We start from the raw sequence: 57,503 nt of genomic DNA, 5'->3' as shown, positions 1-57,503 counted from the left end.
AAGTACAAGACCGCCATCAGCGGGCACCCCGGCCACGACGTCGTGCCGCAGATCAACGACATCGCGTTCGTCGGCGCCGTCCACCCCGAGCACGGCCCCGGCCTCGACCTCTGGATCGGCGGCGGTCTGTCGACGAACCCGATGCTGGCGCAGCGCCTCGGCGTCTGGGTGCCGCTGGACGAGGTGCCCGAGGTCTGGGAGGGCGTCACGAGCGTCTTCCGCGACTACGGCTACCGCCGCCTCCGCTCGCGCGCCCGCCTGAAGTTCCTGGTGGCCGACTGGGGCGTGGAGAAGTTCCGCGAGGTGCTCGAGACCGAGTACCTGAAGCGGTCGCTCATCGACTTCGACGACCCGGGTGCGCCCGAGACCCCGGCCGACCACGTCGGCGTCTTCCCGCAGAAGGACGGCAAGTTCTTCGTCGGCGTCGCCCCGAGCGTCGGTCGCGTCTCCGGCACGCTGCTGAACCAGATCGCCGACGTGGTCGAGGCGCACGGCTCGAACCGTGTCCGCACCACGCCGATGCAGAAGCTCCTGGTCCTCGACGTCGAGGAGGACAAGGTCGAGTCGCTCATCGCCGCGCTCGACGAGCTGGGCCTGCACGCCCGACCGTCGCAGTTCCGCCGCAACACGATGGCCTGCACCGGCATCGAGTACTGCAAGCTCGCGATCGTCGAGACCAAGGAGCGCGCCGAGCGCCTCGTCAACGACCTCGCCGAGCGCATCCCGGACCTGGACACGCCGATCACGATCAACGTCAACGGCTGCCCCAACTCCTGTGCCCGCATCCAGACGGCCGACATCGGCCTCAAGGGCATGCTCGTGCTCGACGACGACGGCGAGCAGGTCGAGGGCTTCCAGGTGCACCTCGGTGGCGCGCTCGGCCTCGACGCCGGGTTCGGCCGCAAGCTCCGGGCGCACAAGGTCACCAGCGAGCACCTCACCGACTACGTCGAGCGGCTCGTGCGGATCTACCTCAAGGAGCGCGCCGACGGCGAGTCGTTCGCCCGCTGGGTCGCCCGCGCCGACGAGGAGGCGCTCCGATGAGCTCCAGCGCACGCGCCGTCCCGTTCCACTGCCCGTTCTGCGGCGAGGAGGACCTCCGCCCGCACGGCGAGAAGCACGGCCAGTGGGAGTGTCGCTCCTGTCAGCGAGCCTTCAGCTTGTCGTTCCTCGGCATCCTCAACCCCCAGCACGACCCGACCTCTGGAAGGAGGACAGCACCGTGACCGCACCAGCACTCATCGCTCTGGCGCACGGCAGCCGCGACCCGCGTTCTGCCGAGACCATCACTGCCCTGACGGAGACTGTGGCGTGCATGCGTCCTGGCCTCCGCGTGGAGCCGGCGTTCCTCGACCTCAACGAGCCAGACTTCGACGCCGTCGTCGACCGGCTGGTGGCCGAGGGCCACGGCGAGATCGTCGTCGTCCCGCTCCTGCTGACCGAGGCGTACCACGCCACGAACGACGTCCCGGACGTCGTCGACGCGGCGCTGCGGCGTCACCCCGGCGTCAAGATCACCGTCACGAAGGTGCTCGGCGTCGAGCACGCGTTCTTCCAGGTGCTCGACCAGCGTCTCCGCGACGTCCTGGCCCAGCACCGTGTGCGGGAGCTCGACGCCCTGGTGCTCGCCGGTGCGGGCTCGTCGGACCCGGTCGCCAACGCGGCGATCGCCCGGGCGGCCCGTGCGTGGGGTGCCCGGCACAAGCTGCCGACGATCGCGGCGTTCGCGTCGAGCGCTCCCCCGGCCGCCGGTGAGGCCGTGCGCACGCACCGTGCGGACGGACGCCGGCACATCGCCGTGGGCATGCTGTTCCTCGCACCCGGCCGGCTGACCGACCGGGTCAAGGAGCTGGCGCTCGAGGCCGGCGCGGTCGCCGTCGCAGAACCCCTGGGGGCCGACGAGATCGTCGCCGAGGTCGTCCTGGCCCGCTACGCCGTGGGCGCCGTCGACCTGGTGCCGCTCGAGGCCGCCTTCGCCTGACGCTCGACCTCGGGGTGCGCCCGTACGCTTCGTCCATGGACGAGGCCCTGTACGCGTACCCCGAGGCCGACCGGCCCTGGGTGCGGACGAACTTCGTCTGCACGGTCGACGGCGCCGCCTATGACGTCACCGGGGTCACCGGGACGCTCGGCGGCGACATCGACTCCGAGGTGTTCCAGCTCCTCCGGAGGCTGGCCGACGTCATCGTCGTCGGCGCCGGCACCGCGCGCATCGAGCGCTACGGACCGGCCGACGTCCCGATCGCCGTCGTGAGCCTGAGCCTGGAGGTGCCGGACCGGCTCCGGGCGCCGGGCCAGGTGGTGGTCACCACCGAGGACGCCGACGCGGACGGGCAAGCGGTCCTGCGCGAGGCCGGCGTCGAGGTGATCGCGCACGGCGAGGTCGAGATCGACTGGGACGCCGTGCTGGCCGACTTCGACGCCCGTGGTTGGCGAAAGATCCTCTGCGAGGGTGGCCCGACCCTGCACGGCGAGCTGCTCCGCCGCGACCTCGTCGACGAGGTGTGCCTGACCGTCGCGCCGGTCGTCGCGTCGGGCGACGCGCCCCGCATCTCGCACAGCCGGCACGCCGTCCACCACGGCATGACGCTCGGCCACGCCGAGGCCGTCGGCGACGTCCTGCTGACGCGGTGGGTGCGCGACCGGTCGTAGAGTGGAAGTACCCCGGCGAAGGGAGTCGCCATGTACGACGTGGCCCTGCTCATCGAACGCCAGCTCACCGACCTGGACGCCGATCAGCTGCTGTCCCTGCACGAAGGTCTCGACGAGACCGTCACCTACCACCTGCTCCTTCCCGTCGACACGTCGTCGGCACTGCTGGCGTCGTCGATGAGCGCCCTCGGCGGTGGTCAGATCGTGTCGATCGGCGACGCCGACGTGATCGCCGACGTCCAGGACGAGATGACCACGAGCGGCCAGGCCGAGCTCGACGCCAGCGCCGCCCTCCTGACCGGCCGTGGCCAACAGGTCACCGCGACGCTCACCGAGGACGACCCCGTGCAGGCGCTGTGCGCGCTCGTCGAGTCCACCAGCGCGGCGGAGGCCATCATCCTCACCGAGCCCCACGTGGTGCGCGAGTTCCTCCACCTCGACTGGACGTCGCGCGCCAAGCGGGCCCTCGACGTCCCCACGCTGCACCTGCTGGAGCACGTCCCGTTCTCCGCCCAGGCACCCTGATCCGTCACCGGCTCGTCATCTCCGCGGACGGGGTTCGCCTTCCGCTGCTCGGTAGTCTTGAGGCATGGCCCACCCCGTCGAGAAGACCGATGACGAGTGGCGCTCCGAGCTGAGCGCCGCCGAGTACCACGTGCTCCGAGAGGCCGGCACCGAGCGGCCGTTCAGCAGCCCGTTCGAGACCGACGACACCGTCGGCGTCTACGCGTGCCGCGCCTGCGGCGCCGAGCTGTTCCGCAGCGAGACCAAGTTCGACGCCCACTGCGGCTGGCCGGCGTTCTACGCCCCGCTGGCCGAGGACCGCGTCGAGTACCTCGAGGACCGCTCGATGTTCGGCGTCCGTACCGAGGTGCGCTGCGCCAACTGCGGCTCCCACCTGGGCCACGTCTTCGAGGGTGAGGGCTTCGACACCCCCACTGACCAGCGCTACTGCATCAACGGCATCAGCCTGACCCAGGTCCCCGACGCCAGCAAGGACGACGTGGTCTCGACCAGCTCGACCACCGAGGGCTGACGCAACCACCGGTCCTTGAGCCTGTCGAAAGGACGTGGTTTCGACCAGCTCAACCACCGAGGGCTGAAGCTCAACCACCGAGGGCTGACGCAACCACCGGTCCTTGAGCCTGTCGAAAGGACGTGGTCTCGACCAGCTCGACCACCGAGGGCTGACCTAGGGCCAGAGCGTGGTCAGCTCGGCGACGGTGTGCGCCTTGCCCGTGTAGAACGGGATCTCCACGCGCACGTGCCGGCGGGCGCGGCTGGCGCGCAGCTCGCGCATGACGTCGACGATGCGGTGCAGGTCGTCGGCCTCAAAGGCGAGGATCCACTCGTAGTCGCCGAGGGCGAACGACGCGACGGTGTTGGCGCGGACGTCCGGGTACTCGCGCGCCTGCATGCCGTGCTCCCGCAGCATGTCGCGACGCTCCTCGTCCGGCAGCAGGTACCACTCGTACGACCGCACGAACGGGTACACGCACACCCACGCGCGGGACTGCTCCTCGGCCATGAACGCGGGGATGTGCGACTTGTTGAACTCGGCCGGCCGGTGCACGGCGGTCTGCGACCAGACCGGCGCCATCCGGGAGCCGAGCGCGGTGCGGCGGAAGGCGTTGTAGGCCGACTGCAGGGCCTCGGCCGTGGGGGCGTGCCACCAGATCATCAGGTCGGCGTCGGCGCGCATGCCGCTGACGTCGTACGTGCCGCGCACGACGACGTCGTCGTCGCCGAGCTTGGCGATCAGTGCGTCGACCTCGGCCGCCTCGGTGGCGCGGTCCGCGTCGCCGAGCACGCGATCCAGTCGGAAGACGGACCACATCGTGTAGCGGATGGTCTCGTTGATCTCTTTCGCCAGCTTGCCCTTGTTCTCGACCATGTCTTCAGTGTCCCAAGTCCGACAACAGACGGGACACCGCCTCGCGTGCCGACGCGATCACGGCCGGGATCCCGACGCCTCGGTAGGCGGCACCGCACACCTCCAGGCCGGGAACCGCGGCGACCGCACGGTCGATGACCGCGACGCGATCCAGGTGGCCCACCTCGTACTGCGGGAGCGCACCGCCCCAGCGCTGGACGTGCCACGCCGCCGGGTCGGGCAGACCTCCGACGACGGCGCGGAGGTCGGCCAGCGCGGCGTCGGCGACAGTCGCGTCGTCGGAGTGCAGCAGGGTGGTCTCGCCGGCTCGGCCGACGGACGCCCGCAGCACCGTGCGCCCGAGCTCGGCCAGCCAGGCCCACTTGTTCGACGAGAACGTCGCGCCCTTGATGGCGGTGCCGTCGACCGGCGGGACGAGGAAGCCTGAGCCGGGGAGCTCGACGTCGGCGTCGATCACGAACGTCACGATGGCGACGCTGGCGTACGTGAAGTCGGCCAGCTCGAAGGCCGCCTCCGGTGCCGCTTCCGCCAGAATGCGGCCGGACGCCGGTGCGGGGGCCGCGACGACCACCGCGTCGTACTGCTCGGTGCCCCGGCTGGTGACGACGTCCCACCCGGTCCCGGACCGCGACAACCCACGCACGACCGTGCCCAGCCGGATGTCGACCTCGTCCGCGATAGCGGTGGTCACGGCTTCCGGCAGCCGTCCGACGCCACCGACCAGTCCGGCGAACACCGGCCCGGGTGTCGGGGTCGTGGCGGCGGCCGCGGCGAGCGGATCAGGACCGAGAGCCTTGAGCTGCGCGCCGGCCGACGCGAGGGACAGGGCATCGGCATGCCCGGCGTAGACGCCACCGAGCAGCGGCTCGACCAGCCGGTCCAGCACCTCGGTCCCGGCACGCTCGGACACGTACTCCGCGACGGAGATGTCCTCGTCCGGCACGGCGACCGACCGCTGCTCGACCGTCACGAAGTCGACGGGCTCGGCCGGCACGCCCATCACGGTGCGCGGCAGGCGGTGCAGCTCGCCGCGCGACCAGATGGAGGCCTGCGTCGTGGCGGCGTCGACGAGGTGCTCGCCGATCCCCGCCTGACGGCTGAGGTCCAGGGCCTCCGGACGACGCTGCAGCATCGCCTCGGCGCCGACGTCGAGCGTCACGCCGCCGACGTCCTCGCGGCGGAGCTTGCCGCCGATCCGGTCGGACCCCTCGAGGAGGACGGTGTCGACGCCCGCGCGGCTCAGCTCGAAGGCCGCCGTGAGACCGGCGATCCCGCCTCCGACGACGGCGACCCGCATCAGCTCTGGGCGTGGACGAAGTCGACGAGCCTCGCCAGGGCCTCGGGATCGGTCTCCGGCAGCACGCCGTGGCCGAGGTTGAAGATGTGGCCGGGCGCCTTGCGGCCGGCCGCGATGATGTCGGCCGCCTTCGCGTGCACGACCTCCGTGGGCGCGAACAGCAGCGTCGGGTCGAGGTTGCCCTGCACGGACTTGCCGGGCGCGATGCGCTCGACCGCCTCGTCGAGGGGGACGCGCCAGTCGACGCCCACGACCTCGGCACCCGCGTCGCCCATCGCGCCGAGGAGCTCGCCGGTGCCGACGCCGAAGTGGATGCGCGGCACGCCGAGGTCGGCGACCGAGGCCAGCACCGCGGCCGAGTGCGGCGCGACGAACGTCTGGTAGTCGGCGAGCGGCAGGGTGCCGGCCCAGGAGTCGAACAGCTGGATCGCGGACGCGCCGGCCTCGATCTGCGCCCTCAGGAACTGCCCGGCGATGGCGGCCAGCCGGCCGAGCAGGGCGTGCCACAGGTCGGGCTCGGAGTGCATGAGCGCCTTGGTGACGCGGTGGTCGCGCGACGGGCCGCCCTCGATCAGGTACGACGCCAAGGTGAACGGCGCCCCGGCGAACCCGATGAGCGGCGTGTCGCCGAGCTCCTCGGTCAGCGCGGTGACGGCGTCGGTGATCGTGCTGACGTCGTCGGGCTCGACGTCACGAAGCTGGTCGAGCTGGTCGCGACGGCGGATCGGGTCGGCGATCACGGGACCCGTGCCGGGCACGATGTCCAGGTCGACGCCGATGGCCTTGAGCGGCACCACGATGTCGGAGAAGAAGATCGCCGCGTCGACGCCGAGGCGGCGGACCGGCTGCATGGTGATCTCCACGATCAGGTCCGTGCGGAAGCAGGACTCCAGCATCGGGACGCCCTCGCGCAGCTTGCGGTACTCCGGGAGCGAGCGGCCGGCCTGGCGCATGAACCACACCGGGACGTGATCGGCGGCCTCGCCGCGGGCGGCGCGCAGGAAGGCGCTGTCAGACAGGGTCACCCCCCAATCCTCCCAGGTGGGGCCATGCGTCAGTGTGTCGATCCCCCATCCGTCGCCCGGCACGCCTACGATCACGGTGTGGGTGTTCGTAGCGAGATCGATCGCACTCCCCCCGCCTTCACTGCAGCAGTCGAGCAGGTGGGCCGCGCCGTCCTGCGACCCGAGGTCGCGGTCGACACCATGCCTGCGCCGCAGCGCATCGCGCCGTTCGCGCACGCGGTCAGCGGCGACGTCTCGCTCGGCGGTGAGGAGGTCGGCACCGGACGGTTCATCGTCCTGCACGACCCAGCCGGCAACGACGCCTGGGGCGGCACGTTCCGTTGCGTCACGTTCGCCCGCGCCGACGTCGAGGCCGAGATGGCCGCCGACCCGTCGCTGCCCACCGTCGGCTGGAGCTGGCTGACTGACGCGCTCGACTCGCACGGCGGTGAGTTCACGGCTCCGAGCGGCAGCGTCACGGTGGTCCACACGGAGGGCTTCGGCGAGATGGCGGCCGACGGCGCCGACGCCCAGGTCGAGGTCCGCGCGTCGTGGACCCCGACGTCCGACATGGGTCCTCACGTCGCCGCGTGGGCCGACCTCCTGTGCGCGCTCGCTGGCCTGCCGCCGCTCGCACCGGGCGTCATCCCCCTGCAGCCGCGCCGACGCGGTGGGCGGTGACTGCTGAGGAAGCGGTGCCCGAGGACGAGGTTGCCGCACCGTCACCGCCGCTGCTCCTGCGGGACCCGCTGCCGCCGGTCATCGACACCGAGTCCGCCCTCGCCGACTACTGCGCCAAGGTCGCCGCGGGTTCAGGTCCGGTGGCCCTCGACGCCGAGCGCGCCTCCGGCTATCGCTACTCGCAGCGTGCCTACCTGGTCCAGGTCCGGCGCGAGGGTGCCGGTACAGGACTCATCGACCCCATCGCCTTCGACGACCTGACGGCCCTCGACGCCGCGATCGGCGACGCCGAGTGGATCCTGCACGCGGCCACGCAGGACCTCCCCTGCCTCGCGGAGGTCGGTCTCCGGCCGCGCCGCCTGTTCGACACCGAGCTCGCCGGACGTCTTCTCAACCTGCCCCGCGTCGGCCTCGCGTCCCTCGTCGAGCACTACCTGGGCCGCAGCCTGGCCAAGGAGCACTCCGCCGCGGACTGGTCCACCCGCCCGCTGCCCGAGCCCTGGCTGCTGTACGCCGCGCTCGACGTCGAGGTGCTCGTCGAGCTGCGCGACCTGATCGCCGCCGAGCTCGAGGCCACCGGCAAGTCCGAGTGGGCCGCCCAGGACTTCGAGGCCCTGCTGTCGTTCACCGGGCCGCCGACCCGCGAGGACCCCTGGCGGCGCACGTCGGGCATCCACAAGGTCCGCGGCCGGCGCGCCCTCGGGCTGGTGCGCGAGATCTGGAACGCCCGCGACGAGATCGCCGAGCAGCGCGACATCACGCCCGGCCGCATCCTGCCCGACTCCTCGATCCTGGACCTGGCCTCGTCCCCGCCGGCCGACCTCACCGCCCTCAAGCAGGCGCGCGTGATGCGCAACCGCGGCCCGCGACGGTTCGTCAGCCAGTGGCACGACGCGATCGAGCGCGGGCTCGGGATGGCCGAGGACGAGCTGCCCCGGTCGTCGCCGCGACGCGACGGTCCCCCGCCTCCGCGGGCGTGGGCCGAGAAGTTCCCGGAAGCCGCCGCCCGGCTGGGACGGGCCCGTGAGGCCATCGGCTCGCTGGCGGAGCAGCACGACCTGCCGGTCGAGAACCTCCTCACCCCGCACCTCGTCCGCGGCCTCGCGTGGGAGCCGCCCGAACCGCTCTCCGCCGAGGCCGTCGACGCCGTGCTCGAGGACGGAGGGGCTCGTCCCTGGCAGCGTGAGCTGACCGTGCCCGCTCTGCTGGAGGCGCTCGCGTCAGGTTAGGCAACCCTGCGTACGATGAGCCCGTGCTCGCCGCGAACTTCCTCATCGGTCTGCGCGAGGGTCTCGAGGCCAGCCTGATCGTCAGCATCCTGGTCGCCTACCTGGTCAAGACCGACCGTCGCTCGGAGCTGCGGCACGTCTGGACCGGCGTGGTGGCCGCGATCGTCGTCGTCCTCGCGATCTTCACCGCCGTCGAGCTGATCTTCGACCAGCTGTCCTTCCGCACGCAGGAGATCGTCGGCGGCAGCATGTCGATCGCCGCTGCCCTCCTCGTGACCTGGATGATCTTCTGGATGCGCCGCACCGCGCGCCACCTGAAGCGCGAGCTCGAGGGACAGATGTCCGACGCTCTGGCCCTCGGCGCCACAGCGCTCGTGACGGTCTCGTTCCTGACCGTCGGCCGCGAGGGACTGGAGACCGCGGCCATCCTCTGGTCCACGATCAACGCGAGCACCACGAGCGACCCGTTCCTCGGAGCGGTCTCCGGCATCCTCGTGGCCGTCGTGCTCGGCTACCTCATCTACCGCGGCGCCCTGCGCATCAACCTCGGCCGCTTCTTCACCATCACCGGCGCCCTGCTGATCCTCGTCGCCGCCGGCGTGCTGGCGTACGGGTTCCACGACCTCCAAGAGGCCGACGTCCTGCCGGGCCTGACGTCGCTGGCGTTCGACATCTCCGGCGCCATCCCGCCGGACAGCTGGTACGGCACCCTCCTGAAGGGAACGCTGAACTTCCAGCCGAACCCGACGTGGCTGCAGACCGTCGTGTGGGTCGCGTACGTCGTCCCCGTGCTCTGGCTCTACCTCGGGCGTCGCACGCCGGCGCCCACTCGCGTCGCCGCGGAGGCGTGACCGCTCGGCGGTTACGGTGGTCGGGTGAGCGAGTACCGCCGTCCCTCCCTCCCCGGAGCCGCCATGTTCGAGGCGCTGGCGGACGGCGCGGACCCGGCCGAGGCCACGGCCGCGGGACACCGGATCGCCAACCTCCTGGTGCGTGGTCCGCACGACGACGCTGACGCCGGCCTGGTCGACCGGGTGCTCCACCTCGCCGACGAGGAAGGCCTCGGCGTCATCGCCGAGCTCTGGTCCCACGCGGCCGCCGACTCGGTCGCGGGTGCGCTGTGGCGGCTGTACCTCCTGCGCACCTGGGTGCACGCCAAGCCCGACCAGGCGGCCCGCGAGTTCGCGGCCGGCAAGGCCTACGCGCCCGTCCACGAGGTCCTGGCCGGGGTCGTCGACCCGCCCGGTCCCGAGGAGGTCCTCACCCTCGTCGACACCGTCGTGAGCGGCATCGTCGGCGACGACTTCGACGTCATGCTCGACCGCGCCGCGGCCTTCGCGCACATCGTCGGCGTCGGGCGCGCGCAGGTCGACAGCGGCGACCCTGCGAGCGCGGCGCGGCTCGTCGACATGGCCATCCACCTGCGAAAAGCCGCCACGCTGGAGCGAGCCGGCACCCTCCCGTGATTTCGCTCGTGGATGTGCCTTGTCCGGTCGGGACCCTCGGTTAGGCTGGACTCCGCGTCGGGCTGGGTAAGCCCCGGGTCCCAACATATGCCGCTACGAGCGGCCACGCGCCGTGAGGCGCTTCCCAGCCCGGCGCAAGACTCACCGAACCTCGGTGGTCGAGTGCCTCCGCGAGCGCCAGCGAGCTGGAGGTGTATCGAGACCACCTAGACTCTCGGCATGACGAGGCGGCGAGGGGGTCTGGGCGGGCTGCTGACCGCCCTCGTCCTGGCGCTGGCCGTCGTCGTGCCGGGTGGCGCCGCGCAGGCCGCGGCGCACTCGCAGCGCAGCGTCGCCACCGGAGTGCACGCACAGAAGGCGCACCCGTCGGCGCGCTCGCAGGCCGCGCACGTCGCCTCGTCGGCGAAGATCGTGCACCACCTCGACGCGACCACGCCGCCCTCGAGCACCGACGTCTCGGACGAGCACGCCTCGATCGTCGTCGACCAGGCCCGGACCGGCCTGACCGGTCTCGCCACCCCCACCGCGCTCGGACGCGGACCGCCGGCCTCCTGAGCCGTCCGTCCGTCCCGCGGCACTCCGCCGCACGTCCGAGAGCAGAACCATGTCCCTTCGCGCCCCCGTGTGGCGCGCGCTGGCCGCCTTCGCGGTCGTCGCCGCCGCACTCGCCCTTGCCCTCACGAGCTCGGCCAAGCTCGGCCTCGACCTCAAGGGCGGCACCCAGATCGTCCTGGAGACCAAGGACTCCGACCGCGTCACCGCCGACGCCGAGTCCACCGATCGTGCCCTCGAGGTGCTCCGCGGCCGCGTCGACGCCCTCGGCGTCGCCGAGCCGACCCTCGCCCGGTCCGGCGAGAAGCGGATCATCGTCGAGCTGCCGGGCCTGCAGGACCCGCGCGAGGCCGCGAAGGTCATCGGCCGCACCGCCCAGCTGACGTTCCACGAGGTGCTGCGCATCCCGCAGCCGGGCGAGGAGTTCACCGACGAGGAGCGCATCGTCCAGGACGAGAGCGGCGCACCCATCGCCCTGGGCCCGGCCGTCCTCGACGGCAACGGTGTGTCCGACGCCGTCGCCACGACGCCCGAGCAGGGCATCGGCCAGTGGGTCGTCAACGTCGACTTCAACGGGGGCGGCCAGGACGGCTGGCGCGAGCTCGTGCGTTCCGCCTGCGCGAACCAGCAGGCCGGCCAGCGCGTCGCGATCATGCTCGACAACGAGGTCATCTCCTCCCCCGGCGTCGTGCCCGACCTCTGCGCCGCCGGCGGCAGCAACGCCACCACGATCAGCGGGTCGTTCACCCAGTCGAGCGCCAAGGATCTCGCCGTCCTGATCAAGGGTGGCGCCCTGCCGGTGCCGGTCGAGGTCATCGAGCAGCGCACCGTCGGCCCCACGCTCGGCAAGGCCGCCATCGACGCGTCGATCGAGGCCGCGATCATCGGCATCACCCTCACCGGCCTGTTCATCGTCGTCGTCTACCGGCTGGTCGGCTTCATGGCGACCATCGCCCTGGGCACCTACGCCCTGATCGCGTACGGACTTCTCGTGTGGCTCGGTGCGACGTTGACCCTGCCCGGCCTCGCGGGCTTCGTGCTCGCCATCGGCCTCGCGATCGACGCGAACGTCCTCGTCTTCGAGCGAGCGCGCGAGGAGCACGCCGCCAGAGAACGGGGTGAGCTCTCCCCCGCCCTGGAGACCGGCTTCACCAAGGCATGGTCGGCGATCATCGACTCCAACGTCACGACGCTACTGGCCGCCGGGCTGCTGTTCTTCCTCGCGTCCGGACCGGTCAAGGGCTTCGGCGTGACCCTGTCCATCGGCGTCATCGCGTCGATGTTCTCCGCGCTGGTGGTCGCCCGCGTCCTCGCCGAGTGGGCGGTGCGCCGACGCCCGGTGCGGTCGCACCCGGCCTGGAGCGGCATCGCCGGCACCGGCCGGCTCCGTCGGTGGCTCACCGAGGACGGGCCGAACCTCATGCGCCGCAGCGGCACCTGGATCGCCGTGACCGCCCTGGTCGGCGTGGTCTCCGTGCTGGGCATCGTCGTGCGCGGGCTCGACCTCGGCGTTGAGTTCACCGGCGGTCGTCTGCTCGAGTACTCCACGTCGAAGCAGGTCGACGTCGAGGAGGCCCGCGAGGCCGTCAGCGACGCCGGGTTCCCGACCGCGGTCGTGCAGGCGTCGTCCGGCGACGGCGAGACGGAGAACATCACGGTCCGCAGCAGCGAGTTGACGAACGACGAGGCGTTCGCCGTCGAGCGTGCCATCGGGACGGTCGGCGGCGACGTCACGAAGGAGCGGGACGAGCTGATCGGCCCGAGCCTCGGCGACGAGCTGCGCAAGAAGGCCCTGATCGCGTTCGCCATCGCGATCGCCGCGCAGATGATCTACCTCGCCTGGCGGTTCCGCTGGACGTTCGCCGCGGCCGCGGTCCTGTCGATGTCGTCCGTGGTGCTCACGGTCATCGGCACCTTCGCGTGGTGGGGCAAGCCGATCGACGGCGTGTTCCTCGCCGCCGTGCTGTCGATCATCGGCCTGGCCGTCAACGACACGATCGTCGTGTTCGACCGCATCCGCGAGCACACGGCGGAGAACCGATCACGGCCGCTGCGCGAGGTGGTCAACGAGGCGATCCTGCACACCGTGCCCCGCACGGTGAACACCGGCCTGGGCGCCATGTTCATCCTCGCGGCGCTCGCGTTCCTGGGCGGCGACTCGCTGACCGACTTCGCCATCGCCCTCCTGCTCGGCCTGTCCGTCGGCATCCTGTCGACGATCTTCACCGCGTCGGCCCTGGCCGTCGTGCTGGAGGAGCGCTGGCCGTTCGACGAGCAGCGGGCGCGCCAGCGCACCCCGGACCCGTACGCCCACATCGACGACGGCCGCAGCGACGGAGCGGTGATCTAGCGCCGGATCTCGGTCGCTAGGGCGAAGCCCGGGAGCGAAGCGAAGCGACCTGACGCGGGTGTCGACGGTGACGTCGCTTCGGTCGCAGAGCTCCCTCCCGCGGCTCCGCCGCTAGCGACCGAAGCGACGCAGGGGCGAGCTCGGTTCACCCAAATGGGAGCACATCGGGAGACATGGCGGCGGCGCGGGCGGTGGCGGCGGTCATCCGGCGGCGGTGGTGGCGGCGGCAGAGCACCTCGTAGCCGACGGTCGGGGCCGTGTGGGTCTCGTCCTCGACGTCGCCGACGACGATGACCTCGCCCTCGGTGACCATGACGCCGTTCTCGGTGCGGGCGTTGTGCGTGGCGCGCTCGCCGCACCAGCACAGTGCTTCGACCTGCAGCGTCATGACGTGGTCGGCGAGCTCGACGAGCCGGGCCGAGCCCTCGAACAGGCGGCTGCGGAAGTCGGTGAGGATGCCGAAGGCGAACACGTCGATGGACAGCTCGTCGACCACCTTGGCGAGCTGGTCGATGTGCTGGCGCGTGTAGAACTGCGCCTCGTCGCACACGAGGTAGTCGATGCGCCCGCCGTGGGTCAGGGAGTCGACGACGACGTCCCAGAAGCTCAGGTCCGGCGTGACCTCGACGGCCTCGACCTCGAGGCCGAGGCGGCTGGACAGCGTGGCGACCCCGGCGCGGTCGTGCGACGTGAACACCATGCCGACGCGGCCCCGGGCCCGGTGGTTGTGGTCCATCTGCAGCGCCAGCGTGCTCTTGCCGCAGTCCATCGTCCCCGAGTAGAAGTTCAGCTCCGCCACGGCGTCAATCTTGTCATCACTCGGCCACCAGGAGCGGGATCGCGAGCTCCGCCTCGCTGACGGATCCGTGGAAGCCGTGCATCTTCATCTCGATGGCGAAGTCGGCCGACGAGAACACGGCGAAGTCACCGAGGGAGGCCACCACGACGTCGCCGATCCGGCCGCGCACGTCGGGCGAGATCGGGCCGAACCAGTCGTCCAGGCCGGCCTGGGTGCTGACGATCGCGCGGTCGCCGAGCAGGTCGGCCCACCGGGCGGCGACGTCCGCCTCCGCACCGGCCCGCGTGTAGACGTGCCGGAACCGCGCCTCCCCGGCCACGAGGACGACGTCGTCGCGCAGGGCCGGGTGCTCCTCGATGTCGAACCGGTCCTCCTGCGGGAGGTCGATCATCCCGTGGTCGGCCGTGACCACCAGGACCGCATCGGCGGGCAGGGCTTGGCGAAGGTCGGCCAGCTCCGTGTCGACGGCGGCCAGCATGTCGCGCCACTCCGGCGACGTGCAGCCCTTGGCGTGGCCGGTGTGGTCGAGGCGCGACTCGTAGGCGTAGACCACCGACCGCGGCGCCTCCTCCACCACGTCGACGACGACGTCGGTGCGCTCCCAGACGGACGTGATGCCGTGGTACGGCACGCCGCGCTGGCTGCAGCGGGTCAGGCCGGATCCCTCGAACTTCGCGTCGTTGACCGACGAGGCGGCCACCCCGGCGTCCTGCAGCAGCTCCAGGACCGTGCGGTGCGGCTGCCAGGTGTCCGGGTCGACCGGTTGGTCCCAGGTCAGCGAGTTCAGCCGCTCACCCGTGGCCGGGACGCGGCTGGTGTAGCCGACGACGCCGTGCTCGCCGGCGCGCAGGCCGGTGCCGAGCGAGGTGAGGCTCGTGGCCGTGGTGGACGGCACGCCGCACACGACGTCCGGGACGCCGGACAGCGACGCCAGGAACGGGGCGACGTCGGCGTGCTCCTGCAGGAGGTGGTGGCCGAGCCCGTCGACCACCATGACGACGTACCGCGGCGCCGACGGGAGCCCGAGCGTGTCGGTGAAGCCGGCCGCGCCGGTGGCGGCGCCCACGGACGGCAGCAGCTCGTCGAGGGTGTGACGACCCCGCGGCCCGAAGGACGCGACGGAGGGCGGTGTCATCAGTGGGGGGCCGTCAGGGCCGGCCGACAGGTGCCGTGTGGGTGGTGGCTTCGGAGAGGACGCGGGCGAAGTCGAGCAGGCGGCGCACGGCCGCGCCACCGTCGGCGGCGGCGCTCAGCCGCAGCGAGAAGTCGTCGCCGGCGAGGTTGCCGGTGTAGCCGTGGTCGGCGTCGCACTCGGGGTCCGAGCAGGACGCCGGCTCGAGGTCGATCCGCGCGACCGCGCCCCACGAGATGGTGAGCACGGCCTCCTCGAGCTGGTCGGAGTCCGTGGTGACCATGCGGCTCACCACGACCGACCGGACCTGGCCGACGGGCACGGCCTCGCTGGTGGTGGACGTGTACGGCTTGGGCAGCAGGTCGTCCGGCGGGTGCTCGTCGGTGTGCACCAGCACGACGCGCGTGGAGGTGAGCACGAGCACCGTCATGTGCCGGCGGATCTCGTCGCGATCGAACGTCGGCTCGTGGTGCAGGACGTAGGCGCTCACGGACTCGCCGGCGAGAGTGTCGCGCAGGCCTTCGGCCACGATCTCGGGGTAGTAGCCGCTCCGCGAGACCTCGTCGAACACCTCTGCCGTGCGATCGGGACTCATCACGCCAGCGTATCGCCCGTCACCGCAGGCTGGCTGAGCCTTCGGACGTACCAGTCGCCCCGGCGGTCGGCCGACGGGACGACCTTCGCCCGGGCGCTCACGGCGGCCAGCGTGCCGGGCCCGACGAGCACCGGCTCGAGGTCGAGCTCGGCGATCTCCGGCAGGTCGTCCTTCATCGCGGCGAGCCGCAGGATGACGTCGCGCACGGCGTCCACGTCGACCGGGTCCGAGCCGCGGTAGCCGTAGAGGAGCGGCGCCGCACCGAGTCCGCTGATCATCTCGGCGGCGTCGACGTCGGTGAGCGGCGGGATGCCGTAGGACCGGTCGCCGAGCAGCTCGCTCGGGGCCCCAGCCAGGCCGAACGACACCAGTGGGCCGAACAGCGGGTCCTCGGTGACCGAGAACGAGACCGGAATGCCGTCAGGCGCGGAGCGCTGGACGAAGAACTGCGTCTCGGCCCGCATGCCGGTCCAGCTGGTGAGGCTGTCCCAGGCCTCCCCCATCGAGTCCGGCCCGGTGATGCCGCGCCAGACGTGCGCGAGGTCGGGGCGGGCCCGCAGGTGCTCGCTGCCCGCCTTGAGCACGACGTCCCAGCCGAGCTTCTCGCCGGCCGCGATCGCCTCCTCGCGGGAGTGGACGTTGATCCAGGTCCAGAGGTCGATGCCGTAGCAGGCCAGCAGCGCGTGCACCTGCTCCGTGGACAACAGGGCGCCCCGCGGGGCGGCGGCGAGCACCTGCCGCACCAGCGCGCGGGCGTCGCCGGTGCGGTGCTCGAGGAACGTGCGGAACTCGCCGTGGTCGCGCGCCGCCCACTCGGCGTACCCGACGACCCGCGCGAGGGCTCGCACGGCCGACTCCGGCGCCGCGTACGACGGCACCGAGCCGCGACCGGCCGACCCGCCCGCCAGGTCCGTGACGCGCAGCAGCTCCGGCACGCCCTCGGTACCGAGGAACGTCGAGACGATCGGCTTGTCGGACTGCTCCCCCACCGCGGCGAGGACGTTCGCGACCTCCTCGCCCGACGTGTTCAGCGGCGGGATGTAGACGACCATGATCGCGTCGACGTCCGGGCTGGCCAGGGCGGTCTCGATGGCGACCTCGAAGTCGTCGGCGCCCGCCTCGGCGCCCAGCGAGACCGGCTCGGCGGTCTGCAGCCCGGCCTCGGTGGCGGCGTCCATGATGAGCAGCGCCATCGCGTCGGAGTTGCCGACGACGGCGATGCGGTTGCCGCTCGGCAGCGGCTGGTGGGCCAGCAGCTGCGCGACGTCGAACATCTCGTCGAGGGTGTCGACCTGGATGACGCCGGCCTGACGGAACATCGCGTCGACGGCCGCCTGCGGGGCCGCACTGCGCTTGACCGCGTGGCCCACCGGCACTCCCTGGGTGGAGCGGCCGGACTTCACCGCGACGATCGGCTTGGACATCGAGACCCGGCGGGCGATGCGGGAGAACTTCCGCGGGTTGCCGATCGACTCCAGGTACAGCAGCACGACCTCGGTGGCGTCGTCCTCCTGCCAGTACTGCAGGAGGTCGTTGCCCGAGACGTCCGCGCGGTTGCCGGCGGAGACGAACGTCGACAGGCCCAGGCCACGTCGGGCCACGGACTCGAGGATGGCTGTTCCCAGCGCGCCGGACTGGCAGAAGAACCCGACGCGTCCCTGCGGCGGCATGAACGGCGCGAGGGAGGCGTTCAGCTGCACCTCCGGCGCGGTGTTGATGACGCCGAGGCAGTTGGGGCCGATCAGCCGGAGGCCGTAGCTGCGGCTCAGGTTCACGAGCGCACGCTGTCGCTTGCGGCCCTCGGGGCCGACGTCGGCGAACCCGGCCGAGATGACGATCAGGCCGTGCACGCCCTTGGCGGCGCAGTCGAGCACCACGTCGGCGACGGACTCGCTCGGCACGGCCACGATCGCAAGGTCGATCTCGTCGGGGACGTCCTGCACCGACTTGTACGACGGGAGGCCGGACACCGCCTCGGCCGAGGAGTTCACCGCGTACACGCTGCCGTGGTAGCCGCCGAGCACGAGGTTGCGCACCATCGTCAGGCCGATGGAGTCCTGGCGGCGGCTGGCCCCGACGACGGCGATGCTGCGCGCGGTGAAGATGCGCTCGATCGACGCCGCCTCGGCGCGCTGCTCGCGCGCCCGCATGACGCCCATCGCCGAGTCGGTCGGGTCGATCCGGAACGCGAGCCGCTGCACGCCCTCCTCGACCATGCCGTCGACGTGGTAGCCCATCTCACGGAAGATCTGCAGCATCCGGGCGTTGGCCGGCAGGACGTCGGCGGTGAAGCGCCGGATGCCGCGCTCGCGGCCCGCCTGCGCCAGGTGCTCGAGCAGCAGCTGCCCGACGCCGCGCCCCTGGTGGGCGTCCTCGACCAGGAACGCCACTTCCGCCTCGTCCTCCGACTCAGCCTCATACCGACCCACGGCGATGATCTCGTCGTGGAGCGTGACGACGAAGGCGACGCGGCGGTCGTGGTCGACGGTGGTGAACCGCTTGACGTCCTTGGCCGAGAGCTTGGGGTACGGAGCGAAGAACCGGAAGTACTTGGACTCGTCGGAGACGCGCGAGTAGAACGCGATCAGATTGTCGGCGTCGTCGGGCCGGATCGGGCGCATCTGGGCGACCCGACCGTCCTTGAGCAGGACGTCCGCCTCCCACTGCGGGTCCTCCTCGACGGCCTGACTGCTCACGTCGTCAATCTATCGGGGAGCCACGCGGCGGGGGTGCCGGGCAGCGGGAGGTCCGCGCGGGACAATGGACCTTCCAGAGCACGAGGAGAGGATGCATGGCGCGCAGCACCACCAAGCCGCCCGAGGACGAGTTCGAGGAACACGTCATCGACACCGACATCTCCGACGAGATGCGGGTCAGCTACCGCGAGTACGCCTACTCGGTGATCTACTCACGGGCCATCCCCGACGCGCGCGACGGCCTCAAGCCCGTGCAGCGCCGCACGCTGTTGACGATGGACGACCTGAACCTGCGGCACGACCGCGGTCACGTCAAGAGCGCTCGCGTCGTCGGCGAGGTCATGGGCCGCCTGCACCCGCACGGCGACAGCGCCATCTACGACGCCCTCGTCCGGCTCGTGCAGCCCTGGTCGATGCGCGTCCCGCTGATCGACGGCCACGGCAACTTCGGCTCGCCCGACGACCCGCCCGCGGCCATGCGCTACACCGAGTGCCGCATGGACGAGCCGGCCGAGGCCATGACGGCGTCCATCGACGAGGACACGGTCGACTTCCGGCCCAACTACGACGGCCGGGAGATGGAGCCCGAGGTCCTGCCCGCGGCGTTCCCGAACCTGCTGGTCAACGGCTCGTCCGGCATCGCGGTCGGCATGGCCACCAACATCGCGCCGCACAACCTGATCGAGGTCGTGCAGGCCCTGCGCCACCTCATCGACCACCCGGCGGCCGACCTCGACGACCTGATGAAGTTCGTGCCCGGCCCGGACCTGCCCACCGGCGGCAAGATCGTCGGGCTCGACGGGGTCCGCGACGCCTACGCCACCGGCAACGGCTCGTTCCGCATGCGGGCCACGGCGCGCATCGAGAACGTCACGCCGCGGCGCAAGGGCATCGTCATCACCGAGCTGCCGTTCAACGTCGGCCCGGAGAAGGTCATCGAGGCCATCAAGAAGCTCGTGCAGGCCAAGAAGCTGCAGGGCATCACCGACGTCAAGAACCTCACCGACCGGCACAAGGGCCTGCACCTCGTCGTGGAGGTGAAGAGCTCGTTCCACCCCGAGGCGATCCTCGAGCAGCTCTACAAGCTCACGCCGATGGAGTCGTCGTTCGCGATCAACGCGGTCGCGCTGGTCGACGGCCAGCCCCGCACCCTCGGGCTGCACGACATGCTCACGGTCTTCCTCGACCACCGCTACGACGTCGTCCGCAGGCGCACCACCTTCCGCCGGAAGAAGGCCGCCGACCGGCTGCACCTCGTGGACGGCCTGATCACGGCGATCCTCGACATCGACGAGGTCATCCAGCTGATCCGCGGCAGCGACGACCGCGCGCAGGCCCGCTCGCGCCTCGTGGGCGTCTTCGACCTCGACGAGGTCCAGGCCGACTACATCCTCGACCTGCAGCTCGGCCGGCTCACCAAGTTCTCCCGCATCGAGCTGGAGAAGGAGGCCGACGAGCTGCGCGCCACCATCGAGGAGCTCGACGCGATCCTCGCCGACGAGGCGGTCCTGCGCGGCGTCGTCGGCGACGAGCTCGACGAGGTCGCCCAGCGGTTCGGCACGCCGCGCCGCACGGTGCTGCTCGAGGCCGCCGGCCAGACGGTCACCGCCGCTGCGCCGCTCGAGGTGGCCGACGACCCGTGCTGGGTCCTGATGTCCGCCACCGGGCTGCTCGCCCGCACCACCGACGACGCGCCGCTCGGGGAGGTGGGCCGCCGGGCGAAGCACGACACGATCGTCGCCGCCGTCCGCACCACCGCGCGCGGCGAGGTCGGCGTGGTCACCGCCGGAGGCCGCGTGCGACGCCTCAGCGTCATCGAGATCCCGTCCATCCCGCCCACGTCCGGGGCGCCCAACCTCCAGGGCGGCGTGCAGCTCCGCGAGCTCGTGCACCTCGACGACCCGGCCCTCACCTTGATGACGTTCGACGAGTCCGGCCCCGGCCTCGCCCTCGGCACCCGCAACGGCGTCGTGAAGCGGGTCAAGCCCGACCACCTGAGCAACCGCGACGAGTGGGACCTGATCAGCCTGGCCGACGGCGACCGCGTCGTCGGCGCCGCTCCGCTCGCCACCGGTGACGAGGAGCTCGCGTTCGTCACCTCCGACGCCCAGCTGCTGCACTTCTCCGCATCGGGCGTGCGCCCGCAGGGACGGGGCGGCAGCGGCATCGCCGGCGTCAAGCTCGGCGACGGAGTCACCGTCGTCGCGTTCGGCGTGGCCCGCGACATCGAGAACGCCCACGTCGTCACGGTCGCCGGCTCCGGCGGCGCCCTCCCGGGCACGCAGAACGGCGCCGTGAAGGTCAGCCCGCTGAGCATCTACCCGGCCAAGGGCCGTGGCACCGGCGGCGTGCGCTGCCAGCGCCTGCTCAAGGGCGAGGACGGCCTGATCCTGGCCTGGGTCGGCGACGGCACTCCACTGGCCTGCGCCACCAGCGGCTCGCCGGTCGAGCTGCCTGAGCCCACCGACCGTCGCGACGGCTCCGGCGTCCCCGTGGCGCAGCCGATCCTGGCCGTCTCGGCGCCGCCTGCGCTGCTGCCGGGCTCCGCCACCGCCTCCGTGGAAGACTGACGCCGTGCGCCTCCGAAACGTCCTTCTGCCCTGCCTGGCTGCCGTCCTGCTGACCGTCGCCGGCTGCTCAGGCGGTTCCGACGGCGACGCGGACCCCGCGGCGCTGGTCAAGCGGCTGTCCGCGGCCCGGACGGCGATCGACTCGGCGGAGACCGTCAAGGTGTCCCTCTCGACGTCGTCGCTGCCCGACGGCGTCACCGGGCTCCTGTCGGCGAAGGGCGAGGGCAACCACTCGCCGGCCTTCAAGGGCACGGTGAAGGTGGTCACCGGCGGCTCCTCGCTGTCCGCCGACGTCGTGGCGGCCGAGGGCAAGGTCAAGGCGAAGACGAGCTTCGCCCCGCTCTACCTCACCGTCGACCCGGCCACGTTGAAGGCGCCCGACCCGGCCAGCCTGCTCGACCCGGAGAACGGCATCACGCAGATCCTCGAGAAGACCACGAAGCTGACCGAGGGCAAGAAGTCTCGTGACGGCTCGGACGTCCTCACCACGATCAAGGGGCGGCTGCCCGGCAGCCTCGTGAAGACGATCATCCCCTCGGCCGACGCCGACAAGACCTTCACCGTGTCGTACCGGCTCACGGACGACGACGAGCTCCGCGACGCCACCCTGAAGGGGCCGTTCTATCCCGGTGCCGGCTCGGTCAGCTACACCGTGGAGCTGACCACCTCGGACACGCCGGTCGACATCGAGCTCCCGTAGCTCCATGATCCCGAAGGCATCCCAGGCTCTGTTGGGTCTGGCCGCCGTCGCCATCGCCTTCGCGGCAGCCGACACGTACGTCGTGGTGCTCGCGCTGCCCGACATGATGAGCACGGTCGGGCTCGACGTCGATGAGATCCAGCGCGCGGCCCCGATCGTGTCCGGGTTCCTGCTCGGCTACGTGGGCGTCCTCCCGCTGATCGGTCGGATCTCGGACCTGCGCGGGCGCGTGCCGGTGCTCCTCGGCTGCCTGGTCGTGTTCGCGATCGGGTCGGTGGTCACCGCGGCCGCGTACGACCTCCCGACGATCGTCACCGGGCGGCTGGTGCAGGGCATCGGCGGCGGTGGGCTGATCCCGCCGACCCTGGCCCTGGTCGCCGACCTGTGGCCACCGCCGAAGCGCGGGTTCCCGCTGGGCGTCGTGGGCGCGGTGCAGGAGCTCGGCAGCGTCCTCGGCCCGCTGTACGGCGCGGTCGTGCTGTCGTTCGGCTCCTGGCGCGACATCTTCTGGCTGAACTGTGCCGTCGGCCTCGTGCTCGCCGCCGCCATGGTGCGGCTCCGTGAGGAGGCTCCGGCGACACCGGCCCGGCCGGGCCGGTTCGACGTCCTCGGCGCCGTGCTCGGCGTCCTCACCCTGACCGGCCTGACGCTCGTGATGCTGGAGCCGCAGCGTCTCGTCGAGGGCGTCACCAGCGGTCTGGCGTTCCTGCCGGTCACCGGCGACTCCCGGTGGCTGACGCCGGTCGCCCTCACCACCTACGGACTCCTGGTGCTGTTCCTCGCCCGGCTCGCCACGGCGCGACGGCCGCTGGTCGACTGGCGCGGCTGGTCAAGCGTCCCGGCCCAGACCGACGTCGGCGGCGCGTTGCTCCTCGCCGTGGGTCTCGGGGCGGTGATCGTGACCTTCGCCTCCGCCGAGCCGGAGAGCGCCGCCGTCTCCCCCAAGGCCGCGTTCCTGCTGCCCCTCGCCGTCGTCACGTTCGCCGGCTTCTGGTGGCGGCAGCGCACGGCGCCCAACCCTCTCGTCCCCCGCGGGGCCCTCGGCTCCCGGCCGGCCTGGGGTGCGCTCGTGGTGTCGTTCTTCGTGGGCTCGGCGCTGATCGCGGCGCTGGTCGACATCCCGTTCTTCGCCCGGCTCACGGTCTATCGCGACTCCCAGCTCGACGCCGCCCTCGTCCTGCTCCGCTTCCTCATCGCCCTGCCCGTCGGCGCGGTGCTCGGCGGGTGGCTGCTCCGGCGCGTCCCGGCGCACGTCCTCACCGCAGTGGCCATGCTGCTCAGCGCCTCGGCGTTCGCCCACATGGCCACGTGGGACGCGGAGTCGCTCAAGCACGGCAGCGAGACGATCTCGCTCGTCGTCGCCGGCCTCGGGTTCGGGCTGGCCATCGCCCCGGTCAACGCCGTGCTGCTCGAGCACACCACAGATGCCGTCCACGGCGTCGCCAGCGCGCTGCTCATCGTCGCCCGCATGATCGGCATGCTGCTCGGCGTCTCGGCCCTCACCACCATCGGCCTGCGCGCCTTCTACGACGCCTCCGCGGACATCCCACCGGCCGAGCAGCTGTGCGGCTCGGCGAGCCTGTGCGACGCGTACAAGGACGCGGTGCGCGACGCCGGCATCACGCAGCTGCACGCCGTCTTCGTGGGTGCCGCCGTCTGCGCCGTCGTCGCCGCCGTGCTGGCCGCGTGGCTGCTCCGCGGTACTCGCGCGGCGAGCCTCACGGCCGAGCGATAATCTCGGGCCATGCCCGACTTCGAGGACCTGATCGCCGCCAACCGCACGTTCGCCGAGGACTTCGGCCTCTCGGGATTCGACGGTGTCGCCCACGCCGGCGTCGCCGTGGTGACCTGCATGGACTCGCGCATCGACCCGCTCGGCATGCTCGGCCTCAAACCGGGCGACGCCAAGATCCTCCGCAACCCGGGCGGCCGCGTCACCGACCAGGCGCTCGTGGCCCTCGTGGTGGCCGTGCACATGCTCAAGGTCGAGCGGATCCTCGTCATCGAGCACACCCGCTGCGCGATGGCGTCCTCGTCCGAGGACGAGCTGCGCGCCCAGATCGGTGCCCGCGCCGGCTCCGACGCCTCGTGGATGTCGCTCGGCGTCATCGAGGACCAGGAGAAGACGATCCGGGCCGACGTGAAGAAGGTCGAGTCGCACCCGCTGGTGCCGAGCGACGTGCTCGTGGGCGGCTTCCTCTACGACGTCGACACGGGCCTGCTGAACCAGGTGGTCTAGGCGTCGATCTGCTCGACGCTGACGTCGTACGCGCTCTGCACGATGAACTCCTTGCGCGGCGGCACGTCGTTGCCCATGAGCAGCTCGAAGACCTCAGCGGCCTCTTCGGCGTCGTCGACCGTGAGGCGGCGCAGCGTGCGGTGGCGCGGGTCCATGGTGGTCTCGGCCAGCTGGCCGGCGTCCATCTCCCCCAGCCCCTTGTAGCGCTGGATGGGGTCCTTCCAGCGGATGTTGCGCCGCTTCAGGTCCGCGAGCGTGCGCTGGAGCTCGGGGTCGGAGTACGTGTACACGTACTTCTCTTGCCCCTTCTTGGGGTTGGTGAGCTCGATGCGGTGCAGCGGCGGGACGGCCGTGAAGACCCGGCCCTCCTCCACCAGCGGCCGCATGTAGCGGAAGAACAGCGTGGCCAGCAGGCAGCGGATGTGGGCACCGTCGGAGTCGGCGTCGGCCATGAAGATGATCCGGCCGTATCGCGCCGTGTCGAGGTCGAACGTGCGGCCCGACCCGGCTCCGACCACCTGGATGATCGACGAGCACTCGGCGTTCTTCAGCATGTCGCCGATGCTGGCCTTCTGGACATTGAGGATCTTGCCGCGGATGGGCAGCAGCGCCTGGAACTCCGAGTCGCGGGCCGACTTGGCCGTGCCGAGCGCGGAGTCGCCCTCGACGATGAACAGCTCGCTGCGCTCGACGTCGGACGAGCGGCAGTCGGCGAGCTTGGCCGGCAGGGCGCTGGACTCCAGCGCGTTCTTGCGCCGCTGGGTGTCGCGCTGCGTGCGGGCCTGGATGCGCACCCGTGAGGCGTTGACGACCTTCTCCATGACCTGCTTGGCCTTGGCCCGGTGCGCCGTCTTGGTGGACGTCAGGAACGCCTTGAGCTCGCGCGCCACCACCTTGTTGACCAGGCGGGTGACCGGCGGCGTGCCCAGCACCTCCTTGGTCTGCCCCTCGAACTGCGGCTCGGCCAGGCGCACGGTGACCACGGCGGTCATGCCCTCGAGGACGTCGTCCTTGATGACGTCCTCGTCGGCCTGCTTGAGCTGCCGGGAGGCGCGGAGCACCTCGTTGAACGTCTTGGTGACCGCGCGCTCGAAGCCCTGCACGTGGGTGCCGCCCTTGGGCGTCGCGATGATGTTGACGAACGACTTCACCTCGGTGTCGTAGCCCGTGCCCCAGCGGAGCGCGATGTCTATGCCGAGGTCGCGCTCGACCTCCTGCGGGGTCATGTGCCCCTTGTCGTCGAGCAGCGGGACGGTCTCGGTGAACTTCTCGTCGCCCTGCAGGCGGAGGACGTCGGTGACCGGCTCGTCGGCGGCGAGGTGGTCGCAGAACTCGGTGATGCCGCCGTCGTGGCGGAACTTCTCCTCCGTGGGCTCGTCGCCCCGCTCGTCGCGGATGACGATCTCGAGGCCCGGCACCAGGAACGACGTCTGGCGGGCTCGCGTGAGCAGCTCGTCGAAGGCGAAGGTGGCTCCCTTGATGAAGATCTGCGGGTCGGACCAGTAGCGGATGCGGGTGCCCGAGACGCCCTTCTTCACCTTGCCGCGCTTGTGCAGGGTGTTGTCGGCGGTGAACGACGCGTCCGGGCCGTCGCCGTCGAACACGCCCGGCGTGCCGCGCTGGAACGACATGGCCCACGTGGCGCCGTCCTTGTCGACCTCGACGTCCAGCCGCGACGACAACGCGTTGACGACGGACGCGCCGACGCCGTGCAGGCCGCCGGTGGCCACGTACGAGCCGCCGCCGAACTTGCCGCCGGCGTGGAGCTTGGTGAACACGACCTCGACGCCGGACAGGCCGGTCTTGACCTCGGTGTCGACCGGGATGCCGCGGCCGTCGTCGGTGACCTCGACCGAGCCGTCGGGGCGCAGCACGACGAGGATGTGCTCGCAGAAGCCGGCCAGGGCCTCGTCGACGGCGTTGTCGATGATCTCCCAGAGGCAGTGCATCAGCCCCCGGGTGTCGGTGGACCCGATGTACATCCCCGGACGCTTGCGGACGGCCTCCAGACCCTCGAGGACGAGCAGGTTGCGAGCGTCATAGGTGGACACCTCACGAGGATATCCGCGGCGTCCGACGCCCCATCGACGACACGCGACACGTCGGTGTGGCTGCCGCGGTTTGGCCCCGTCAGGGAGTATCCATGACGTATGTCACCAACGTCTGCGGGGAATGCGAGCCCGTGGTTGGATGTTGTTCCTGGTGTCAACGTCCGTTCAGAAATGAGGTCATCGTGACGGCACTTGCAGAGCTCTCGGGTCTGTCAGCGACGGATCGCTGCGATCGATGCGGCGCTCAGGCCTATGTGAGGGTCGAGCTCGCCGGCGGCGCCGAGCTGCTGTTCTGCGCTCACCACGCCCGCGAGCACGAGGACAAGCTTCGCGAGGTGGCGATCAGCATCCACGACGAGACCGGTCGTCTCGCCGAGACGCCGGCCATCGCGCCCGACGACGAGATCTGACACCTCCCCCGAACACGAGCGAGCGCCCCGTCCGCACGGACGGGGCGCTCCTGTGTCTGCTCAGTACGGGTACGGGTGGAACTTCGGCGTCACGTTGATCGCGCGCCAGTGCTCGAGGTACTGCTCGTACAGCTCAGGGTTGGTGGACTCGGTGGTGATCTCGTCGCTCGCGATGAGGTTGGAGGCCGTGAGCGCCGCGGAGCCGGCCTGGACGAGCTTTAGGCGCACGCCACCGCTCCAGGCGGTCGCCGGCGAGACCGACGGGTCGACGCCCGGCGGCAGCTCTTCCGGGTTCAGCTTGTTCGCCTTGAACTTCGCCTCGACGAGCATGGTCTTGTCGTGCGGCTTGGCCCACGCCGCGTCGATGTGCACGTCCGCGGTGCGGAACACGTCGAGGATCGGCTGGCAGATGCGGATGTAGAGCTGGCAGTGGGCGATGCGGTTGACCTTGAGGTCGTCCTCGAAGCTCACCGCGTCGACCTTGCAGCCGGCGTCGGCCAGCTGGACCAGCTTCTGCGCCACGGCGATGCGCCGGTACTTGAACCGGTTGTGCTGGACGCGGATGCGGCACTGGTCGTCCGGGATGATGCGGTTCAGCATCGCCAGGACCGGGTCCTTGCCGTTGGTGGGCGTCGCCCGGATCGGCGTCGGGTAGTACGTGGTGTTGGAGAGGTTGGAGTAGAACATCCCGTTGACGGCGAAGGAACCGGTGTAGCCCTTCGACGTCAGACCGGAGACCCCGTACCTGGGCGAGTGGTCCTTGATGTACGTCAGGTAGTCGTTGTTGATGTTCCGCTCGGAGTACATGTCGGCGAAGAACTCGCGTGCCTGGTTGTAGATCTTCTCGTCGTTGTAGACGGTCCAGCCGTTGTTGTACGTGTACTCACCGCTCGGACCGCCGAGGTTGGCCGAGCCCGACCACACCGCGCCCGTGGCGGGGTTGTTGTCGCGGTCGAACGTCTTGTTCACGATCAGGATCTTCGAGTGCATGATCGCGGCGCTCTGCTGCGACAGGCAGGCCAGGCTCTTGCCCTTGGCGCAGATGTGGAAGTGCCCGTTCTTGTACTTCGTCAGCGACTTCGCCAGGGCGCGCGACTCCTTGGACTGCGACGCCTTGCCGTGGATCACGTAGACGTTGACGCCGCGCTTCGCGGCCTCGACGAGCCGGCGGCCGACGCGATGCGAGTTCTCCATGCGCGAGACCGAGAGGAAGACCTTGTGCGTGGAGTTGACCGAGCGGGAGAAGTACTGCCCGTGCTCGTAGTCGTAGTAGCTGCCCTTGACCAGGCGCTCGAGGTCGTCGAGCAGCGAGAAGTCCTTGGCCTTCATGTACGAGCCGCTGGGGCGGGAGAACGTGGCCTCGACCTTGACGGGCTGGGCGTTGCCGTAGGGCGGCGGGTAGGCGCTCTGGACCTGGGCCGCACCACCGTCGGTGTCGTCGGAGGTGGGCTCGGTCGCCTGCTTGGGGACGATGGCGTCCGGCAGGGTGGACGAGTCGTCCGGGGTCGACGTGGCCGGCGGATCGGTCGGCTCCTCGGCGGACGACGGCGTCACCGTGCCGAGCGCGAGCGTCACGCTGCCGAGCAGGAGCAGGGTGCCGACGGCGCGCGTGAGACGACGGGAGCCACGAGGAGAGTGCACAGACGGATCTTCCGAGACGGACGGCACGGTCGCGACAGTCTAACCCACGCGTGCCGCGTGGCCCGGGACGTCAGTCGAGGTAGTCGCGCAGGACCTGAGAGCGCGACGGGTGGCGCAGCTTGCTCATGGTCTTCGACTCGATCTGGCGGATCCGCTCGCGCGTGACGCCGTAGACCTTGCCGATCTCGTCGAGGGTCTTCGGCTGGCCGTCGGTGAGGCCGAACCGCATGGAGACGACGCCGGACTCGCGCTCGGACAGGGTGTCGAGCACGGCGTGCAGCTGCTCCTGCAGGAGCGTGAACGACACGGCGTCGGCCGGGACGATGGCCTCGGAGTCCTCGATCAGGTCGCCGAACTCGGAGTCGCCGTCCTCGCCCAGCGGGGTGTGGAGGCTGATCGGCTCACGGCCGTACTTCTGGACCTCGACGACCTTCTCGGGGGTCATGTCGAGCTCGATGGCGAGCTCCTCGGGCGTGGGCTCGCGGCCCAGGTCCTGGAGCATCTGGCGCTGCACGCGCGCGAGCTTGTTGATGACCTCGACCATGTGCACCGGGATGCGGATGGTGCGGGCCTGGTCGGCCATCGCGCGGGTGATGGCCTGGCGGATCCACCACGTGGCGTACGTGGAGAACTTGAAGCCCTTCGTGTAGTCGAACTTCTCGACCGCACGGATGAGGCCGAGGTTGCCCTCCTGGATCAGGTCCAGGAAGAGCATGCCGCGGCCGGTGTAGCGCTTGGCCAGCGAGACGACGAGGCGGAGGTTGGCCTCCAGCAGGTGGTTCTTGGCGCGCCGTCCGTCGACGACGATCCACTCCAGCTCCTCGGTCATCTTCGCCGAGATGCGACCGCCCTTGCCGAGCTTCTCCTCGGCGAACAGGCCGGCCTCGATGCGCTTGGCGAGCTCGACCTCCTCACCGGCGGTGAGGAGCGAGACCTTGCCGATCTGCTTGAGGTAGTCCTTGACCGGGTCGGCCGTGGCGCCGGCCACGAGGACCTGCTGGACGGGCTCGTCGGACTCGTCGGCCGCCGACAGCGTGAAGGACGACTCCTCGTCCTCCTTCAGCGTGGGGTCGTTCTTGAGGTCCTTCTCGAACTCCTCGTCCGGGATGTCCGGGAGGACCTTCTTGCCCTGCGCGTCGACCAGGACGTCGCCGTCGGCCGCCGGGACGTCGAGCGCCTCGGCGATGTCGACCTTGCCCGCCGTGGCCTCCGGGTCGGGTGCAGCCGCCTTCTTGGCCGTCTTCTTCGCCGGAGCCTTCTTCGCGGGGGCGGCCTTCGTGGCGGCAGCCTTCTTCGCGGCCGGCGCGGCCTTCTTGGCCGGCGCCGCCTTCTTGGCCGCGGGCGCCTTCTTGGCAGCAGGGGCCTTCTTCGCCGGGGTCTTCTTCGCGGGCGGGGCCTTCTTGGCGGAGGCCTTCTTCGCGGTGCTCGAGGCGGACTTGGTGGACGAGGAGGCGGCCTTGGTGGACTTCTTGGCGGCCTTGGAAGCTGGGGGCTTGGTCACAGTCTTTTCGGGTTTCGCGGGGGTGCGGGACGGGGTGCTGGCCTTCTTCGTCGAGGGTCTGTCGTTCGGCGACTTCGTTCCGGGCAGACGCCGGGTCACCGCGGCTCGAAGTCGGGATCCTGCGGCGGCGTTCACCGGCACGGGCTACCTCACAGATCCGTCGAAGGGCGCAACAAAGAGGCCTGTGGTCAACCTCTCCGACCAGTGTGCCATGCGTGTCCACAGTCCCGGAGCAGCACCCTGGACATCAGTCGGACGGCCAGGTGTGCACGGGCTCGTTGGCGTGCATCAGCTCCTGGTAGCGCGCCGTGGTGTCCCGCAGGGCGGTCTCGCGGTCACCACCGAGGCGCTTGAGGCGGTTCTCGAAGTCCTCGATCAGCCAGGTGGCGCCGTTCCGGCCGGTGATGCACCGCTGCTCGATGACGCCGAGCAGCCGGTCGCGGACCTCCGCGTCGACGCCCATCTGCTCCAGCCCGGTATGGGCCATCGGCATCAGGTGGCGCAGGACGAGCTCGCGGACCGGCACCGTGCCGACGGCCGGCCAGTAGACGTCGGTCTCCATGCCGGTGCGCGCGGCCTGGTGGAAGTTGTCCTCGGCGGCCCGGAACGACAGCTGCGACCACAGCGGCCGGTCGCTCGAGCCGATCACGGTGACGAGCCCGTAGAACAGGGCGGCGTTGGCCAGCGTGTCGACGACGGTGGGGCCGGCCGGGAGCAGGCGGTTCTCGATGCGCAGGTGCGGGCGGCCGTCCGAGACGTCGTAGATGGGCCGGTTCCAGCGGTAGATGGTGCCGTTGTGCAGCCGCAGCTCGGCGAGGCTCGGCACCCGGCCGGCCTCGAGCTCGGCGACCGGGTCCTCGTCCTCGACGATCGGCAGCAGCGCCGGGAAGTACCGGACGTTCTCCTCGAACAGGTCGAAGACGGACGTGATCCAGCGCTCGCCGAACCACACGCGCGGGCGCACGCCCTGCGCCTTCAGCTCCTCGCTGCGCGTGTCAGTGGCCTGCTCGAACAGCGGGATCCGGGTCTCGTGCCAGAGCTGACGGCCGAGGAGGAACGGCGAGTTGGCGCCGACCGCCACCTGCACCGCCGCGATGGCCTGCGCCGCGTTCCACATCGGCGCGAAGTCGTCGGGCTCCACCTGCAGGTGCAGCTGGGTGCTGGTGCAGGCCGCCTCCGGGATGATCGTGTCGGCGGTGGTGTCGAGCCGGTCGACGCCGTCGATGACGATGGCGATGTCCTCGCCGCGCGCGGCGAGGATCTGCTCCGACAGCAGGTGGTAGCGCGGGTTCGGCGAGATCGTCTCGCGGGCGAAGTGCTCCGGCCGCAGCGTCGGCAGGATGCCGATCATGATCAGGTTGGTGCCGACGCCGGCGGCCCGCTCCTGCGCCTGGTTCAGGTCCGAGCGGACGGCCTCCTCCAGCTCGACCAGCCCGGCACCGGCGGCCCGGCTCGGGGGCACGTTGATCTCGACGTTGAACAGGCCCAGCTCGGTCTGGAAGCCGTCGTCGGCGATCGCGGCGAGGGTCTCGGCGTTCTTCATCGCCGGCTCCCCCGCGGCGTCGACGAGATTGAACTCGATCTCGACCCCGACCTGCGGGTGCTCGACGGAGAAGTCGTGGTCGCTGAGCATGCGGGCGAACACGTCCAGGCAGCGACGCACCTTCGCCCGGTACCGCGTCCGGTCCTCGCGGGTGAAGTCCCGGTCGTCGACCTCCTGACCCATGGCCGTCAGCGTAGTGGCCTCACCGGCTCCGTGCCGTGGCCTGCGAGCGCCACGACCAGGTCTCGGGCGACAGTCCGTTCTCGAGGATCTCCAGGATCAGCCCGGCCATCGAGTACTCCGGGTCGATCGCCTCCGCCCGCTCGGCCGCGATCAGGGCGGACGCGCCGTCGCCCGCGAGCCAGGCCGCGAACGCCGACAGGCACCACGACGCCGGCGCCAGCGAGGCCGGGGCGTGCCGCGCCACGTGCGTCCAGAGCTGGTGCTGGCCCTTCGCGTTGTCCCGGCGGACCTGCTCCCACCAGTGGTCGCGGACGACCGTCGTGGAGGCCCAGACACCCACCCGGAGCACGTCGGCGTCGGTGACGTCGTGGCCGAGCAGGAGTCGGTCGACCACGTCACCGACGTCGCGCACGGCGAGGGCGACGAGGTCCTCGTCCGGGTGCCGGGCGACCACGGCCGCGACCTGGGTCATCACGACGTCCGCCGCGCGATCCAGCCAGCGCCGTCGCGGCCCGCCGACCGACGACAGCCGCTCCTCGAGGGCGGCGCGATCGGGCAGGATCTCCTGGCCCTCCGCGACCGCCTTCACGATCGCCAGGTGGTGGCCGGACAGCTCGTACGGGTGCCCGGCGGGGTCGTCGTCCTCGAACGTCGTCCAGTAGCGGTCGCGGGTGGCCCAGGCGCCGACCAGCGGCCGGACGGGACCGAGACCGCGCTCCACCGCCCGCACGAGCGGTCCGGCGACCTCCGGCCGCTCCGAGACGGCCAGGACGATCGCCCCCTCGGCGCCCTGCCGCACGAGGTGGCTCGCCATGGTCCGGGTGACGAGCGCGTTCAGCGCCGGCGGCGGGAGGTCCAGCCGCATGGAGAACCCCAGCCGGTTCCGGTCGCCGGACGTGCCGATCGCGACGATCGACTCGTGCGGGGAGAAGCCGAACATCGTCGGCAGCGCGTTCAGCAGGTCGGGGATGTCGTGGGCGATGAACCGGGGCGTCGTCATCGGTCCACCGTCGGCCGCCGAGGCCGGTGGCATCAGGCCCAGGCGGCGCCCTGTGGAGTGTCACCACGGCGCGAGAGACTGTGGACCATGCGGAGCACGGCGTCGATCCTGCACCTCGACCTCGACGCCTTCTTCGCGTCGGTCGAGCAGCGCGACAAGCCGTCGCTGCGCGGCAAGCCGGTCATCGTCGGCGGCATCGGGCCGCGCGGCGTGGTGGCCACCGCGTCGTACGAGGCCCGCGTCCACGGGGTCCGCTCGGCCATGCGCACGGCCGAGGCGCGGGCCCGCTGCCCGCACGCGGCGTTCCTCGGCGGGCGGTTCGACGCCTACCGCGAGGCGAGCCGGCTCGTCATGGAGCGCCTGCGCGAGGAGTCCGAGCTGGTCGAGCCGCTCTCGCTGGACGAGGCGTTCGTCGACCTCGCGGCCTCGCCGAGCTTCGACCCCGACGGCGTCGGCGATCTTGTCGCGCGCCTGCGCGCCGACATCACCGAGATCACGCACGGGCTCACCGCCTCTGTCGGCGTCGCGTCGTCCAAGCTCATGGCGAAGATCGCCAGCGAGGTCAACAAGCCCGACGGCTCCTTCGTCGTCGAACCCGGCACCGAGACCGACGTGCTCGGGCCGATGCAGGCCACCGTGATCCCCGGCGTCGGGCCCGCCACGGCCGAGCGGCTGCGGCGGGTCGGCATCGCCACCGTCGACGACCTCCGCACCCCGAGCGTCGACGAGCTGGTGCGCCTCCTGGGCCAGTCGATGGGCACCTCGCTGTGGCGCCTGGCCCGCGCCGAGGACGACCGGCCGGTGGTGGCCGAGCGTGAGACCAAGTCGATCAGCGTCGAGGACACCTTCGAGACCGACATCACCGACCGGACCGTCCTGGCTGGCGAGGTCGACCGGATGGCGGCCGCCGTCGCCGCTCGGCTGCGCAAGAACGGGCTGTCGGGCCGGACGGTCACCATCAAGGTGCGTCACCACGACTTCGAGACCCACACGCGGTCGTCGACGCTGCAGGGCCCCACGGACAGCCCGCGCGTCCTGCGCGACACCGCCCGCGCCCTGCTCGACGCCACCGACGTCGCCGGAGGACTGCGGCTGCTCGGCGTCGGCGTGAGCGGCCTCGCCGACTGGGTGCAGGACGACCTGTTCGCCGACCCGGACGAGGTGCCGGACGGCGAGGAGTCCGCGGTCCCCACCACCCGGCACCGGGACCGGGGCGTGCAGTACTACCCGGGCATGGACGTCCGCCACGACGTCCACGGCGACGGCTGGGTGTGGGGCGCCGGCCTCGGCCGCGTCACGGTCCGGTTCGAGACCCGCGAGACTCCCCCGGGCCCCGTCCACACGTTCACCGAGGACGACCCCGCGCTCCATGCCCGCCGGGTCGCTAGTTTCGACGCATGACCTCACAGCCACCGGTCGCCCCGCGGCGCCCGATCGTCCGCAGCCACCACGGTGACGACGTCGTCGACGAGTACGAGTGGCTGCGCGACGTCGACGACCCCGAGACGCTCGCGTACCTCGAGGCCGAGAACGCCTGGGCCGAGGAGCAGACCGCCCACCTCGCCGAGCTGCGGGAGACGATCTTCGGCGAGATCAAGAGCCGCACCCTCGAGACCGACCTGTCCGTCCCGGTCCGGCACGGCGCGTGGTGGTACTACGCCCGCACGTACGAGGGCAAGCAGTACGCGGTCCGCTGCCGCTGCCCCATCGGCTCCCCCGACGACTGGGACCCCCCGGTCCTCGAGGCCGAGACGGAGATCGAGGGCGAGGAGGTCCTGCTCGACTCCAACGTCGAGGCCGAGGGCCACGACTTCTTCTCGCTCGGCGGGTTCAGCCTGAGCGACGACGACCAGCTGCTGGCGTGGTCCGTCGACGTCAAGGGCGACGAGCGGTACACGATCAAGGTCAAGGACCTGCGCACCGGCGAGCTGCACCCCGACACCGTCACGGGCACGAGCGGCGGCGTCACCTGGTCGGCCGACGGGAAGCACCTCTTCTACACGACCGTCGACGACGCCTGGCGACCGTTCCGCGTCTGGCGGCACGCCCTCGGCTCCACGGACGAGGACGTCCTCGTCCACGAGGAGACCGATCACCGGTTCTTCACCGGCGTCGGCCGCACCCAGTCCGAGCGGTACCTCGTCATCGGGTCGTCGTCGAAGATCACCAGCGAGGTCCGGGTCCTGGAGGCCGACAATCCCACCGGCGAGTTCCGCGTGGTCCGGCCGCGCGAGACCGGGGTCGAGTACTCCGTGGAGCACGCCCGGCTCGCCGGCCAGCACGTCTTCCTGATCCTGCACAACCGCGACGCGCTCGACTTCGAGCTCGCCGCCGTGCCCGCCGAGGGCCCGTACGACGACGAGACGGTCCTGATCCCGCACCGCGTCGGGGTGCGGCTCGAGGACGTCGACGTGTTCGCGCGGCAGGTGATGGTGTCCTACCGCCGCGACGCCCTCGCGCGCATCGGCATCATGCGCTGCGACGACTCCGCGCCGAACGGGCTGGCTGCGCTCGAGGAGATCGACTTCGGCGAGGAGCTGTTCACCAGCGGCGTCGGCGCGAACGCCGAGTGGGACCAGCCACTGGTCCGCGTCGGCTTCGGGTCGTTCGTCACCCCGGGCACCGTCTACGACTACGTCGTCGAGACCGGCGAGCTGATCCTGCGCAAGCAGGCCCCCGTCCTCGGGGGCTACGACCCGGCCGACTACGAGCAGCACCGCACCTGGGCCGTCGCCGACGACGGCACCGAGGTGCCCGTGTCGATCGTCTGCCGCGCCGGCACGCCGCGCGACGGCAGCGCGCCCGGCCTCCTCTACGGCTACGGGTCGTACGAGGCGAGCATGGACCCGGGCATGTCCGTCGCCCGGCTGTCGCTGCTCGACCGCGGCTTCGTGTTCGCCATCGCACACGTGCGCGGCGGCGGCGAGCTCGGCCGCACCTGGTACGAGCAAGGCAAGCTGATGAACAAGCGGAACACGTTCACCGACTTCGTCGCCGCGGCCCGGCACCTGGTCGACGAGGGCTGGACGTCGCCCGACCGCCTCGTGGCCGAAGGTGGCAGCGCCGGTGGCCTGCTGATGGGCGCGGTGGCCAACCTCGCGCCTGACGCGTTCGCCGGCATCCTCGCGAGCGTGCCGTTCGTCGACGCCCTCACGTCGATCCTCGACCCCGACCTCCCGCTCACCGTCATCGAGTGGGACGAGTGGGGTGATCCGCTGCACGACCCGGACGTGTACGCCTACATGAAGTCCTACTCGCCGTACGAGAACGTCACGGCGCGCGACTACCCCGCCATCCTGGCGGTCACCAGCCTGAACGACACCCGCGTGCTCTACGTGGAGCCGGCCAAGTGGGTCGCCCGCCTGCGGGCCACGGCCACCGGAGACGCTCCGTTGCTGCTCAAGACAGAGATGAAGGCTGGTCACGGGGGTGTCAGCGGGCGGTACGAGGCCTGGCGGGAGCGCGCCTGGGAGCTCGCCTGGATCATCGACACCGCCACCCAGGGCCGCTCCGGCGAGAATCCCCGCTAAGAAGGGGCTGAGAGCGGAATCCCGAGGCCACCTGCGGCGTTGCACCAGTACAGAGACCGTTGGGAGGCGCTCAGATGACCGTGACGAAGACCGAGAGCATCGAAGGCAAGGACAGCGTCGGCATGTACCTCGCCGAGATCGCTCGTACCCCGCTGCTCGACGCCGCTCGCGAGGTCGAGCTCAGCAAGACGATCGAGGCCGGTCTGTACGCCCGCCACCTGCTCGCGGAGGGCCGCATCGGCCGCGCGAAGGGTGGTGCGCCCAAGCGCGCCACGCGCGAGGAGCTGGAGTGGATCGCCGAGGAGGGCGACCGCGCCGTGCAGGAGTTCGTCCAGGCGAACCTGCGCCTCGTGGTGTCCATCGCGCGCAAGTACGGCCGTTCCGCGATGCCGATGCTCGACCTGGTGCAGGAGGGCAACACCGGCCTGATCCGCGCCGTCGAGAAGTTCGACTACGCCAAGGGCTTCAAGTTCTCCACGTACGCCACCTGGTGGGTCCGCCAGGCCATCACGCGTGGCATCGCCCAGCAGGCCCGCGTCGTGCGCCTCCCCGTGCACGTCGTGGAGGAGCTGAACCAGGTCACCGCCGCCCGGCGCAACCTCGAGCGGCAGCTCGGCTACGAGCCGGAGCCGCACGAGATCGCCACCGAGCTCGGCATGGACGTCGACCGCGTCATCGACCTGCTGTCCTGGGGTCGCGACCACGTCAGCCTCGACACCCCGGTCGACGACGACGGCGACACCTCGCTCGGCGACCTGATCGCCCGCGAGACGCTGCCTGGCCCGGACCTCGCCGTCATCGACGACGAGACCCGCGACCTGATCTCCTCGCTGATCGACCACCTCGGCGAGCGGGAGGCGGACATCGTCCGGGCCCGCTACGGCCTGCTCGACGGTCGCCAGCAGAAGCTCGCCGACATCGGCAAGCGCCACGGCATCTCCGCCGAGCGCGTGCGTCAGCTCGAGCGCCAGGCGCTCGCCACGCTGCGTCGCATCGCCGATCCGGACCTGGCCGCGTAACGCACGGCCCCCCGATCCGAAACCGCCCCGCTTCCCCCGGCCGGGCGGTTTCGTCTGTCAGGAGGCGGAACGGATGCGCTCCCAGAGCGCGTCGACCTCGGCCTCGAGGTCGGCCACGGTCCCGGTGTTGTCGATGACCACGTCGGCCGCGGCCAGCCGGTCCTGGCGGCTGGACTGCGCCGCGATGCGGGCGCGCGCGTCGGCGTCGCTCATCCCGCGCAGCTCGACGAGCCGCTGGACCTGCACCTCTTCCGGGACGTCCACCACGACCACCAGGTCACAGACCGACGCCATGCCCATCTCGACGAGCAGGGGGTGGTCGTGCACCACCACGCCGTCCTCCGGGACGTCGGCGAGTCGGGCCACGGCCAGGTCACGGATGGCCGGGTGCGTGATGGCCTCGAGGTCCGCTCGGGCGGCGTCGTCGGCGAACACCACGGCACCGAGGCCTGGACGGTCCAGCGAGCCGTCGGCGGCGATCACGGAGCGCCCGAAGCGCTCCTCGATGGCGGCGAGGGCGGGCGTTCCGGGCTCGACGGCCTCACGGGCGAGCAGGTCGTAGTCGACGACCACGGCACCGCGGGCGGCCAGCAGTGCGCTGACGGTGCTCTTGCCGGACCCGATGCCGCCGGTCAGGCCGACCTGGAACACGCGCGACCTAGCCGGCGGTGCCGGCGCTGCCGTACGTGGTGACGTGCACGTGGTCCATGTGGTTGGCCGTGGCACTGCCGCGGCTCGACATCGACCGCCACCCGTCACCCGCGCGCTGCACGGTCCAGATGTGCTGGTGCCAGATGACCTGGCTGATGCCGAGCTCGCGCGCGTGGGCGCGGGCGAAGTCGGCGATGCGGTAGCCGAGCGCCATGTCCGAGCCGATCATGATGTCGATCGCCCGGCCGCTGGCGTGCTCGCCGCCGCCGGATCGGCCGCCCCAGCGGGCGACGGCCGGGAACGCCGCGCACACGGCGCGGTGGACCAGGATGGTGTCGGGCTGCAGTCCGCTCTCGACGGACGAGCCACCGGGGCACGGAGCCGAGCCGAGCGGCTGCTTCTTGCCGACGCCGGCGCTGAGGACCCAGCGCGGGACGTCCTTGTGCATGATCTGGGTCCACGAGCCCGACGTCTTGCCGGTGACGTCGACCTTCGTGCCGGGCTTGAGGGTGGCGAGGACCGGCGAGCCCTTGGCGGCGTCCGCGAAGACGTCGACGGGGACCTGGCCCACGTAGAGGTGGCCCTTCACGCGGTCGTCAGCGGCGGCCTCGTTCGGCAGCGGCGGGCGCTCGGCGCTGCGGCTGATGGTGTGGTCGCCCTGCATCGCGGCCGCGATGAGGTCGCGATCGGCGCCGTCGGCGACGGCACGCACGGGCGAGGAGTCGGACATGACGACGGCCGTGCTGGTGCCGAGGATGGTCAGCAGTCCTGCTGCCGGCAGTGCCATCTGCGTCAGGGAACGACGTCGGCGGGCCGCAGCAGCGTGCTTGTGGCGTGCGGAAGCCACGAATCAATCACCTACGGGGGGTTGGGGACGTGCCGACGAACGAGTGAACCATACTTTCCGCGGAGGTTCACGCTCCACCGCCGGGTTCCCGGGGCGTTCCAGGCGTGCGGCGTGAGCCATCTCTCAGAGAGGAACGTGTGAATTTACCCGTCCTGACCAGCGCAGACAGCGAGGCGGCGCAGCGGCGCGTCGCCGGCTCGCTGGCCGGTCGCGGGATCGGACGGGGTGATCGTGTCGTCCTCTCCGTGCCCGGCTCCGCGCACTACGTGAGCGTCGTGCTCGGGGCTCTCCGGTCGGGCGTCGTCGCGGTGCCGCTCGACCCCCGGCTCACGGACCACGAGCGCGACGCGGTGCTCACGGACGTCGAGCCCGCGCTCGTCGTGGACTCCCCCGGGCTTCTCGCCGACCTGCTCGACGGCCCCGAGGGCGAGCTGGCGCCTTGGCCGCTCAGCCGGCCGATGCACTTCACGTCCGGCACCACCGGACGGCCGAAGGGTGTGTGGTCCGGGCTTCTCGAGCCGGACCACGCGGAGGCCCTCGTCCGCGAGGAGCGCGAGCTGTGGGGCTTCGCAGCCGCCGACCTCGACCTCGTGGTCTCGCCGGTCTACCACTCCGCTCCCCTGCGCTTCGCCATGGGGACGCTGCTCGCCGGCGGCTCGATCGCCGTCCTGCCGAAGTTCGACGCCGGGCTCTTCGCCGACGCGGTCCACGCCCTGCGGCCCACGTCGATGTTCTGCGTGCCGGCACACCTGCAGCGCCTCTTCGCCTGGCTCGACGAGGACCCGGACCACACGCTCGACGCGTCCTCGTTCCGGCTCGTCGCCCACGCCGGCGCGCCGTGCCCCGAACCGGTCCGCCGCCGTGCCCACGACACGTTCGGCGTCGACGCCGTCTGGGAGTTCTACGGGTCCACCGAGGGCCAGTTCACCGCCTGCCCGGCGGCCGAGTGGATCGCCCACCCCGGCACCGTGGGAGCCGCACGACCCGGCCGCGTCGTCACCGTGGACGACGAGGACGTGCTGTGGTGCGCCGTCCCGCCGTGGGCACGGTTCACCTACTGGCGCGACCCGGAGAAGACGGCCGAGACCTGGAGGGACACGCCGGACGGACCGGCGTTCACCGCCGGCGACCTCGGCCGCGTCGAGGACGGCCTCGTCTACCTCGACGCCCGGCGGACCGACCTGATCATCTCCGGCGGCGTGAACGTCTATCCGGCCGAGGTGGAGGCCGCGCTCGCCGACGCGCCCGGGCTCGACGACGTCGCGGTGTACGGCACGCCCGACGAGCGCTGGGGCCAGCGCGTCTGCGCGGCCTATGTCGGCGACGTCGGGGAGGACACGCTGCGTGCCCTCGCTGCCGAGCGGCTCAGTCCACCAAAGCGTCCGAAGGACTATCGGCGGGTCGACGCCCTTCCGCGAACCGCCACCGGAAAGGTACGTCGGACTGAGCTGTGACGGAGACGGACACGAACCGCTCCGCGACCGCGGCGCCCGCGATGCCCAGCAGCAGGCCGCCGATCACGTCGGACACGTAGTGCCAGCCGAAGTACACGGTGGCGAGGATCGTCAGCAGCAGGAAGACCCGCAGCGACCACTGGGCGATGCGGGGGAACCCGGCCCGGCGGGCCACCACGACGGCCGTCACCGCGACGGCGACGTGGAGCGAGGCGAACGCCGCGATGTTCTGCACGTGGGCGTGCGCCGGGTCCGCGAGCATCTGCACCCGCTGGTCCCACATGCTCTGCTGCAGCGACGACGTGTCCGTGGGCGCCAGCGAGTCGAACATGCCCGGACGCTCGTAGATGGGGCCGACCGTGGGAAGGGCGTAGTTGCAGAGGACGCCGAGCACCCAGTCGACGCACACCGCGGTGACCCACCACGAGCTCAGCTCCTCGCGCCGGACCCACACCAGAGCCAGGGCGAGCGAGATCGGGAGGGCGACAATCCACAGCAGGTACACCGCCGAGAGGACGTGCGCGGCGACGTCGGTGCCGAGCAGGTCGTGCAGCAGCCGCGCGGGGTCGTGACCGAAGAACATCAGCCGGTCGAGGCGGCGGAGGTCATCGTCGTGCAGCGACGGGTTCACCCACGGCACGTACGCCTTGAGGTTCCGGATGGCCGCGTACGTGGCGTACCAGGCGGCCAGGCCGATGAGCGTGAAGCGCAGGTTCGCCGGCGTCCACCGCTCCCGGACCACCTCGACCGCCACCTCACGCAGCCGGCGGCCGCGCCACACGCGGGCGACGATGCGCGGGACGACGTCCAGCAGCAGCGCTCCGCCCACCATCAGCGGCAGTCGGATGTACTGCGGGCCGGTGGAGCCGTCAGGGTCGCGGATCGGCAGGTTCTCGGCGACGGCCACGATGACCGTGGCGATCACCGAGACGACGGCGAGGGCGATGCAGAGCTCCAGACCCGATCGGCGCGTACCTCTCACGGGAACAGGCTAGGCCGTCTCGTCGAGACACGTGAACGTCTTCCGGTACGCCTGCGGCGTGGTGCCCCGTGACGCGGTGAAGTGGTGGCGCAGCGTGGCGGCGTTGCCGAACCCGACGCGCGTGGCGATCTGCTCGACCGACAGCGAGGAGTTCTCCAGCAGCTCCTCGGCGAGCGCGAGCCGCTGGCCGGTGAGCCACTGCAGCGGGGTGGTGCCGGTCTCGTCGCGGAAGCGGCGGGCGAACGTGCGCGGCGACATGTGCGCCTGCGCGGCGAGCCGCTCGACCGGCATCGACTCGTCCAGCCGCTCCGACGCCCACGCGAGCAGCGGAGCGAGCGTGTCGGCCTCCGTCTGGCCCATCGGGGTGCGGACGAACTGCGCCTGGCCGCCGTCGCGGTGCGGCGGGACGACCATCCTGCGGGCCGTGGTGGCGGCCGCGCGGGCGCCGAACGTGCGGCGCATCAGGTGCAGCGAGGCGTCGATGCCGCCGGCCGAGCCGGCGCCGGTGAGGACGTTGCCGTCCATGACGTAGAGGACGTCGGGATTGACCTTGGCGTCCGGGAACGCCTCGGCCAGCTCCTCGGCGTGCCGCCAGTGCGTGGTGCACTCGCGTCCGTCGAGCAGGCCGGCGTCGCCCAGCACCCAGGCGCCCGAGCAGTGCGCCGAGATGACCGCACCGCGATCGGCCGCGGCACGGACCGCGTCGATGACGCGCGGGTCGTTGTGGCGGTAGTCCCGCTTGGGCACGATGCAGACGAGGTCCGCGTCCTCGAGGGCCTCCAGGCCGTGGTCGACCACCAGGTCGAAGCCCGAGGCACCCTCCACACGGCCCGGATCGGGCGTGCAGACGGTGAACTCGAAGACCGGGTTGTCGTCCTCCGGGTGGTACGGCTCGGCCCAGACCTCACAGATGGAGCCCAGGCCGAAGGGCTCGGCTCCGTCCTGCACGACGACGGCGACGTTCTTCATCTCGGCAGCATCGCACGGATGTGGCAGAAAATCAACGGACCGTGGCTTATCTGCCACTGGTGGCACGATCTTGCTCTTGGCAGAATTACTGCCATGATCGCACTCACGCTCCTGGCCCTGATGGCCATCACGGTCGGCGCAATCCTGGCCGTGCAGATCCGCCACGACGGGTATGGCACCCGTCCCGCTCCCCGCAGCCACTTCGACTTCGACCCCTACCAGCGCCTGGTCTGACACGACCCACGGCCCTGTTCCTCCGTAGGGACACGTGGGAACCGAAAGACCCCCGGACCATCGGTCCGGGGGTCTTTCGTTGGTTCGTGCTCACTCGTTGCCGGTGAGCTTCTCCCGCAGCGCCTGCAGAGCCTCGTCCGAGGCGAGCGAGCCGCCGTCGGTCTCGGAGTCGGTGTCCGACCCCGCCGAGTAGCTGCCGGCGTCGCCGGCCTCGAGGCTGGCCTTCTCGGCCTCCTCGATCTGCTTCTTGTGCGCCTCCCAGCGCTCGTGCGCCTCGGCGTACTGCTTCTCCCAGGTGGCGCGGGCCTCTTCGTAGCCCTCCTGCCACTCGCCCGTCTCCGGGTCGAAGCCCTCCGGGTAGATGTAGTTGCCGGCCTCGTCGTACGACGAGGTCATGCCGTACAGCGTCGGGTCGAAGTCGTCGGACGCGGCGACCTCGGTCTCGTTGGCCTGCTTGAGCGACAGCGAGATGCGGCGGCGCTCCAGGTCGATGTCGATGATCTTGACCATGACCGAGTCGCCGATCTGGACGACCTGCTCGGGGATCTCGACGTGACGCTCGGCCAGCTCGGAGATGTGCACGAGGCCCTCGATGCCCTCCTCGACGCGCACGAACGCGCCGAACGGGACGAGCTTGGTGACCTTGCCGGGCACGATCTGGCCGATCTGGTGGGTCCGGGCGAAGTGCTGCCACGGATCCTCCTGCGTCGCCTTGAGCGACAGCGACACGCGCTCGCGCTCCATGTCGACGTCCAGGACCTCGACCGTGACCTCGTCGCCGACCTGCACGACCTCGTTCGGGTGGTCGATGTGCTTCCAGGAGAGCTCGGAGACGTGCACCAGGCCGTCGACGCCGCCGAGATCGACGAATGCGCCGAAGTTGACGATCGACGAGATGACGCCCTTGCGGATCTGGCCCTTCTGCAGCTCGTCCAGGAACTTCTGGCGAACGGCCGACTGGGTCTGCTCGAGCCAGGCACGGCGCGACAGGACCACGTTGTTGCGGTTCTTGTCGAGCTCGATGATCTTGGCCTCGATCTTCTGACCGATGTACGGGTCGAGGTCGCGGACGCGACGCATCTCGACCAGCGAGGCGGGCAGGAAGCCACGGAGTCCGATGTCCATGATGAGGCCGCCCTTGACGACCTCGATGACGGTGCCCTCGACGACGCCGTCCTCGGCCTTGATCTTCTCGATGTCGCCCCAGGCGCGCTCGTACTGGGCGCGCTTCTTGGACAGGATCAGGCGGCCTTCCTTGTCCTCCTTCTGGAGGACGAGGGCCTCGACGTTGTCGCCGACCGAGACGACCTCGTTGGGGTCGACGTCGTGCTTGATGCTCAGCTCACGCGAGGGGATGACGCCCTCGGTCTTGTAGCCGATGTCGAGGAGGACCTCGTCGCGGTCGACCTTGACGATCTCGCCGCTGACGATGTCGCCGTCGTTGAAGGTGATGATGGTCTTCTCGATGGCGGCGAGGAAGTCGTCCTCGTTGCCGATGTCGTTGACCGCAACCTGCGGTGCCGCAGATGGAGTTGCGATGCTGCTGCTCATATAGGGATGGACTCCGATGGATGGATGGGATTGTGCGGACGCTCATTCATGGCGGACCTGCAAGCAGTCCGCGGGCAGCCCTTGGATCGTGAGGATGTCGAGGAGATGGGCCCGACACGGGCACGAGCACGGCCCTGCTCCGTCCGAGGAACGCGCAGGCCACCAGCGCATCTCTCAGGATACGCGATGAGCAGGCGAGGAGTGAAGTCGCCCCGGCTCTAGAGCTGTGGGGACAGGAACGCGCCGAGCGCCCGCGTGTAGTGGTCCACGTCCGAGGCGGCCATCACCTCGCGGATCGAGTGCATCGCCAGCTGCGGGGCACCCACGTCGACCGTGGTCATGCCCGTGCGGGCGGCGCTCATCGGGCCGATGGTCGATCCGCACGGCAGGTCGGCGCGGTGGACGTAGCGCTGCAGCGGCACGCCGGCCTGCTCGCAGGCGACCGCGAAGGCCGCGGACCCGCGTGCCTCGCTGGCGTAGCGCAGGTTCTGGTTGACCTTCAGGACCGGTCCCCCGCCGAGCTCGATCGGGTGCAGCGGCTCGTGCTTGGACGCCTGGTTCGGGTGGCTGGCGTGCGCCATGTCGCCGCTCGCGCAGATCGACGCGGCCACGGCACGGTGCAGGTCGTCGCGGGCCCCGCCCTGGGCGAGGACGATGCGCTCCAGGACCGTGACCAGCAGGTCCGACTGCGCTCCCCGCTCGCTCGTGCTGCCGACCTCCTCGTGGTCGAACAGCGCCACGACCGGACGGACGCCGTCGACCGGCGCGTGGTCGAGCAGCGCGCGCAGCGCGGCGAAGCAGGTGGCCTGGTTGTCCAGACGGGGCGCCGAGACGAGCTCGCCGTTCGCGCCGACCAGCGCGCTCGGCTGGATGTCGTGCGCCATCAGCTCGAACCCGAGCACGGCGGAGGCGTCGACGCCGGCCTTCTCGCCGACCCACGGCAGGAAGGCGCGCGGGTCGAGCGACCAGACGGCGTCCAGGTCGCGCTGCGGGTCGATCTCCTTGCCCTGGCCCTCGCGGTCGAGGTGGATGGCCAGGCGGGCGACGCGCAGCACGGGGTCGTCGATCCGGACGAGGTGCTCCGACCCGTCGCGCAGGACGAGCCGGCCGGAGAGGCCGAGGTCGCGGTCGAGCCACGAGTGCAGCAGCGGCCCGCCGTACGGCTCGAGGGCGACCACCGCCGCTCCCGCGTGCTCGCGGTCGTGCCGCTGCTTCAGGCGGAGGTTCGGGCTGTCGGTGTGCGCGCCGAGCACGCGGAACGGGTCCGTGGCGGCGGACGACGCCTCGGTGGACCAGGCGACGAGCGATCCGCCGCGGACGACGGCGTAGCGGCCCGGCTCGGTCGGCCAGGCCTCCCGCTCGTCGAGGACGACCCACCCGGCCGCCGTCAACAGCTCGGCCGCGGTGCGGCATGCGTGGAACGGCGTGGGTGAGGCGTCGACGTACTCCAGCAACCCCGCGGCGGCGTCCGTGCTCATGGCTCAGGAGCCTAGGACACGGACGCCACCACTCGGCGTCAGGCCATCGCCCGTCGCACGCCGGCGAGACCGGCGCACGCGGCCAGCACCGCGAGCGCGGCGAGGCCGCGCTTCAGGTTGGCCGTGTCGGCACCGTCGGCACCGGCGATCTCGAACGTGTACGCCGTCAGGGCGGTGGCGCCCTCCGGGCTGCCGTACGGCTGGGCGTTGCCCGCCCGCTCAGCACCGGCCTCGAGGAGCGCGTACTTCAGGCCGTAGTCCTGCGCGGTCTCGTCGCCCTTGCCCACGAGCTGCGAGGTGCCCTCCTTGGAGAGCCGGTCGGCCCCCTTCGGGAGCTCCGGCGCCTTGCCGGCGGCCTGGTCCAGGCCGTCGGCGAGCCGACCGGAGCCGCTGGCCGCGGCGCCGAGGCCCTCGGCGAGATCCCCGGCACCACCGGACAGCTGCCCGGTGCCCGCCGCGAGGTCGCCCGCGCCGGCGTCCAGCTGCTTCGCGCCCGAGCTGAGCTGCTCGAGGCCGTCCGCGAGCTCGCCGCCCTTGGACTGGAGCTGGCTGAGGCCACCGATGAGCTGGGCCATGCCGTTGCGGAGCGTGTCCGGCAGCGACGGCGTGCCGACGCCGGCCGTGATCTTGCCGGCCAGCTGGTCGAGCCCGGCGTTGACGCCGGCCTTCAGCCCGCCGGCGACCGCGCCGGTGAGCTGGGACTGGACGCCCTGCAGGGCGGTCTTGGCCGCGGCGATCTGGGCGAGCAGCGTCCCCTTGGCGACCGGGTCGGCGACCGTGTTGGCCGTCGCGGTCAGGGCGCCGTCCAGGTACCCGGCGATGATCTGGCCGATACCGGCGCTGACCTGGGCCATCGCACCGTCCGCCGAGCCGGCGAACTGGCTCTTGAACTGATCGATGCCGGCGACGACCTGGTCGTTCAGCGTCTTCAGCCCGGCGTCGACCTTGGCGGCGCCCGCCTTGAGGTCGGCGACACCCTTCAGCAGCGCGGGACCGCCGGCCGCGGCCTTGTCGAGGCCGTCGCTGAGGTCACCGGTTCCGCCGGAGAGCTTCTTCGCACCCGCGTCAAGCTGTCCCGCGCCGTCGGCGAGCTTGCGCGCGCCGGGGGCGGCCTCGCCGCTGAGGCCCGCGTTCAGCTGGGACGCACCGTCGCGCAGCTGGATCAGGCCGGCGACCAGGTCGGCGGCGCCGTCGCGGATCTTCAGCACGTTCGCGTCGATCTCGGTGGCACCCGCCGTGAGGTCCTGGCCGGTCTCGGCACCGCTCTTGTAGCTGGCGGCACCGCCCTTGAACGACGGGCTCTGCAGCGGGTCGACCGGCAGGGCCGACAGGCTCGCCTTCGGCACGACGCCGTCCTTGACGTGCGCGGTGTAGCCGAACTCGGCCGTGTCGCTGCCGATCGGCGGGATCAGCGTCATCGTGAACGACAGCTTCGTGCCGCCGCGACCGTCGCCGGCCGCGTTGGCCTCGGCGGACCGGACCTTCGTGAACGTCGACGGCAGCACGGTGGTCAGCGAGCCGACCATCGGGACGACGACGTCCTCCTGGGCGGTCTTCTCGTGGCCGAGACCGTCGTCGAACGGCACGTCCTTCTGGACGCCGGTGACGTTCGTGACGCGGTAGCGGACGTCGAGCGTGCCGCTCTTGCCGACGACGTCGCCCGGCCCGACGGTCTTGCCGTCGAGCGTGTACGTGACGTCGATCTTCAGCGGCAGCTTCTCGGTGAAGTCGGAGACGGACCGGAACTTCTTGGTGCCGGAGACGTCGGACTTCACGCGGACCGCGCCGTCCCGGACGTCGAACCCGCCGAACCCGTCGAGGTTCCGCAGGCCCTTGGTGGAGACCGGGTTGGCGATGTCGACCGAGCCGTTGCCGGTGAGCACGAGCTGGTCGTAGACGCGCTGCGCGTCGATCTTCCCGCTGGCGTCCATCAGGACCTGGACGGTCTCGGTGTTCGACACGGCGACGTCTCCGTCGATCGTGCCCTTGGCGAAGGCTCCGGGAGCCAGGAAGCCGGCAGCGACGAGTGCGGCCACGCCGGTTGCGGCGAGGCCGATGCGACGAGACCTCATGCCACGGACCCCTTGGAGTCGACGGCCGTGGGGCCGGTGTAGCGACGACGCTGACGCAGCACGGACTGGCGCTCCTCGGCGGGCTCGCCGATCAGCATCGAGCCCGTGACGCCCAGGGCGGCGGCGAGCAGGACGGTGGTGGCGGCGGTCGGCGAGTCGGTCAGGAACAACGACGGCGACGCGGCGTAGGTCTGCTCATAGGCACCCACCAGGGCGGCCGAGCCGACGAGCATGGCCCACAGCGGCACGCGCTCCCCCGACACGGCGGCCACGGCGACGAGCACCACGATGACGCCGAAGACGGTGACGGCACGACCGGCGGCCGTGTCCGGCAGCATGCCGGCACGCAAGGCGTAGCCGACCCAGGCGACGGCGAAACCGACGAGGAACCCGCCGATCCGCCAGGTCAGGGTGCGGTCGGGCACCAGGCCCACGACTCCTCCGAGCGCCACGCCGAGCAGCGCCACCTGGTCCAGGTCGAGACCGAACAGGTGGCCGAAGCCGATCGTCAAGGCACCGAACAGGGCCAGACACAGCCCCTTCACGGCAACTGAATTCATGTGTGTACACCTCGGCCAGGACCGCATGACGGCATGCGGAAACAACCCGACCGAGCTCCCTCCCCTCCATTCGATCACGAGAGGGGGTCACGAGCCGTCGTCCAGCGCAGTGGGAACGCCCCGATAGCCTGTGCCGGTCATGCCCGACTCCCGGATCGCCACGCTGCGTCAGCGTCTGCGCAGCTCCTGGCGGATCCTGCTGAAGGAGCTCACGGCGTTCGGGGTGGTCGGCGCGCTCGCGTTCGTGATCGACCTCAGCATCTTCCGCTGGCTGTCGCCGTACGGCGCCCTGAAGGCCAACTTCGTCTCGACCCTCGTGTCCACGGCGTTCGCCTACGTCGGGAACCGGTACCTCTCGTTCTCCCACCTCGCGCGCCGGGGCATCGCCCGCGAGACCACGCTGTTCTTCGGCATCAACCTGGTGACGCTGGTCTTCGCCGAGCTGCTGATCGCGTTCTTCGTCTACCCGCTCGGCAACGCCCACGACAGCGACACCGTCTTCGTCGTCAAGCTCGTCACGATCGCGATCGGCACGGTGTTCCGCTTCTGGGCCTACAAGCGGTTCGTCTTCGGCGGCCCGACGGGCTGACGCCCGGTCAGTGCCCGGCGTCGTGCCAGGTGGGCCCGACGCCGACCGAGACGTCGAGCGGCACCGACAGGTCGGCGGCGCCGGCCATCTGCTCCCGGACCAGGGCCTCCAGCGCGTCGCGCTCCCCCGGCGCCACCTCGAGCACGAGCTCGTCGTGCACCTGCAGCAGCATCCGCGACGCCATGCCGGACTCGCGCAGCGCGCGGTCGACGCCGAGCATCGCCACCTTGATGATGTCGGCGGCCGAGCCCTGGATGGGCGCGTTGAGCGCCATGCGCTCGGCCATCTCGCGGCGCTGCCGGTTGTCGCTGAGGAGATCGGGCAGGTAGCGGCGGCGGCCCAGGATGGTGGCGGTGAATCCAGTGCTGCGCGCCTCGTCGACGAGCCCGCGCAAGTAGTCGCGCACCCCGCCGAAGGTCTCGAAGTAGTCGTCCATCAGGGCCTGCGCCTCGCTCGTGCTGATGCCGAGCTGCTGGCTGAGGCCGTACGACGACAGTCCGTAGGCGAGTCCGTAGTTCATCGCCTTGATGCGGGCGCGCAGGCCGCCGTCGATGTCGGACGGGTCGCGCTCGAACACCTTGGCCGCCATGACGGTGTGGAAGTCGTGGCCGGACCGGAACGCCTCGATGAGGTCGGCGTCCTCGGAGAGGTGCGCCATGATGCGCATCTCGATCTGGCTGTAGTCGGCGGTGAGGAGCGTCTCGAAGCCGTCGCCGACGGTGAACGCCTCGCGGATGCGGCGGCCGGACTCGGTGCGGATGGGGATGTTCTGCAGGTTCGGGTCGGCCGAGCTGAGGCGTCCGGTGGCCGCGATCGTCTGGAAGTACGTGGTGTGGATGCGCCCGTCCGGCGCCACGGTCTTCTGCAGGCCCTCGACGGTCTGGCGCAGCCGGGTGACGTCGCGGTGCGCGAGCAGGTGCTGCAGGAACGGGTGCTCGGTCTTGGCGAACAACGACTGCAGCGACTCGGCGTCCGTGGTGTAGCCCGTCTTGGTGCGCTTGGTCTTGGGCATGCCGAGCTCGTCGAACAGGACCACCTGCAGCTGCTTGGGCGAGCCGAGGTTCACCTCCTTGCCGATGACGTCGTACGCGTCCTGGGCAGCCGCGAGCATCCGATCGGTGAACTCGGCGTGCAGCGTGTCGAGATGGTCGGTGTCGATGGCGACGCCCACCGCCTCCATGCGGAGGAGCACGTCCACGAGCGGCAGCTCGACGTCGCGCAGCAGGTCCAGCGACGCGAGCGACTCCAGCTCCGGCTCCAGGACGGCCCAGAGGTCGAGCGCGGCGCGGGCCCGCTGGACCGCGACGTCGGCGCCGCCGTCGTCGTCGAAGGAGAGCTGGCCGGAGTCGTCGCCGCTCGAGACCAGCTCGCGGTGGAGGTAGCGGACGGACAGGTCGGCGAGGTCGTAGGCCCGCTGGTCGGGCTTGACCAGGTACGTGGCCAGCGCGGTGTCGGCGGCGACGCCGGCGACGGGCCAGCCCTGCGCCGCGAGGGCGTGGGCCTGGCCCTTGGCGTCGTGGAGCACCTTGGGCTGGGCGGGGTCGGCCAGCCAGGCCGCCAGGGCGGTGTCGTCGGACGGGTCTAGCCCCTCGACCGAGACCCAGGCCGCCGGCCCGGAGGCGGTGGCGATCGCCAGGCCCTCGGCGCGGGCTCCGACCGGCGCGGTGACGCCGGTGACCTCCAGCCCCATGGGCGTGCCGTCGGCATGCTCCTTGAGCCAGGCCGCGAGTCCGCCCGATGCGACGACCGTGGTCTGGACGTCGACCGCCGCCTCGGCCGTGACCGACTCGTCACCGCCGCCGAGGTAGTCGAAGAGCCGCTCACGCAGGGCGCTGAACTCGAGGGCGTCGAACACCTCGTGGATGGCGTCGCGGTTCCACTCCGTGGAGAAGCCGAGCTCCGCCGGCCCGGCCGGGAGGTCGAGGTCGCACACCAGCGCGTTGATGCGCCGGTTGCGCAGGACGTCGTCGAGATGGTCGCGCAGGGACTCCCCCGCCTTGCCCGGGATGTTCTCGACGTCGGCCACCAGCGCGTCGAGGGTGCCGTAGCCGTTGATCCACTTCGCCGCCGTCTTCGGACCGACGCCGGGGACGCCCGGGAGGTTGTCGCTCGTCTCGCCGACGAGGGCGGCGAGGTCGGGATAGTGCTCCGGCGTGACGCCGTACTTCTCCTCGACCGCCACCGGCGTCATGCGCACCAGGTCGGAGACGCCCTTGCGCGGGTAGAGGATCGTGGTGGTGTCAGTGACGAGCTGGAAGGCGTCGCGGTCGCCCGAGCAGATCAGCACCTCCATGCCGGCGGCCTTCGCCTGGGTGGTGAGCGTGCCGATGATGTCGTCGGCCTCGAAGCCCTCCTTCTCGAACGCCGGGATGCCGAGCGCCTGGAGGACGTCCTTGATCAGCGAGATCTGGCCGGTGAACTCCGCCGGCGACTTGCTGCGGTTGCCCTTGTACTCCGCGTACTCCGTGGTGCGGAACGTCTGCCGCGACACGTCGAACGCGACGGCGACGTGCGTGGGCTGCTCGTCGCGCAGCACGTTGATCAGCATCGAGGTGAACCCGAACACCGCGTTGGTGTGCTGGCCGGTGGTGGTCGAGAAGTTCTCGACGGGGAGGGCGAAGAAGGCGCGGTAGGCGACGGAATGGCCGTCGATCAGCAGCAGGCGGTCCACCCGGCCGACTCTAGCCCTCGCCTCTGACGACTATCCCTCGGCGCTGACGCCGCCGCGCTGACGGCGGCGCAAGGTCCGCCGGACCGCGATCAGCTTGCCGGTGTCGCGCGAGTTGGTGGCCCGCGTGGTGAGCCGCGAGCGGAGCTTGCTGGCCTGGATGGCCCGCAGGACGGCGACCTGGTTGAAGCCGATCTTCGTCAGGTAGCGGGCGGGCTCGCGCGAGTGGGCGGGGATCGAGGCGATGACCACCTCGCAGTTGTTCTCCTCGCCGTAGGTGGCCGCGGCGGACAGGAGCGTGGACGCGACGGCCCGCCGACGGAAGCGCGGCGACACCTGGATCTCGGTGACGACGAGCACGCGGGTCAGCGTGATCGGCGTGAGCGTGCTGAGGTCGCAGACCGTGGCTCCGACGATCTCGCCGTCGGCCAGCGCCACGATGATCCGCTTGTCCGGCTTCGCCAGGGTGAGGTCGATGGCCGCGGCGGCCTCGGCCACGCCGGGCTCGCGCCACATCGTCTGCTGGGTGAAGGCCTCCGAGCCGTCGGACCGGCTCGCCTCGGCGCACTCGTTCCAGAGGTTGATCAGAGCAGCCGCGTCCTCGCGATCGGCGTCACGCAGAACGATCGGATGTCTGGTCGACATGGGCGGTCCTGTCCGTGAGCGGGATCGTGCTCAGCGAGGTGGCTGAGGCGCGTGGGATGACACACTACCGCCAGCACGCCTGTGGTTGAAGGTCACATCATCTGAGAGGGATCCGCGATGTTCATCGGTGCGGGCACCGTCACCAACATGGCCACCGTGCTCGTCGGCTCCGGTCTCGGCGTCCTCGTCGGGCACCGCCTCGCACCGCGCGTCCGCACCACGGTCACCACGGCCCTCGGCCTCGTCACCCTCCTCATCGCGGCCCAGTCGGCGGCCGACGTCACCGACCCGGACCTCGTCGACGCCGTCGGGTCGTCCGCGCCGGTCCTGGTGGTGCTCGGGTCCCTGGTGATCGGCGGCATCGTGGGGTCGCTGCTGCGCCTGGAGGACCGGGTCGAGGACCTCGGCGGCTGGCTCCAGACGAAGCTGACGAGAGACGACACCGGGTCGCGGGACCGGTTCATCGAGGGGTTCGTGATCAGCTCGCTCGTGTTCTGCGTCGGACCCCTGACGATCCTCGGCTCGATCAACGAGGGTCTCGGCCGCGGTGCCGACCAGCTGTACCTGAAGGCGGCGCTCGACGGCTTCGCCTCCCTGGCGTTCGCGGCCTCGTTCGGCCTCGGCGTGATGGCGTCGGTGCTGTCCGTCGGGGCCATCCAGGGCACCTTGACCGTCGTCGGCGTGGTGCTCGGCGACGTGCTGCCGGACGCTCATCTGGTGGCCCTGACGGCGACCGGCGGGCTCATCCTGGTCGGCGTCGCGATCCGCCTGCTCGACCTCAAGCCCATCCCCGTGGCGGACCTCCTGCCGGCCCTCTTGGTGGCCCCCCTGCTCACCGAGATCGCCGTCACCCTCCACTGACCTGCGTACTTCACCGAACTGTCACCTGCCGACCGCATTTGTGACGCAGATGACACAGCGGTGTGGCTATGCTCCCGTGAGACGAACGCGGAGACCCCGTGCCCTCGACCCCCAGGAGAACTGCGTGCGACTGCGACTGGCGGCACTCCTTCCACTTCTCTTCCTCCTGACGGTGGTCGGTACCACCGCTCCGGCCCACGCCGCGAACGACACCATCGACGTCGTCGGCACCCTCCTCGACAATCGCGACACCCCGCCCAAGCCGGTGCCCGGCGTCAAGATCTCCGTCGAGGAGAGCGGCGCACAGATCGCCGAGGGCGTGAGCGATGCGGAGGGCAAGTTCTCGATCGCGCTGCCCGGTGCGCCGATCGACCTGCTCGGCAAGAAGATCACGGTCAAGATCGACACCGACACCCTTCCGGAGGGCACGTCGCTGACCGACGAGAAGAAGACCGAGTACTCGGTCACCATCCGCACCGACGGCGACATCCCGATCGGCTACCGCATCGGCCCGAAGGCCGACGACTCCGACGAGCTGGTGCGCAAGGTCTCGCAGAGCGCCATCAACGGCGTCTTCCTCGGCCTCCTCCTCGCCCTCGGCGCCCTCGGCCTGTCACTGGTCTTCGGCACCACCGGCCTCACGAACTTCGCCCACGGCGAGCTGATCACGTTCGGCGCGATCGTCGGCTTCCTCCTGCAGGACAAGCTCGACTCGCCGTTCCTGCTCGCCGCACTCGCCGGCGTCGTGCTGTCCGGCGTCTTCGGCTACGCCAACGACGTCTTCCTCTGGAAACCCTTGAGACGCCGGGGCACCGGACTGCTCGCGATGATGATCGTGAGCATCGGCCTGGCGATCTTCCTGCGGAACGTCTACCAGTACATCGTCGGCGCCGACAGCCACCAGTTCACCGGGGTGCCGCTGCGCCGCGAGCCGTGGGAGATCGGGTCCATCGACATCTCGCCGCGCACGTTCTGGAGCGCGGTCATCTGCGCGATCATCCTGGTGATCATCTCGATCGCCGTCCAGCGCACCCGGCTCGGCAAGGCCACCCGCGCCGTGTCCGACAACCCGGCGCTCGCGGCGTCGTCCGGCATCGACGTCGACCGGGTCATCCTCACCGTCTGGATCGTCGGCGGAGCGCTCGCCGGCACCTCCGGCATCCTGTGGGGCATCAACTACGGGTTCGACTACCAGTTCGGATTCAAGATCCTGCTGCTCGTGTTCGCCGGCGTCACGCTCGGCGGACTCGGCACGATCTGGGGGACCATGGCCGGCAGCCTCATCGTCGGGCTCATGGTCGAGATGTCCTCGCTGATCCTGCCTCCCGAGCTCAAGTACGTGACCGCTCTCGTCGTGCTGATCCTCGTCCTGCTCATCAGACCGCAGGGCATCCTCGGCCGCGCGCAACGGATCGGATGAGGGAAGGGAGACGACGATGAACTGGTTGGACGTCCTCAGCGGCGCGGTCGAGCAGGCTCTCGGGCCGCAGGCCATGATCTACTGCCTGGCCGCGATCGGCCTCAACATCCACTTCGGCTACACCGGACTGCTGAACTTCGGTCAGGCGGCCTTCATGATGGTCGGCGGCTACGCCGTCGGCGCCCTGGTGCAGACCTGGGAGCAGAACCTGTGGCTCAGCATCCTCGTCGGCCTGCTGGCCGCCGTGCTGCTCGCCCTCGTCCTCGGCGTCCCGACGCTGCGCCTACGGGCCGACTACCTCGCGATCGCGACGATCGCGGCCGCGGAGGCGGTCAGACAGGTGCTCGGCGCGGCCAGCCTGAACGACCAGTTCGGCGGCCAGGACGGCCGGTTCGGCTTCGCCGACGACATGAAGAGCCTGAACCCGATCGAGCCCGGCGGCGTGCACTTCGGGCCGATCGACTTCCGGTCCTACGACTTCTTCATCATGATCGTCGGCTGGAGCCTGGCGCTGCTGCTGTGCGGCGTCATCTTCCTGATGATGCGCAGCCCCTGGGGCCGCGTGCTGAAGGGCATCCGTGAGGACGAGGACGCCGTCCGCAGCCTCGGCAAGAACGTCTACTTCTACAAGATGCAGTCGCTCATCCTCGGCGGTGTCATCGGCGCCGCCGCCGGCATCATGAGCGGTCTGGCCACGGACAACGTGGCCCCGTCGGACTTCGCCACGGACACGACGTTCTTCGTCTACACCGTGCTGCTGATCGGTGGCGCCGCCCGGGTGTTCGGTCCGGTCGCCGGTGCGGTGATCTTCTGGTTCTTCCTGAACGGGCTCGACCTGTTCTTCGACAAGGCCACCCACGACAACCTGATCCCGGACTGGATCATGACGTCCGACCAGGCCAGCCTGATGCGTCTCATCGTGCTCGGGCTCGTGCTGATGCTGCTGATGATCTACCGACCACAGGGCATCTTCGGAGACAGAAGGGAGCTGGCGATCGATGGCCGCTGAGACACAGAGCGTCACCGCGCCGGGCCAGACCAAGGAGAACGCGATCCTGGTCGCCGACAACGTCGTGCGCACGTTCGGTGGCCTCCGTGCCGTCGACGTCGAGCACTTCGAGATCGAGCGCGGGAAGATCACGGCCCTCATCGGCCCCAACGGTGCCGGCAAGACCACGTTCTTCAACCTGCTGACCGGCTTCGACAAACCGGACACCGGGGCGTGGACGTTCAACGGCGAGAGCCTGTCCGGCGTCGCGCCGTACCGCGTCGCCCGCAAGGGCATGGTCCGCACGTTCCAGCTGACCAAGGTGCTGTCCCGCCTGACCGTCATCGAGAACATGCGACTCGGTGCCACAGGTCAGCGTGGCGAGAAGCTGCTCTCCAGCGTCTTCGCCCCCCTGTGGCGCGACCAGGAGCGGTCGAACACGAAGCGGGCCGAGGACCTCCTCGAGCGGTTCAAGCTCGACGCGAAGCGCGACGACTTCGCCGGATCGTTGTCCGGCGGCCAGCGCAAGCTGCTCGAGATGGCCCGCGCCCTGATGGTCGACCCCGAGCTGATCATGCTCGACGAGCCGATGGCCGGCGTGAACCCGGCGCTGAAGCAGTCGCTGCTCGGCCACGTGAAGTCGCTGCGCGACGAGGGCCGCACGGTCCTGTTCGTCGAGCACGACATGGACATGGTGCGCGACATCTCCGACTGGGTCGTCGTGATGGCCCAGGGCAAGATCGTCGCGGAGGGCCCGCCGGACGACGTCATGGCCGACCCCGCCGTCGTCGACGCCTACCTCGGCGCCCACCACGACACCGAGCTGTCGTTCGAGGACGAGGCCAAGATCGTCGCCGAGGCGGAGGCCGAGATCGAGGCCGAGATCGCCGAGACCGAGGAGCAGTCCTGATGAGTGAGAACACCACGTCGACTCCGGTCACCGACACCTCCTCACCCGAGGGAGCGCTGCTGCGCGGCACCGACCTCGTCGCCGGCTACCTGCCCGGCGTCAACATCCTCAACGGCGCGAGCCTGCACTGCCACGACGGCGAGCTGGTGGGCATCATCGGCCCGAACGGCGCCGGCAAGTCGACATTTCTCAAGGCGCTCTTCGGCCTGGTGAAGGTCAGCACGGGCACGGTCACGCTCAAGGGCGAGGACATCACGAACTCCCGGGCCGACCAGCTCGTGGCGTCGGGCATCGGCTTCGTGCCGCAGACGAACAACGTCTTCCCGTCGCTGACGGTGGCCGAGAACCTCGAGATGGGCATGTACCTCGATCCGAAGAAGTTCTCGGAGCGCTTCCAGTACGTCACGGACATCTTCCCGCGGCTGGGCGAGCGCAAGGACCAGCGCGCCGGATCGTTGTCCGGCGGTGAGCGTCAGATGGTGGCCATGGGCCGCGCCCTGATGATGAACCCGTCGGTGCTGCTGCTCGACGAGCCCTCCGCCGGCCTCTCCCCCGCCCTGCAGGACGAGGTGTTCCTGCAGACCAAGCACATCAACGCCGCCGGCGTCTCCGTCGTCATGGTGGAGCAGAACGCCCGCCGCTGCCTGCAGATCTGCGACCGCGGCTACGTGCTCGACCAGGGCAAGGACGCCTACACGGCCAGCGGCAAGCAGCTCATGAACGACCCGAAGGTCATCGAGCTGTACCTCGGCACGCTCGCCAAGGCCTGAGCTCCACCACGCACACCCCGGGCATCGCCCGGGGTGTCGTCATGTCAGGCGTCGTGCGCGGGACGCACGCTCCCCCGGACGTACGAAGGCCCCGGCCGGAGCCGGGGCCTTCGCAGGGAACACAGGTCACTCGACGACGCCGGTGACGTACTCCGTGTTCTTGTAGGTGTTGTCGGCCGAGTACTCGAAGATGCCGATGGTCGCCTTCGACGGGGAGCCCGTCTTGTTCAGGTCGACCGGACCGGAGACACCGTCGTAGTCGATGTCCTTGCCTTCCTTGATCAGCTTCACGCAGTCGGCGAACGTGGTGCACTTCTCACCGTCGCGCGAGATGTTGACCAGCTCGGACGCGATGGCCTCGCCGGAGTCGTTCTTGGCAGCCTCAGCGGCCAGGGCCGACATGATCGTCGCGTCGTAGCTCTCCGGACCGTAGGTGAAGTCCTTGAGCTTCGGGTTGACCTCGAGCATCCGAGCCTTGAAGTCGTCCTTCAGCTCGGCGCCGGGGTACGTCGCCTGGACGCCCTCGAGCGTGCCCTTCGGGAAGTCCTTGCTGTAGTCGGCGGTGTTGCCGTCGACGAAGTAGGTCTGGACGTCCTTCGGACCGATGCCCGCGGACTCGAAGCCCGGGATGATCTTCGTGGTCTCGTTGAACGCGATGAGGACGATGGCGTCCGGCTTCGCGTCCTTGATCTTCTGGATCTCCGAGGTGTACGAGGTGGCGTCGACGCTGTAGAGCACCTTGGCCGCGACGTTGCCGCCCTGATCCTTGATCGTCTTCTCGACGTTGTCGGCCAGCGCCTCGCCGTACGCCTCCTGGCGGGCCAGGATGGCGACGTTCTTCGCGCCGTTCTTCAGCACGAGGTTGCCGAGCACGTTGCCCTGCAGCACGTCCGACGGAGCCGTACGGAAGTACAGGCCCTTGTCGTCGTAGGTGTCGAAGGCGGTCGACGTGTTGGCCGGCGAGAACTCGACGACGCCGGCGTTGATGATCTTGTCGATCACGCTGAGCGAGACGCTCGAGCTGGCGGCACCGATGATGACGTCGGACTTGGCGGACAGCAGCTTGTCGACCGAGCCGGGCGCGATCTTGGGCGTGCCGTCGCCGGAGTCGGCCTTGCTC

General features: G+C 70.7%; 51 protein-coding genes (2 of these 51 cut by a window edge). 28 read left to right on the top strand and 23 right to left on the bottom strand.

Annotated features, from left to right (window positions below; genetic code table 11):
* The 6 genes from FHP06_RS01375 to msrB all read left to right on the top strand — a co-directional run.
* A protein-coding gene (locus FHP06_RS01375) for a nitrite/sulfite reductase (protein ID WP_147683065.1) crosses the window boundary here: on the top strand, positions 1–1,044 show its 3' portion. The gene continues 642 nt to the left of window position 1, outside the view; only the last 1,044 of its 1,686 coding nucleotides appear in the window; the start codon falls outside the window, past its left edge; its stop codon occupies positions 1,042–1,044.
* Entirely contained in the window at positions 1,041–1,226 is a 186-nt protein-coding gene (locus tag FHP06_RS01370) for a hypothetical protein (protein ID WP_147683064.1), read from the top strand. Before FHP06_RS01375 ends, FHP06_RS01370 begins: the two co-directional genes overlap by 4 nt.
* Positions 1,223–1,981 (top strand): sirohydrochlorin chelatase, encoded by a 759-nt coding sequence (locus tag FHP06_RS01365; protein ID WP_147683062.1) that lies wholly within the window; start codon positions 1,223–1,225, stop codon positions 1,979–1,981. The genes FHP06_RS01370 and FHP06_RS01365 overlap by 4 nt, the downstream gene beginning before the upstream one ends.
* A gap of 35 nt (positions 1,982–2,016) precedes the next feature.
* Positions 2,017–2,652: a dihydrofolate reductase family protein gene (locus FHP06_RS01360; RefSeq protein ID WP_147683060.1), complete on the top strand. Its 636-nt coding sequence runs from the start codon at positions 2,017–2,019 to the stop codon at positions 2,650–2,652.
* Between the two features lie 30 nt (positions 2,653–2,682).
* Complete coding sequence (locus tag FHP06_RS01355) at positions 2,683–3,177, top strand: hypothetical protein (protein WP_147683058.1); 495 nt, start codon at positions 2,683–2,685, stop codon at positions 3,175–3,177.
* 64 nt (positions 3,178–3,241) lie between these two features.
* Positions 3,242–3,688 (top strand): peptide-methionine (R)-S-oxide reductase MsrB, encoded by a 447-nt coding sequence (gene msrB / locus FHP06_RS01350; RefSeq protein ID WP_147683056.1) that lies wholly within the window; start codon positions 3,242–3,244, stop codon positions 3,686–3,688.
* A gap of 156 nt (positions 3,689–3,844) precedes the next feature.
* On the opposite strand, the gene hemQ is transcribed toward msrB, so the two are convergent.
* From hemQ to hemE, 3 genes are read right to left on the bottom strand one after another with little or no spacing between them, the layout of a single operon-like run.
* Positions 3,845–4,546 carry a hydrogen peroxide-dependent heme synthase gene (hemQ, locus tag FHP06_RS01345; protein WP_147683054.1) on the bottom strand — a complete coding sequence of 234 codons (702 nt, stop codon included), beginning with the start codon at positions 4,544–4,546 and terminating at the stop codon, positions 3,845–3,847.
* Positions 4,547–4,550: 4 nt separating this feature from the next.
* Positions 4,551–5,843 carry a protoporphyrinogen oxidase gene (gene hemG / locus FHP06_RS01340; protein ID WP_147683052.1) on the bottom strand — a complete coding sequence of 431 codons (1,293 nt, stop codon included), beginning with the start codon at positions 5,841–5,843 and terminating at the stop codon, positions 4,551–4,553.
* Complete coding sequence (hemE, locus tag FHP06_RS01335; RefSeq protein WP_222706338.1) at positions 5,843–6,862, bottom strand: uroporphyrinogen decarboxylase; 1,020 nt, start codon at positions 6,860–6,862, stop codon at positions 5,843–5,845. Before hemE ends, hemG begins: the two co-directional genes overlap by 1 nt.
* An 84-nt stretch (positions 6,863–6,946) precedes the next feature.
* Between hemE and FHP06_RS01330 the strand changes: the two genes are divergently transcribed.
* The 6 genes from FHP06_RS01330 (at position 6,947) to secD (ending at position 13,125) form a co-directional block, all read left to right on the top strand.
* Positions 6,947–7,528 (top strand): DUF3000 domain-containing protein, encoded by a 582-nt coding sequence (locus FHP06_RS01330; RefSeq protein ID WP_147683050.1) that lies wholly within the window; start codon positions 6,947–6,949, stop codon positions 7,526–7,528.
* Complete coding sequence (locus tag FHP06_RS01325) at positions 7,525–8,757, top strand: ribonuclease D (protein WP_147683048.1); 1,233 nt, start codon at positions 7,525–7,527, stop codon at positions 8,755–8,757. The genes FHP06_RS01330 and FHP06_RS01325 overlap by 4 nt, the downstream gene beginning before the upstream one ends.
* Positions 8,758–8,780: 23 nt before the next feature.
* Entirely contained in the window at positions 8,781–9,608 is an 828-nt protein-coding gene (efeU, locus tag FHP06_RS01320) for an iron uptake transporter permease EfeU (protein ID WP_147683044.1), read from the top strand.
* A 24-nt stretch (positions 9,609–9,632) separates the two neighbouring features.
* The gene (locus FHP06_RS01315) at positions 9,633–10,223 is read left to right on the top strand and encodes a hypothetical protein (RefSeq protein WP_230973363.1); all 591 of its coding nucleotides are present in this window, start codon (positions 9,633–9,635) and stop codon (positions 10,221–10,223) included.
* A gap of 219 nt (positions 10,224–10,442) precedes the next feature.
* Positions 10,443–10,778 (top strand): hypothetical protein, encoded by a 336-nt coding sequence (locus FHP06_RS01310; RefSeq protein WP_147683042.1) that lies wholly within the window; start codon positions 10,443–10,445, stop codon positions 10,776–10,778.
* 49 nt (positions 10,779–10,827) lie between these two features.
* Positions 10,828–13,125: a protein translocase subunit SecD gene (gene secD, locus FHP06_RS01305; protein ID WP_147683041.1), complete on the top strand. Its 2,298-nt coding sequence runs from the start codon at positions 10,828–10,830 to the stop codon at positions 13,123–13,125.
* Positions 13,126–13,270: 145 nt separating this feature from the next.
* Here the strand turns inward: secD and FHP06_RS01300 are convergent, their stop codons facing one another.
* From FHP06_RS01300 to FHP06_RS01285, 4 genes are read right to left on the bottom strand one after another with little or no spacing between them, the layout of a single operon-like run.
* Complete coding sequence (locus tag FHP06_RS01300; protein WP_147683039.1) at positions 13,271–13,924, bottom strand: thymidine kinase; 654 nt, start codon at positions 13,922–13,924, stop codon at positions 13,271–13,273.
* A 16-nt stretch (positions 13,925–13,940) separates the two neighbouring features.
* Positions 13,941–15,059, bottom strand: a complete 1,119-nt coding sequence (locus FHP06_RS01295; RefSeq protein WP_147683037.1) for an alkaline phosphatase family protein — start codon at positions 15,057–15,059, stop codon at positions 13,941–13,943.
* A 13-nt stretch (positions 15,060–15,072) separates the two neighbouring features.
* Positions 15,073–15,651, bottom strand: coding sequence for a DUF5998 family protein (locus FHP06_RS01290; protein ID WP_147683035.1), 579 nt, complete (start codon positions 15,649–15,651; stop codon positions 15,073–15,075).
* The gene (locus tag FHP06_RS01285; RefSeq protein ID WP_230973362.1) at positions 15,651–18,347 is read right to left on the bottom strand and encodes a bifunctional acetate--CoA ligase family protein/GNAT family N-acetyltransferase; all 2,697 of its coding nucleotides are present in this window, start codon (positions 18,345–18,347) and stop codon (positions 15,651–15,653) included. The genes FHP06_RS01290 and FHP06_RS01285 overlap by 1 nt, the downstream gene beginning before the upstream one ends.
* Before the next feature lie 95 nt (positions 18,348–18,442).
* Here FHP06_RS01285 and FHP06_RS01280 point away from each other — a divergent pair, with 95 nt between their 5' ends.
* Genes FHP06_RS01280 through FHP06_RS01265 form a run of 4 tightly spaced genes read left to right on the top strand, consistent with a single transcriptional unit; the run spans position 18,443 to position 23,856 of the window.
* A complete protein-coding gene (locus FHP06_RS01280) occupies positions 18,443–20,917 on the top strand; it encodes a DNA gyrase/topoisomerase IV subunit A (protein ID WP_147683033.1) in 2,475 nt (824 codons plus the stop codon).
* Between the two features lie 4 nt (positions 20,918–20,921).
* Complete coding sequence (locus FHP06_RS01275; RefSeq protein WP_187271733.1) at positions 20,922–21,617, top strand: LppX_LprAFG lipoprotein; 696 nt, start codon at positions 20,922–20,924, stop codon at positions 21,615–21,617.
* Between the two features lie 4 nt (positions 21,618–21,621).
* The gene (locus FHP06_RS01270) at positions 21,622–23,352 is read left to right on the top strand and encodes an MFS transporter (protein WP_147683029.1); all 1,731 of its coding nucleotides are present in this window, start codon (positions 21,622–21,624) and stop codon (positions 23,350–23,352) included.
* A 9-nt stretch (positions 23,353–23,361) separates the two neighbouring features.
* A complete protein-coding gene (locus FHP06_RS01265) occupies positions 23,362–23,856 on the top strand; it encodes a beta-class carbonic anhydrase (protein ID WP_147683027.1) in 495 nt (164 codons plus the stop codon).
* Here the strand turns inward: FHP06_RS01265 and FHP06_RS01260 are convergent.
* The gene (locus tag FHP06_RS01260) at positions 23,853–25,907 is read right to left on the bottom strand and encodes a DNA gyrase/topoisomerase IV subunit B (RefSeq protein WP_147683025.1); all 2,055 of its coding nucleotides are present in this window, start codon (positions 25,905–25,907) and stop codon (positions 23,853–23,855) included. The genes FHP06_RS01265 and FHP06_RS01260 overlap by 4 nt on opposite strands.
* 179 nt (positions 25,908–26,086) lie before the next feature.
* Between FHP06_RS01260 and FHP06_RS01255 the strand changes: the two genes are divergently transcribed.
* Positions 26,087–26,317: a DUF7455 domain-containing protein gene (locus FHP06_RS01255; protein WP_147683822.1), complete on the top strand. Its 231-nt coding sequence runs from the start codon at positions 26,087–26,089 to the stop codon at positions 26,315–26,317.
* Between the two features lie 60 nt (positions 26,318–26,377).
* Here FHP06_RS01255 and FHP06_RS01250 read toward each other — a convergent pair whose 3' ends face one another.
* From FHP06_RS01250 to FHP06_RS01235, 4 genes are all read right to left on the bottom strand, one after another.
* Positions 26,378–27,958, bottom strand: a complete 1,581-nt coding sequence (locus tag FHP06_RS01250) for a phospholipase D-like domain-containing protein (protein ID WP_147683024.1) — start codon at positions 27,956–27,958, stop codon at positions 26,378–26,380.
* 70 nt (positions 27,959–28,028) lie between these two features.
* Positions 28,029–29,558, bottom strand: coding sequence for an RNA polymerase sigma factor (locus tag FHP06_RS01245; RefSeq protein WP_269140117.1), 1,530 nt, complete (start codon positions 29,556–29,558; stop codon positions 28,029–28,031).
* A 148-nt stretch (positions 29,559–29,706) separates the two neighbouring features.
* Positions 29,707–31,185: a glutamate-cysteine ligase family protein gene (locus FHP06_RS01240; RefSeq protein WP_147683020.1), complete on the bottom strand. Its 1,479-nt coding sequence runs from the start codon at positions 31,183–31,185 to the stop codon at positions 29,707–29,709.
* A 19-nt stretch (positions 31,186–31,204) separates the two neighbouring features.
* Positions 31,205–32,185 (bottom strand): DUF4192 domain-containing protein, encoded by a 981-nt coding sequence (locus tag FHP06_RS01235; RefSeq protein ID WP_187271732.1) that lies wholly within the window; start codon positions 32,183–32,185, stop codon positions 31,205–31,207.
* 87 nt (positions 32,186–32,272) lie between these two features.
* Here FHP06_RS01235 and FHP06_RS01230 point away from each other — a divergent pair, with 87 nt between their 5' ends.
* The 3 genes from FHP06_RS01230 (at position 32,273) to FHP06_RS01220 (ending at position 36,734) form a co-directional block, all read left to right on the top strand.
* Positions 32,273–33,586: a DNA polymerase IV gene (locus FHP06_RS01230; protein WP_147683016.1), complete on the top strand. Its 1,314-nt coding sequence runs from the start codon at positions 32,273–32,275 to the stop codon at positions 33,584–33,586.
* Positions 33,583–35,715, top strand: a complete 2,133-nt coding sequence (locus FHP06_RS01225; RefSeq protein ID WP_147683014.1) for a S9 family peptidase — start codon at positions 33,583–33,585, stop codon at positions 35,713–35,715. The genes FHP06_RS01230 and FHP06_RS01225 overlap by 4 nt, the downstream gene beginning before the upstream one ends.
* A gap of 74 nt (positions 35,716–35,789) precedes the next feature.
* Positions 35,790–36,734, top strand: a complete 945-nt coding sequence (locus tag FHP06_RS01220) for a sigma-70 family RNA polymerase sigma factor (protein ID WP_147683013.1) — start codon at positions 35,790–35,792, stop codon at positions 36,732–36,734.
* A 57-nt stretch (positions 36,735–36,791) separates the two neighbouring features.
* On the opposite strand, the gene coaE is transcribed toward FHP06_RS01220, so the two are convergent.
* A complete protein-coding gene (gene coaE / locus FHP06_RS01215; protein ID WP_147683011.1) occupies positions 36,792–37,385 on the bottom strand; it encodes a dephospho-CoA kinase in 594 nt (197 codons plus the stop codon).
* Positions 37,386–37,392: 7 nt separating this feature from the next.
* Entirely contained in the window at positions 37,393–38,232 is an 840-nt protein-coding gene (locus FHP06_RS01210) for an SH3 domain-containing protein (RefSeq protein ID WP_147683009.1), read from the bottom strand.
* A 137-nt stretch (positions 38,233–38,369) separates the two neighbouring features.
* On the opposite strand from FHP06_RS01210, the gene FHP06_RS01205 reads away from it, so the two are divergent.
* Positions 38,370–39,686, top strand: coding sequence for a class I adenylate-forming enzyme family protein (locus FHP06_RS01205; protein WP_147683007.1), 1,317 nt, complete (start codon positions 38,370–38,372; stop codon positions 39,684–39,686).
* Here the strand turns inward: FHP06_RS01205 and FHP06_RS01200 are convergent.
* Both FHP06_RS01200 and FHP06_RS01195 read right to left on the bottom strand, forming a co-directional pair.
* A complete protein-coding gene (locus FHP06_RS01200) occupies positions 39,598–40,668 on the bottom strand; it encodes a phosphatase PAP2 family protein (RefSeq protein WP_147683005.1) in 1,071 nt (356 codons plus the stop codon). The two genes, FHP06_RS01205 and FHP06_RS01200, sit on opposite strands and share 89 nt — an antisense overlap.
* A 9-nt stretch (positions 40,669–40,677) precedes the next feature.
* Positions 40,678–41,637, bottom strand: a complete 960-nt coding sequence (locus FHP06_RS01195) for a GlxA family transcriptional regulator (RefSeq protein ID WP_147683003.1) — start codon at positions 41,635–41,637, stop codon at positions 40,678–40,680.
* 93 nt (positions 41,638–41,730) lie between these two features.
* Here FHP06_RS01195 and FHP06_RS15825 point away from each other — a divergent pair, with 93 nt between their 5' ends.
* A complete protein-coding gene (locus tag FHP06_RS15825; RefSeq protein WP_187271731.1) occupies positions 41,731–41,871 on the top strand; it encodes a hypothetical protein in 141 nt (46 codons plus the stop codon).
* A 90-nt stretch (positions 41,872–41,961) separates the two neighbouring features.
* Here the strand turns inward: FHP06_RS15825 and rpsA are convergent, their stop codons facing one another.
* From rpsA to FHP06_RS01175, 4 genes are all read right to left on the bottom strand, one after another.
* Positions 41,962–43,422, bottom strand: a complete 1,461-nt coding sequence (gene rpsA / locus FHP06_RS01190) for a 30S ribosomal protein S1 (RefSeq protein WP_147683001.1) — start codon at positions 43,420–43,422, stop codon at positions 41,962–41,964.
* Between the two features lie 218 nt (positions 43,423–43,640).
* Entirely contained in the window at positions 43,641–44,900 is a 1,260-nt protein-coding gene (locus FHP06_RS01185; RefSeq protein ID WP_147682999.1) for a M18 family aminopeptidase, read from the bottom strand.
* 38 nt (positions 44,901–44,938) lie between these two features.
* The gene (locus tag FHP06_RS01180) at positions 44,939–46,972 is read right to left on the bottom strand and encodes a methyl-accepting chemotaxis protein (RefSeq protein ID WP_147682997.1); all 2,034 of its coding nucleotides are present in this window, start codon (positions 46,970–46,972) and stop codon (positions 44,939–44,941) included.
* Complete coding sequence (locus FHP06_RS01175; RefSeq protein WP_147682995.1) at positions 46,969–47,532, bottom strand: hypothetical protein; 564 nt, start codon at positions 47,530–47,532, stop codon at positions 46,969–46,971. The genes FHP06_RS01180 and FHP06_RS01175 overlap by 4 nt, the downstream gene beginning before the upstream one ends.
* A 139-nt stretch (positions 47,533–47,671) precedes the next feature.
* Between FHP06_RS01175 and FHP06_RS01170 the strand changes: the two genes are divergently transcribed.
* On the top strand, positions 47,672–48,121 hold the full coding sequence (locus FHP06_RS01170) for a GtrA family protein (RefSeq protein ID WP_147682993.1): 450 nt from the start codon (positions 47,672–47,674) through the stop codon (positions 48,119–48,121).
* Positions 48,122–48,128: 7 nt separating this feature from the next.
* Here FHP06_RS01170 and polA read toward each other — a convergent pair whose 3' ends face one another.
* Together polA and FHP06_RS01160 are read right to left on the bottom strand one after the other, a co-directional pair.
* Positions 48,129–50,792, bottom strand: coding sequence for a DNA polymerase I (gene polA, locus FHP06_RS01165; protein WP_147682991.1), 2,664 nt, complete (start codon positions 50,790–50,792; stop codon positions 48,129–48,131).
* Positions 50,793–50,822: 30 nt separating this feature from the next.
* Complete coding sequence (locus FHP06_RS01160; protein WP_147682990.1) at positions 50,823–51,434, bottom strand: GNAT family N-acetyltransferase; 612 nt, start codon at positions 51,432–51,434, stop codon at positions 50,823–50,825.
* A 117-nt stretch (positions 51,435–51,551) separates the two neighbouring features.
* Between FHP06_RS01160 and FHP06_RS01155 the strand changes: the two genes are divergently transcribed.
* The 5 genes from FHP06_RS01155 to FHP06_RS01135 all read left to right on the top strand — a co-directional run bounded on the left by FHP06_RS01155 (position 51,552) and on the right by FHP06_RS01135 (position 56,383).
* Positions 51,552–52,295 carry a DUF554 domain-containing protein gene (locus FHP06_RS01155; protein ID WP_147682988.1) on the top strand — a complete coding sequence of 248 codons (744 nt, stop codon included), beginning with the start codon at positions 51,552–51,554 and terminating at the stop codon, positions 52,293–52,295.
* Positions 52,296–52,419: 124 nt separating this feature from the next.
* The gene (locus FHP06_RS01150; protein WP_187271730.1) at positions 52,420–53,715 is read left to right on the top strand and encodes an ABC transporter permease subunit; all 1,296 of its coding nucleotides are present in this window, start codon (positions 52,420–52,422) and stop codon (positions 53,713–53,715) included.
* 16 nt (positions 53,716–53,731) lie between these two features.
* On the top strand, positions 53,732–54,724 hold the full coding sequence (locus tag FHP06_RS01145) for a branched-chain amino acid ABC transporter permease (protein ID WP_147682984.1): 993 nt from the start codon (positions 53,732–53,734) through the stop codon (positions 54,722–54,724).
* The gene (locus FHP06_RS01140; RefSeq protein ID WP_147682982.1) at positions 54,714–55,613 is read left to right on the top strand and encodes an ABC transporter ATP-binding protein; all 900 of its coding nucleotides are present in this window, start codon (positions 54,714–54,716) and stop codon (positions 55,611–55,613) included. The genes FHP06_RS01145 and FHP06_RS01140 overlap by 11 nt, the downstream gene beginning before the upstream one ends.
* On the top strand, positions 55,613–56,383 hold the full coding sequence (locus tag FHP06_RS01135; RefSeq protein ID WP_147682981.1) for an ABC transporter ATP-binding protein: 771 nt from the start codon (positions 55,613–55,615) through the stop codon (positions 56,381–56,383). Before FHP06_RS01140 ends, FHP06_RS01135 begins: the two co-directional genes overlap by 1 nt.
* A 126-nt stretch (positions 56,384–56,509) precedes the next feature.
* Here FHP06_RS01135 and FHP06_RS01130 read toward each other — a convergent pair whose 3' ends face one another.
* On the bottom strand, positions 56,510–57,503 hold the 3' portion of the coding sequence (locus FHP06_RS01130; RefSeq protein WP_147682979.1) for an ABC transporter substrate-binding protein. It continues 272 nt past the right edge of the window; only the last 994 of its 1,266 coding nucleotides appear in the window; its start codon lies beyond the right edge, outside the window; it ends in the stop codon at positions 56,510–56,512.

This window comes from Aeromicrobium terrae (assembly GCF_008039565.1).
GTDB classification, from domain to species: Bacteria; Actinomycetota; Actinomycetes; order Propionibacteriales; family Nocardioidaceae; genus Aeromicrobium; species Aeromicrobium terrae.
The sequence above is the reverse complement of the archived record's forward strand: the minus strand, read 5'-3'. Positions and strand labels throughout refer to the sequence as shown.

What these genes read in the sequence shown, in the direction of transcription:
- FHP06_RS01370 (WP_147683064.1), top strand. Translation starts at nt 1,041, where the DNA reads ATGAGCTCCAGCGCACGCGCCGTCCCGTTCCACTGCCCGTTCTGCGGC.
- FHP06_RS01360 (WP_147683060.1), top strand. Translation starts at nt 2,017, where the DNA reads ATGGACGAGGCCCTGTACGCGTACCCCGAGGCCGACCGGCCCTGGGTG.
- FHP06_RS01355 (WP_147683058.1), top strand. Translation starts at nt 2,683, where the DNA reads ATGTACGACGTGGCCCTGCTCATCGAACGCCAGCTCACCGACCTGGAC.
- msrB (WP_147683056.1), top strand. Translation starts at nt 3,242, where the DNA reads ATGGCCCACCCCGTCGAGAAGACCGATGACGAGTGGCGCTCCGAGCTG.
- hemQ (WP_147683054.1), bottom strand. Translation starts at nt 4,546, where the DNA reads ATGGTCGAGAACAAGGGCAAGCTGGCGAAAGAGATCAACGAGACCATC.
- hemG (WP_147683052.1), bottom strand. Translation starts at nt 5,843, where the DNA reads ATGCGGGTCGCCGTCGTCGGAGGCGGGATCGCCGGTCTCACGGCGGCC.
- FHP06_RS01310 (WP_147683042.1), top strand. Translation starts at nt 10,443, where the DNA reads ATGACGAGGCGGCGAGGGGGTCTGGGCGGGCTGCTGACCGCCCTCGTC.
- secD (WP_147683041.1), top strand. Translation starts at nt 10,828, where the DNA reads ATGTCCCTTCGCGCCCCCGTGTGGCGCGCGCTGGCCGCCTTCGCGGTC.
- FHP06_RS01295 (WP_147683037.1), bottom strand. Translation starts at nt 15,059, where the DNA reads ATGACACCGCCCTCCGTCGCGTCCTTCGGGCCGCGGGGTCGTCACACC.
- FHP06_RS01290 (WP_147683035.1), bottom strand. Translation starts at nt 15,651, where the DNA reads ATGAGTCCCGATCGCACGGCAGAGGTGTTCGACGAGGTCTCGCGGAGC.
- FHP06_RS01280 (WP_147683033.1), top strand. Translation starts at nt 18,443, where the DNA reads ATGGCGCGCAGCACCACCAAGCCGCCCGAGGACGAGTTCGAGGAACAC.
- FHP06_RS01270 (WP_147683029.1), top strand. Translation starts at nt 21,622, where the DNA reads ATGATCCCGAAGGCATCCCAGGCTCTGTTGGGTCTGGCCGCCGTCGCC.
- FHP06_RS01265 (WP_147683027.1), top strand. Translation starts at nt 23,362, where the DNA reads ATGCCCGACTTCGAGGACCTGATCGCCGCCAACCGCACGTTCGCCGAG.
- FHP06_RS01240 (WP_147683020.1), bottom strand. Translation starts at nt 31,185, where the DNA reads ATGGGTCAGGAGGTCGACGACCGGGACTTCACCCGCGAGGACCGGACG.
- FHP06_RS01235 (WP_187271732.1), bottom strand. Translation starts at nt 32,185, where the DNA reads ATGACGACGCCCCGGTTCATCGCCCACGACATCCCCGACCTGCTGAAC.
- FHP06_RS01230 (WP_147683016.1), top strand. Translation starts at nt 32,273, where the DNA reads ATGCGGAGCACGGCGTCGATCCTGCACCTCGACCTCGACGCCTTCTTC.
- FHP06_RS01225 (WP_147683014.1), top strand. Translation starts at nt 33,583, where the DNA reads ATGACCTCACAGCCACCGGTCGCCCCGCGGCGCCCGATCGTCCGCAGC.
- FHP06_RS01220 (WP_147683013.1), top strand. Translation starts at nt 35,790, where the DNA reads ATGACCGTGACGAAGACCGAGAGCATCGAAGGCAAGGACAGCGTCGGC.
- FHP06_RS01195 (WP_147683003.1), bottom strand. Translation starts at nt 41,637, where the DNA reads ATGAAGAACGTCGCCGTCGTCGTGCAGGACGGAGCCGAGCCCTTCGGC.
- FHP06_RS15825 (WP_187271731.1), top strand. Translation starts at nt 41,731, where the DNA reads ATGATCGCACTCACGCTCCTGGCCCTGATGGCCATCACGGTCGGCGCA.
- rpsA (WP_147683001.1), bottom strand. Translation starts at nt 43,422, where the DNA reads ATGAGCAGCAGCATCGCAACTCCATCTGCGGCACCGCAGGTTGCGGTC.
- FHP06_RS01185 (WP_147682999.1), bottom strand. Translation starts at nt 44,900, where the DNA reads ATGAGCACGGACGCCGCCGCGGGGTTGCTGGAGTACGTCGACGCCTCA.
- FHP06_RS01180 (WP_147682997.1), bottom strand. Translation starts at nt 46,972, where the DNA reads ATGAGGTCTCGTCGCATCGGCCTCGCCGCAACCGGCGTGGCCGCACTC.
- FHP06_RS01175 (WP_147682995.1), bottom strand. Translation starts at nt 47,532, where the DNA reads ATGAATTCAGTTGCCGTGAAGGGGCTGTGTCTGGCCCTGTTCGGTGCC.
- FHP06_RS01170 (WP_147682993.1), top strand. Translation starts at nt 47,672, where the DNA reads ATGCCCGACTCCCGGATCGCCACGCTGCGTCAGCGTCTGCGCAGCTCC.
- FHP06_RS01160 (WP_147682990.1), bottom strand. Translation starts at nt 51,434, where the DNA reads ATGTCGACCAGACATCCGATCGTTCTGCGTGACGCCGATCGCGAGGAC.
- FHP06_RS01155 (WP_147682988.1), top strand. Translation starts at nt 51,552, where the DNA reads ATGTTCATCGGTGCGGGCACCGTCACCAACATGGCCACCGTGCTCGTC.
- FHP06_RS01145 (WP_147682984.1), top strand. Translation starts at nt 53,732, where the DNA reads ATGAACTGGTTGGACGTCCTCAGCGGCGCGGTCGAGCAGGCTCTCGGG.
- FHP06_RS01140 (WP_147682982.1), top strand. Translation starts at nt 54,714, where the DNA reads ATGGCCGCTGAGACACAGAGCGTCACCGCGCCGGGCCAGACCAAGGAG.
- FHP06_RS01135 (WP_147682981.1), top strand. Translation starts at nt 55,613, where the DNA reads ATGAGTGAGAACACCACGTCGACTCCGGTCACCGACACCTCCTCACCC.